Raw genomic sequence first — 49,481 nt, 5'->3', positions numbered from 1 at the left:
GTCCAGCGCAAGGTGCCTCCGCGCACCACCACTTCTTTTTGCGCAAACAGCCAATCCGCCATGGCAGAGGGCTGACCATCTTGAGGGCCCAGCGCCAGCCCGGCCACCGTCCATTGCCCGTTTGCATCCAGACGCACGTCCAGGTCAGGCCGCTCCAGCGCCAGCTGTTCGACTTGCAAACGCAACAAGGAACGAACACTGACCGCGACCCAGACCTTGGGCAGAGCCAGGGCGGTGCGATCGAGAGCGTCACGCACCTCAATGTCCTCAAGTTCGAAAGAGGGCACCCAGCCGTTGGAGAGCACACGCAACTGGCCAATGCGCACCGGAGCCCCAATCGCGCGGCCAGCCCATTGCTCCAGGTCAGGGCGAAATTCCTGGATTCGCGGCACAATCCACAAATGAAGCGTGCCCCAGGCCATGCCCAGCAACAAGCCCAGGACCAGCACTGTCCAGCTCAAAAAGCCAAACAGTCGGCCCAGCCAGCGAAACATCAGGCGAAACAGCGGCACGGTGCAGTCGTGGTTTGAATTCAAAAGTAGCAGACATTATCGCCGCCCAGACCGTTTTCTCTCAGCAATTGTCCATGGCCATTTCCCCGTCCATCAGCCATTCGCGTTTTGCCCAACGCCTGCTTCGCCGCTACGAACAAGACCAGCTGTCCCTGCCCGAAGGGCCGCCCACCCGCCAGAGCCTGCAACAGGCCTATGCGGTGTTGCTGCAGCAGTATCAGGATGTGGGTGCAGCCCTGCGCGTCTTGCGTCAACTGTGCATGTTGCGCCTCATGCGCTTGGACTGCGAACAAGCAGCCGACCTGCAGATCATCACCCGCGCTGTCACGGCACTGGCAGAGGTGACGCTGGACATCGCTTGCGAACACAGCTTTGCCGAACTCGACGCTTTGCATGGTGCGCCGCTGCGACCCGACGGCCAACGCGCCCAACTGTGGATCGTGGGCATGGGCAAGCTCGGTGCACGTGAGCTCAATGTGTCCAGTGACATTGACCTGATCTATGTGTACGACGAAGACGGCGAAACCGCAGGCAACGAGGTCGGGCGCAACCGCATCTCCTGCCAGGAATACTTTGCCAAGGTGGTCAAGCGTGTGTATGCCCTCATTGGCGATGTGACCGAGCACGGCTTTGTCTTCCGTGTGGACCTGGCCCTGCGGCCCAATGGCAACTCGGGGCCGAGCGTGGTGTCGCTCGACGCGCTCGAACAGTACCTGATGGTGCAGGGCCGCGAATGGGAGCGCTTTGCCTGGATGAAGAGCCGTGTGGTGGCGCCGCGTCGCGCCATTGACGATGGCTCGGCTTCGGCCATGCGATCGGTGGTCTTGCCTTTTGTGTTCCGGCGCTATCTCGACTACCGCGTGTTCGAGGCTTTGCGAACGCTGCACCAGCAAATTCGCGACCATGCTGCCAAGCGCAGTGCAGGCCACCCCGAACGTGCCAACGACGTCAAGCTCTCGCGCGGGGGCATACGCGAAATCGAATTCACCGTGCAACTCTTGCAGGTGGTGCGTGGTGGGCAGTTTCCGGAATTGCGCACGCGCCCCACGCTCGATGCTCTTGAACGCGTGGCCCGTGCGGGCCTGATGCCTCAGGCCACTGCCCAGGCTCTGGCACAAGCGTATGTTTTCCTGCGTCAGGTGGAACACCGTATTCAGTACCTGGATGACCAGCAAACCCACGTGCTCCCCACCGCGGACGAGGACCTGGAGTGGATCGCCCGCACCCTGGGCTTACCCGATGTTTGCAGCTTTTTCAAAACACTCGACACCCACCGCGAATTGGTGGCGCAGGAGTTTGATGTCTTGCTGGGCGGAGACCGCCCCTGCAAATCCTGCAATGGCAACGGCAAGTTGGCCCAGACGGCGCAACCGGAGTGGGAGGCGGTGTTCGAAGCCTTCCCGCCAGACGTACGAGCGCACCTGGCTTCCTGGCCAAACAACCCTCGCGTTCAGGCCTTGCGTGAAGACGCGCGCGCCCGTCTGCTGCGTCTGCTGCAGCGAACCGCTCAATGGCTCAAAGAACAAAGGGTCGATGCCCAGGCCGTGCTGCGCATGACCGATTGGCTCGAGCCCTTGCTGCGGCGCGAAAGCTATCTGGCCCTGATGCTGGAGCGTCCTGGTATTCACGAACGCTTGCTGCGGCTCTTGGGCGCCGCCAAATGGCCAGCCAAATATTTGCTCAAGCACCCGGGCGTGATCGACGAGCTCGCCGGCGGCGACCTCTTCACCACGCGCTTCGACCCCGCGCAGTTTGTGGCCGAGCTGGACGCACGCAAACGCGCCCTGGAGCGTACGGGCGAAGACGACGAGGAAAGCCTGCTCAACCTTCTGCGCCGCGCCGGCCATGCCGAGCAATTCCGCACCCTGGCCCGCGATGTGGAAGGTGTGCTCACGGTCGAACAAGTCGCTGATGACCTCAGCGCCCTGGCCGATGCCGTGTTGCAGGTGGCAGCCATCTGGTGCTGGCAGCGGTTGCGCCAGCGCCACCTGGATGCCCCACAACTGGCCGTCATCGCCTACGGCAAATTGGGTGGCAAAGAACTCGGTTACGGCAGCGATCTGGACATCGTGTTTGTGTATGAAGACCCGCACGAGCAAGCCCAGGAAATTTACGCTGCTTACGCCCGCAAACTCATCAACTGGATGACCGTCAAAACCGGCGAAGGCGACCTCTACGAAATCGACACCGCATTGCGCCCCAACGGCAATGCCGGCATGCTGGTCACCCCCTTCGAGGCCTATGCCGATTACCAGCAGCAACGCGGCAGCAACACCGCCTGGACCTGGGAACACCAGGCCATGACCCGTGCCCGCTTTGTGCTGGGCCAGGACGGTTTGCGATCGGCCTTTGACCAGGTGCGCGAAGCGGTCATTTGTGCGCCGCGCGATGCCGCTGCTTTGCGCAGCGAAATCGTGTCCATGCGCCAAAGGGTGCAACAAGCCCACACCGTGCCCACCGACAGCTTTGACGTCAAACACAGTCCCGGCGGGATGGTCGATGCGGAGTTTGTCGTGCAGTACCTGGTGCTTTTGCACGCCGCCAAGCACCCCGAGTTGCGCCCCAACGTGGGCAACATCGCTTTGCTCCAACGCGCCGAGCAAGCGGGGCTTTTGCAGCCCGGCATGGGGCAGCGTGCTGCCGACGCCTACCGCCGTTTACGCCAGCTGCAGCACACCAGCCGACTCAACGAAGACTCAACGCAACTGGGTTTGGAAGAGGTGCAAGATCAACAACGGGTCATCAGCCAGTTGTGGGCGCACGTGCTGGGCGAACGCTAAAGAAGCTGTGCAGGCTCAGGCGTAGGCTCAAGGGCTGGGCGGCGCCGTATCGATGAAGCTTTGGCGCTGCATCAGCTTGTCCATCAGCTTGTGCAGGTTGGGGTGACGGTTGCGCCAATCCAGTTGAGGAAAGCGGAAGTCCAGATACCCCAAGGCACAGCCCACGGCAATGTCCGACAGGCTCAGGTAAATGCCCGAGCAAAACGCCTTGTCGCCCAAGCCACGCGACATGGCGGCCAGCGCCTCATCGATCTTGCCCATTTGCCGGTCAATCCAGGCAGGGCTGCGTTGGCTGTCGGTGCGCCCTGGCCATGTGGCCTCCAGTCGCGCAAGAATGGCGGCGTCCAGCAAACCGTCGGCCAGCGCCTCCCAGGTCTTGACTTCGGCGCGGGGGCGGCCAGAGGGGGCAATCAACTTGCCCACCGGCGAAAGCGTGTCCAGGTATTCCACGATCACGCGCGAATCGAACATGGCCTCCTGGCCGTCCATGATCAAGCAAGGCACCTTGCCCAAAGGGTTGGACTCGGCAATGCGCGTGTCGGCAGACCAGACGTCTTCCGTGACAAATTCGTAGTCCAGTTTTTTCTCAGCCAGCACCACGCGCACTTTGCGCACGTAGGGGCTGGTGACGGCACCAATAAATTTCATTACATTTGTGGAAAGAAAATATTTAAAACCATTCTAGGTTAATTCGCCTTACACAAGCTGTCAGTCAGTCCGCGGGGTTTTGCAGGGGGGTGCCCGTAAAATACCCGGATGAACTTCTCCCCGATTTCCGCCCTCTCGCCGCTGGATGGCCGCTACGCCAGCAAAGTCAACATCCTGCGACCCCTGGTCAGCGAGCTGGGCTACATGCACCGCCGCGTGCAGGTCGAAATCGCCTGGTTCATCGCCTTGTCCGATGCCGGTTTTGATGAGTTCAAGCCACTTTCCAGCGAAGCACGCGCTTACCTCGCTGGTCTGGTTCAGAACTTTTCAGAGGTCGATGGCGTGGCCATCAAAGAGTTTGAAAAAACCACCAACCACGACGTCAAGGCCGTCGAATACTGGATCAAGGCCAAATTCAAAGGCCATGCCGAGCTGGAGAAAAACGCCGAGTTCGTGCACTTTGCCTGCACCAGCGAAGACATCAACAACACCAGCCACGCGCTGCAGATCAAGCACGCGCGAGCCGAAGTCATGCTGCCGGGCCTGGACGGCATCATTGCCAAGCTGCGCGAGATGGCCCATCAGTTTGCCGATGTGCCCATGCTCAGCCGCACGCACGGCCAGACCGCCAGCCCCACCACCGTGGGCAAGGAGCTGGCCAACGTGGTGGTGCGCTTGTCGGGCTGCCGCGACAAGATCGCCGCCGTCAAGCTCATGGGCAAGATGAACGGCGCCGTGGGCAACTACAACGCCCACCTGTCGGCCTGGCCCGACTTCGACTGGGAAGCCTTTGCCCGCAAGGTGGTGGAAACGCCAGAACTGGGCGAGACCCAGAGCAGCGACTGGGGCCTGGGTCTGACCTTCCAGCCCTTCAGCATCCAGATCGAGCCGCACGACTACATGGCCGAGCTGTTTGACGGCACCGCCCGCGCCAACACCATCCTGATCGACCTGGCGCGCGACATCTGGGGCTATGTGAGCCTGGGTTACTTCAAGCAAAAGCTCAAGGCCGGCGAGATCGGCTCGTCGACCATGCCGCACAAGGTCAACCCCATTGACTTCGAGAACGCCGAAGGCAACCTGGGCCTGGCCAATGCCGTGCTCAAGCACCTGAGCGAAAAACTGCCCGTCAGCCGCTGGCAGCGTGACCTGACCGACTCGACCGTGCTGCGCAACATCGGCGTGGGCCTGGGCTACACCGCGCTGGCCTACGCTTCGCTCATGACCGGCCTGAACAAACTGGAGCTGAACGAAGAAGCGCTGGCTGCCGACCTGGACGCCTCGTGGGAGGTGCTGGCCGAGCCGATCCAGACCGTGATGCGCCGCTACGGTGTGCAAGGCGCCTACGAAAAGCTCAAGGAAGTCACGCGCGGCAAGACCGTGACCGCGGCTGACCTGCACAAACTGATTGCCAGCCTGGAGATTCCGCAGGCCGACAAAGACCGCTTGCTGGCCATGACGCCCGCCACTTACGTGGGCAAGGCCGCCGAGCTGGCGCGCCGCGTCTGATCGGCCCAACATGGCCCTCAAATCCACCATCTACAAAGCTCAGCTGTCGATCGCCGACATCGACCACGGCTACTACGCTGACCATTCGCTCACCCTCGCTCGCCACCCCAGCGAGACCGACGAGCGCATGATGATCCGCCTGCTGGCGCTGGCCCTCAACGCCCACGAGCTGCAGGACACCTGCGGCGGTGACGGCACGCTGGCTTTTGGCGCCGGCCTGTCCGACCCGGACGATCCGGACCTCTGGCTCAAAGACTTTACCGGCCAGACCCGTCTGTGGGTCGAAGTGGGACAGCCCGAAGACAAACCCCTGACCAAAGCCTGCCAGAAGGCCGATGCCGTACGCTTGTACTGTTTCAGCCATTCCGCTGACGTCTGGTGGAAAGGCATCGAAAACAAGCTCACGCGACTGGACAAACTTCAGGTGTTTCGCGTCCCGACAGAGGCCTCGCAAGAACTGGGCAAGATGGCCGAGCGCAGCATGCAGCTGCAAGCCACCGTACAAGACGGCGCTGTCACCCTCAGCGGCGACAAGGGCAGCGTGCACATCGAGCCGACACGCTGGAAATGATCAGCCGCAGCTGATCAGGGCGTCAGGTCCAGCAAGGCCTGAGCCTGGGCCGCAGCACGCGCCATTTGGCGGTCTTCCGCCGCTCGCTCAGCGTACTTGTTGAAGCGCCACGACGTGCCTTCCATGGTGATGCGTCGCCAGACCTGGCGCTTCTCTCCAGCGCTCATTTCGGGCCACAGTTGCACCTCTTCAAACGTGCGGCCACAACCCTTGCACATCTCGTCGCCCTGGCTGGTCGAGCAAATGGCAATGCAGGGCGTGTCGGGCGTGGTGGCGTACCAGTCCTGGAAGGCCTCGGCCGCTGCCACAGGCAAGCTGAACTCATCGGCCAGATCCTCGTGATGGAAGACCATCAAGGCATACACCTCCGCCAGCGCCTGCAACTCGTGCGCAAGCGCCGCCCCTTCGGTGGTGGGGCGTTTGGCCCGCCAATGGTTGATGGCGGCCTCAATGTCGGTGATGTGAATTCCAGCCATGGCTCAAACGAAGCAAGGGGCCGATCATAACGGCACACAGCAATTCACTCAGTTGCGATGACTGCTTGAACGCACACTCAGCCACATCGTCAGGGCCAAAATACCGACCACTGCGCCCAGCGACACCAGCACCGGAATCTTGATCACATCGATCAGGACCATCTTGCTGCCAATGAACAGCAAAATAATGGCCAGGCCGTAACTGAGCAAGTGAAAACGCGCCGCCACAGCCGCCAGCAAAAAGTACATTGCGCGCAGGCCCAGAATGGCAAACACGTTGCTGCTGAGCACGATAAACGGGTCTTCCGTGATGGCGAAGATCGCCGGAATCGAGTCCACTGCAAAAATCACATCGGTCAACGCGATCAGGCAAATCACCATGAACAGCGGCGTCGCAATCTTGCGGCCGTTTTCCACAGTGAAGAACTTCTCACCGTCGTACTGCTGACTCACGGGCAAGACCTTGCGCAGCAACTTCAGGGCGGGGTTGCTGTCCAGCGTTTGCTCCTGGCCGGCTGCAATCCACATCTTGACGCCTGTCAGGATCAGGAAGGCGCCAAACAGATAAAGCATCCAGTGAAACTCGGCCAGCAGCCAGCCGCCCACCAGAATCATCAAGGCGCGCAGCACAATGGCGCCCACAATGCCAATCATCAACACCCGTTTCTGAAACGCTGGCGGCACCGCAAAGTAGGTGAACACCATCAGAAACACAAAGATGTTGTCCACCGCCAGGCTCTTCTCGATCAAGTAGCCGGTCAGAAACTCCAGCGCACGGGTGTTGGCTTCGGCAACCGAGCCGGTGCTGTCACGTACCGCCCACCAGAACAAAGCGTTAAACGCCAGACTGAGCAAGACCCAAAGGATCGACCAGTTCAGGGCCTGCCGGAAATTGACGGTGTGCGAGCCCTTGCGATTGAGCAACACAAAATCGGTGAACAGGGCGAACAACACAATCGCCACAAAAGTCGCCCACAGCCAGGCAGGCGCAACGGTTTGGAAAATGGATTCCATGAAACAAGACCTTTCAGTTGAACATTTCAAAAGGTCTTGCGGGAGGATGATGGAACATCTCTGCGGGCCCGGTGTCGGTCAGACACGTACTGACGGGCGGCTCGCATCACGGCACAAACCATGAGTCGCTACTCCCCTTCTGATGAACATATTATTCGACAGCGGAGCATTCCCTGGCTTTGTGATCTCCGATTTCCCCAGACTTTGTGGGTGTTCACGCACCTCAGGATCGTTTGGCGTCTTCGAGTTGCTGCGCGCGCAGCAGGTTCTGGATTTCGCGCAGCCGGCTGTCGATGATGGCCGCTTCAATCTGGTCCGCTGCCTGCAAGGGGGTTCTGCGGGCCAGGTCTTGCGCGGCGCGAAAACGGTCAATGGCACCTGTCCAGTCCAGCAACGCGGCTTGGGCTTCGCCTTCGGCGCGCAGCGCAGCCAGGGGGGCGCTTTGGGCGGCATAGAGTTGGCCCAGTGTGTTCCAGGTCTGGGCGTCGTGCGGGGCCAGTTGCACGTACTGGCGTAGCGTTTGTGTGAGCGCGGGTGTCATGGCGTGGCCCGCCAGGTGCAGCAGGGCTTGGGCCAGGGCCAGGCGTTCTGGCCGCTCGGTGGGAATGGTTTTGCCGTCTGCGCTGAGCAGGGGCAGGGCGGCAGCGTATTGCCTTTGTGCCAAGCGGATGTCGGCCTGCAACAAGCGGGTCAGTCTCTGCGCACTCGATGTGGCTGCGGTGGGCGTTTGCAGCAGTTGCATCAGCCGTTCGGATTGGGCCCAGGCTTGGGCAAAGTCTTTGAGTCGCAAGTGAGCCAGGGCGCTGGCGTACAGGCTGCCTGCTTGCGTGACGGGGGCGGCTTGCGGTGCGGTGGGCGACGCGGCCAGGGCACGCAGCGCATCGACCTGGTTGGGCGCAAGTACGCGGGCCCGTGCGGCCAGCAGCGCTTGGTCCCAGCGCACGGCCACGGGGGGCAGGTTGCGGAGCAAGGACTGGCGCGCCTGCATGTCGGCGATGCGCTCGGTGGTCAGCGGGTGGCTGCGCAGGTAGGGGTAGTCGCCGTTGTCATTGAGTGTGGCGGCTTGCTGCAACTTGCCAAACATGCCAACGAAGCCGCGCGGGTCGTAGCCCGCGTCGCGCATGACGCCGAAGCCCACGCGGTCGGCCTCGCGCTCCATGTCGCGCGAATAGCTCAGTTGGGCTTGCGCAGCGGCAGCCTGCCCGCCGACGATCAGGGCTTGTGCGCCCTGGGCCGAGTGGCTGGCCGCAATGGCGCCCAAAATGAGCGAGCCAATCACCCAAGGCGTCATGCGGGCTTGCTCGTCTATGGAGCGGGCAATGTGGCGTTGCGTGACGTGGCTGAGTTCGTGCGCCAGGACAGAGGCCAGTTCGTCGTCAGAGCTGACGGTGGCAATCAAGCCCAGGTTCACGCCCAGGTAGCCGCCTGGCAAGGCAAAAGCGTTGATGCTGCGTTCGTTGTTGAGCAGGATGCGCCAGGCAAAGCGGCTTTGAAGACTTTCGTCGAGCTCGCCGCGTTTTTGGGCGGCGGCAATCAGCGGCGCCCACAGGCGGGCAATGTATTCGTCGAGCACCGCGTCCTGCAAATAGTCCGGGTCGCGGTAAAGCACGCGGGCGATGCGGTCGCCCCACTGTCGCTCGGCACTGGCCGACAGGCCCTCGGGCCCGCCCAGATTGGGCAGTTCGTTGCGTTGGGCCAGCGCAGGCGTCACGGCCAAAGCGGCGCTGAGCAGGGCGCAGCCCAGACGTTGCCAGTGGGGGCGGGAGAAGTGCTTCATGCGTGTGCGTGGTGTTGACGCCATCATAGGACCGTTATCATGCAGGCAACACGTCAAGCCCTTGTAAACACATGTCTTCTTCTAGCAATTCAGGTGAGTTGACCCATTTTGATGCCCAGGGTCAGGCGCACATGGTCGATGTCGGCGCCAAGGCCAGCACGCACCGCGTGGCCGTGGCGCGTGGGCGCATCAGCATGCTGCCCGCCACGTTGGCTCTGGTGCAGTCTGGCACCGCCAAGAAAGGTGATGTGCTGGGTATTGCCCGCCTGGCCGGCATCATGGGCGCCAAGAAAACCAGCGACCTGATTCCGCTGTGCCACCCCATTGCCCTGACCCGAGTGGCGGTGGAGTTTGAAGTGGATGCTGCTGCCAACGCGATTGAATGCACCGCCACGGCAGAGTGTTCAGGGCAGACCGGGGTGGAGATGGAAGCCTTGACCGCCGTGCAGGTGGCGTTGTTGACCGTGTACGACATGTGCAAAGCCGTGGACCGCGGCATGACCATTTCAGATGTGCGCCTGCTGGAGAAGAAAGGCGGCAAGTCGGGGCATTGGGTGGCTTAGAGACTTGGCTTTCAGTTGGAGTGACTTCTCCTGAACGGCAACAGGATGTTGAAGCGATCGCCGGGCTCGGGCAGTCTGGTGGCATTGCGCATGCAGATGTACACCAGCCACAAGACAAGGACCCGGGCCATCAGCACCAGCGTCAAGGCCGCGCTGGGATGGGTCAGTTGTTCCCAATAGACATTGAAAACATCTGAAACCAGGTTGGAGATGCCCAACAAGAAAATAACGCCAAACATCAGCCCGGCGTACTTGCCCTTGGCGTAGGCGTAGGTGGCAATGCAGAAGGTACCCAAGAGAAACCAGCCCCGAAAATACAGGTAGGTTTTGAGGCGAGCGAGCTCGACAGGGTCGCTGGACATCTTGGTGGCGATCGCTTCTGATGCAAACAGTGTGATGTACAGGTAGAACAGCACGACCGCGGTGATGATCCAGAAGCGCACGGGAAAGTACTTGTCCGTGGAGACCACGGCAGATCCCCAGCCTTTGATCAAGGCGTCTAGTTCTTCTGCACTGACGAGGGGGGCGTTTTTGACCATGCTGCAAAATTTGGACTATTTTGGGATTCTAGTCCAGACTTTGCGCGGTCGCACAAAATCAAGGTGTCAGCGCAATGGCATTGTCCATGCTCATGAAGATGGGGCGGCCGTCAGGCGTGTTCAGGGGCACCACTTTGGCGGTATCGCCCTCGCCGACCAGGGCGCACAGGGTCGGGCTGGATCGGAGTTCTTTGCCCAAGGGCACTTCCAGGTCTGCAATGACGAGTTTGACTTCGGACAGAATGCTTTTAACGCGCATGGGCAGTTTCAACCGTTGGTGATGTAGGACTCCAGCTGCTCGATCTGAAAGCGCTGGTCTTCAATAACGGCTTTGACCATATCGCCAATCGAGACGATGCCGACCAATTCACCTTTGTCCAGTACGGGCAAGTGGCGAATGCGTTTGTCGGACATGAGGCTCATGCACTCGGCCACGCTTTGGTGCAGGTCGGCGCAGTGCACGCCAGGGGTCATGACGTCGGCAATTTCGGTGGTGGTGGATGTCAGGCCCTTGAGGGCCACCTTGCGAGCATAGTCGCGCTCGGAAAAGATGCCCACCAGTTTGTTGCCGTCCATGACCGGCAGGGCGCCGATGTTGTAGGTGGCCAGCACTTCAAGCGCCACCAGCACGGAGTCTTGCGGGCGGATGGTCAAAAGCTCGGTGGGCTTGGCATCCAGGATTTGGGACAGGGTTTTCATGACACGCGCTCCTGCAAATGGGTCATGAATCCATCCTAGGCCGTGCACCTGGGCACGACCATCGGAGTTTCCCTATCAAACGCCTTTGCAGGAAGAGGGCAAATATTTGGCGGGCATGGGGTTGCTGTCGGCGGGGCCGCAGCGCCAGCCGGCAATCGCTTTGCCGCCGTCGGTGCTGCCGCTCAGAACAGCATCACCTGTCAGCAGCGGCGTGAGGGCAATCGCGTTGGCGCTGGCACTGGTGCTGCCGCGCAGGGCGTCGTGGTTGCCGGTGACGGTGATCACGCCGTTGGCCGTCACGGTCACACTGGTCACGTATTTGCTGCTCTGGCTTTCGCAGGCGCGGGGCAGGTCGGCAGAGATGTCGGCCTGCGAAGATGAGCTGACCATTTCGGTCACTGCGGTTTTGCAGCCGTCAGCGGCCAGCACGATTTCCGCCACTTTGGCGCGGATGGTGAAGTCCTGGTACGCCGGCAGCGCCAGCGCGCCCAGAATGCCGATGACGGCAATGACCACCATCAGCTCGATGAGCGTGAGGCCTTGTTGTTTGTTCATGATGAAGCTTCCTGTCTCAGTTGTTGTCGTTGGTGCTGCGCTTTTTCAGGACCGTTCCCAAGGCTAGCACGAGCAGCGCGCCCAGAACGCCTGCCGCGTAGTGCCATGATTTGTCTTGAGGCAGGTAGTCGACCACGGCGGGGTCGCTGTGGCTCATGGTGCCGGCAATCCAGCCCAGCAGCATGCCGCCCAGGGTGATGATGAAGGGAAAGCGGTCCATGAGTTTGAGGACCAGCTGGCTACCCCAGACGATGATGGGAATGCTCACCAGCAGGCCAAAGATGACCAGGGACAGTTGGTGCTCTTCGCCCGCGCCTTGGGCGGCGCCGGCGATTGCAATGACGTTGTCGATGGACATGACCAGGTCGGCCACGATCACCGTTTTGACAGCGCCCCAGAGCTTGTCGCTGCCTTCAATGTTGCCGTGCTCGTCGTCGTCATCGGGGGCCAGAAGCTTGACGCCAATCCAGATCAGCAGCGCGCCGCCTACCAGTTTGAGGAAAGGCACTTGCAGCAGTGTGAGGGCGAACGCAATCAGGATCACACGCAGCACGATGGCTCCGACCGTGCCCCACAAGATGCCTTGTGTGCGCTGTGCTGCGGGCAGTTTGCGGCAGGCCAGGGCAATGACCACGGCATTGTCGCCACCCAGCAGGATGTCGATCAGAATGATCTGGCCTACAGCGACCCAGAAGTGAGCGGTCAGGAATGCGTCCACGAGAAATCCCCACAACGAACAAAGACAAAGGCCGGAGCCTGTGAGGGCGTCCGGCCTGTGGATTGTGCCCTAAGGCACAAACAGCATCACTTGAGCTGAGCTTTGAGCAGCTTGCCCAGTTCAGACGGGTTGCGTGTGACCACGAAACCGCACTCTTCCATGATGGCCAGCTTGGCATCGGCCGTGTCGGCACCGCCAGAGATCAGGGCACCTGCGTGGCCCATGCGCTTGCCGGGAGGGGCGGTCACGCCAGCGATGAAGCCCACAACAGGCTTCTTCATGTTGGCCTTGCACCACTGGGCGGCTTCGGCTTCGTCCGGGCCACCGATTTCACCGATCATGATCACGGCGTCGGTGTCCGGATCGTCGTTGAAGGCCTTCATCACGTCGATGTGCTTGAGGCCGTTGATCGGGTCGCCACCGATGCCGACGGCGCTGGACTGGCCCAGGCCGACTTCGGTCAGCATGGCCACGGCTTCATAGGTCAGCGTGCCCGAACGGGACACGACGCCGATGCGGCCTTTGCGGTGGATGTGACCGGGCATGATGCCGATCTTGATTTCGTCGGGCGTGATCAGGCCGGGGCAGTTGGGGCCCAGCAGCAGGGTGCGCTTGCCGCCTGCGGCTTCCTTGGCCTTCATCTTGTTGCGCACTTCGAGCATGTCCTTGACCGGGATGCCTTCGGTGATGCAGATCGCCAGGTCCAGGTCGGCTTCAACGGCTTCCCAGATGGCAGCGGCTGCGCCTGCGGGCGGCACGTAGATGACCGACACGGTGGCGCCGGTTTCCTTGGCGGCGTCCTTGACGGACGAGAAGATCGGCACGCCGAAGATGGACTCGCCGGCTTTCTTGGGGTTCACGCCAGCCACAAAGCAGTTCTTGCCGTTCGCGTATTCGATGCACTTCTCGGTGTGGAACTGACCGGTCTTGCCGGTGATGCCCTGGGTGATGACTTTGGTGTCTTTGTTGATGTAGATCGACATTTTGTTTGTCCTAATCAGTCGGGGGCAGAGCTAAAGATCTGTCCCCAAAGTCATTTATTTAACGGCTGCAACGATCTTCGTTGCGGCTTCGGCCATGGTGTCGGCAGCGATGATCGGCAGACCGGATTCGGCCAGCATCTTCTTGCCCAGTTCTTCGTTGGTGCCCTTCATGCGCACGACCAGCGGCACGTTCAGGTTGACGGCTTTACAAGCGGTGATCACGCCGGTGGCGATGGTGTCGCACTTCATGATGCCGCCGAAGATGTTGACCAAAATGCCCTTGACCTTGGGGTTCTTGAGCATGATCTTGAAGGCTTCGGTGACCTTCTCGGGGGTGGCGCCGCCGCCCACGTCCAGGAAGTTGGCGGGCTCGCCGCCGAACAGCTTGATGGTGTCCATGGTGGCCATGGCCAGGCCAGCGCCGTTGACCAGGCAGCCGATGTTGCCGTCCAGGGAGATGTAGGCCAGATCGAACTTGGAAGCTTCCACTTCGGCCGGATCTTCTTCGTCCAGGTCGCGCAGGGCCACGATTTCGGGGTGGCGGAACAGGGCGTTGGCGTCAAAGTTGAACTTGGAGTCCAGGGCGATGATGTTGCCCTTGCTGTCGCAGTTCAGGGGGTTGATTTCCACCAGCGACGCGTCGGTGTCCATGTAGCACTTGTAGAGCTTTTGCAGCACGTCGGCGGCTTGGTCGGCGGAGCCGCCTTCCAGGCCCACGGCCTTGGCGATCTTGAGCGCCTGGGCATGGCCCAGACCGGTCAGGGGGTCGACCAGCTCGGTGACGATCTTCTCGGGCGTGCTGTGCGCCACTTCTTCGATGTCCATGCCGCCTTCGCTGGACGCGATCACGGCCACTTTCTGGGTGGCGCGGTCGGTCACGAGGGACACGTAATATTCTTTTTTGATGTCGGCGCCGTCTTCGATGTAGAGGCGACGCACCTTCTGGCCTTCGGGGCCGGTCTGGTGAGTCTTGAGCTGCATGCCCAGAATTTGTTCAGCCAGTTCCTTGACCTGCTCGATCGATTTGGCCACTTTCACGCCGCCGCCTTTGCCGCGGCCACCGGCGTGGATCTGGGCTTTCACCACCCAAACCGGTCCGCCCAGTTTCTGGGCGGCTTCCACCGCCTCCTGCACCGTGAAAGCCGGGATGCCACGCGGCACCGGCACACCAAATTGACGCAAGATTTCCTTGCCTTGGTACTCGTGAATTTTCATGAGGTCTCTCTCGTAGAGGGGGGTTGAACTGACCGGCCCGCCGGGGTGATTCGCCCGCCAGCTGGGTCTGGACACTGCAGCCTACGACTGTATCATGCTGCAACGCACAAATAGTGAGCGAATCGTCTTACAACGACTTGACGCACGCTTGCCACTTTTTTCGGGAAATTTGACACATGGCCAAGATTTTCATTGACGGCGAAGCCGGCACCACAGGACTTCAAATTCGTGACCGCCTCGCGCTGATGCCCCAGATCGAGGTGCTCAGCATCGACCCCGCGCGCCGCAAGGACCCAGAGGCCAAGCGAGAACTGATGGCTGCCGCTGACCTGGTGGTGCTGTGCCTGCATGACGATGCCGCCATCGAGTCGGTGGCCATGATCGACGGCCTTGCCGGCAAAAAGCCCCGCATTGTGGACGCCTCCACCGCGCACCGCACCGCAGCAGGCTGGGTTTATGGTTTTCCTGAACTGTGCGCAGGTCAGCGCGAAGCGGTGCAAAAAGCCGAGCGCGTGGCCAATCCCGGCTGTTACGCCACGGGCGCCATCGCCCTGATTCGCCCGCTGGTGGACGCGGGTCTGTTGCCCAAGGACTTTCCGGTCTGCCTGCCGTCGGTCAGTGGCTACTCGGGCGGCGGCCGCACCATGATCGAAGACTACGAAGCGGGTAAAGCGCCCCTGTACGAGGCCTATGCCCTGGGCCTCAAGCACAAGCACATTCCTGAAATCATGCGCTACACCGGCCTGAGCGCCCGCCCGCTGTTTGTGCCGGCGGTTGGCAATTTCCGCCAGGGCATGCTGGTGCAGCTGCCCCTGCACCTGGACCAGCTGCCCGGTAAACCGAAAGCTGCGGATCTGCAAGAAGCGCTGCGCGCCCACTACGCGGCCAGCGCTGCGCAAGGCGGGTGGGTCAGTGTGGAAGCGCCGACCGAGAACGCCAAGCTCGACGCCCTGGCGCTCAACGACACCAACAAACTCGAAATTCGCGTGTTCGCTAACGAAGAAGCCCGTCACGCGGTGCTGTTTGCGCGCCTGGACAACCTGGGCAAGGGCGCCAGCGGCGCGGCGGTGCAGAACATCCAGCTGATGCTGGGGCTGTGATCGGCCTCAACCCACGACCTTACGCACAACCTCGGCGGCAAAGCCTCGACTGATCAGAAAGCGGATCTGACGAGCCTTTTCCTTGGGCTCGGTGGCAGGTTCGCCAAATTTGCGGGCCCAGACTTCGCGGGCGCGCTCCAGTTCGGTGATGCGCAGTTGCTCCAGTGCCTCGGTGACCGCTTCGCCCGAGAGGCCCTTGGCTTGCAGCTCCTGTTTGACCCGCGCTGTGCCCAGTTTGGCGGCGCGGCGGTGGATGACGGACTCCACCACCCGTTCTTCGCTGATGAAGCCCCGGGCCTGCAATTCGTCAAGCGCTTTGGCCAGTGTGCCGGGTTCGGTCTCGTGTGCGGACAGCTTGCGCTCGAGCTCCAGCCGTGAATGCTCGCGCTGGCTCAAGAGCCGCAGCGCGCGGCCCTTGAGGCTGGGCTCAAAGGCCGGGCGGTTCATCAGGCCTCTTCGACTTCGCCTGTGGGGCGCAGGGCGATGCCCAGCGAGTCACGCACCTTGTTCTCGATTTCAATCGCCAGATCGCTGTTTTCGCGCAGGAACTCGCGGGCGTTGTCACGGCCCTGGCCGATTTTTTCGCCGTTGTAGGCGTACCAGGCGCCAGACTTCTCGATGACTTTGGCGGTCACGCCCATGTCGATGATTTCGCCTTCGCGCGAGATGCCTTCGCCAAACAGGATATCGAACTCGGCGGTTTTGAACGGGGGCGAGACCTTGTTCTTGACCACTTTGACTTTGGTCTCGTTGCCAATCGCGTCGTCGCCCTTCTTGATCGTGCCGGTGCGGCGAATGTCCAGGCGCACCGAGGCGTAGAACTTGAGCGCGTTGCCGCCGGTGGTGGTTTCGGGGCTGCCGAACATCACGCCGATCTTCATGCGGATCTGGTTGATGAAGATGACGGTGCAGTTGGTCTTCTTGATGGTGGCGGTCAGCTTGCGCAGGGCCTGGCTCATCAGGCGGGCCTGCAGGCCGGGCAGGCTGTCGCCCATATCGCCTTCGATTTCGGCTTTGGGTGTGAGCGCAGCGACCGAGTCGATCACCACCAGGTCCACGGCGCCTGAGCGCACCAGGCTGTCCACGATTTCCAGGGCTTGTTCGCCGGTGTCGGGCTGGGAGATGAGCAGGTTGGGCAGGTTCACGCCCAGGTTCTGGGCATATTGCACGTCCAGCGCGTGTTCGGCGTCCACAAAGGCGCAGGTGCCGCCGAGTTTTTGCATTTCAGCGATGACCTGCAGGGTCAGGGTGGTCTTGCCCGACGATTCCGGGCCGTAGATTTCGATCACACGGCCACGGGGCAAACCGCCGACACCCAGAGCGATGTCCAGGCCCAGGGAGCCGGTGGAAACCACCTGGATGTCCTCAATGGCTTCGCCTTCGCCCAGGCGCATGATGGTCCCTTTGCCGAACTGTTTTTCAATCTGCGCCAGGGCGGCTTGCAGGGCTTTGGCTTTTTCGCTGTCCATCTCGCTCATGAAATTCTCCTTGAATATCAACAGGTTGCTGTGTTTGTGTCCCTTGAAGCGCCAGAACTACTGAGCGCTTGAACAGTACTGTATATGTACAGTATATGCGTGTAAATAGATTTTTTAGTCAGTTTAATTTACTATTACACATGGACGAAAAAAAGCTCAACGACGGTTGGCGGCAAACCCATCTGGGGCGGGTGCTCGGTCACGCCATGCGCAAATTCGATGCACGGGTGCTGGAGCTGATGGCGGCCAATGAGGGCGTGCCCTTGGCGCTGGCCAATCTGGCCGCGCGCGACAAAATCAGTGCAGCGCACATTCACATCACCAGGCACTTGAGTCTGCAAGGGACGCGGCTGACCGAGCTGGCCCAACAAGCCGGCATGACCAAGCAGGCGATGGGCAATTTGGTGAACCAGTGTGAAGCTTGGGGTTTGGTGCTCAAAGAAGACGATCCGCTGGACGCGCGCGCCAAGAAAGTGATGTTCACAGAAACGGGCCGCGCGTGGCTGCGGGCTTTCCAGCAAGCCGTGCAACAGGCTGAAGCCGAGTTTCGCGAACAGGTCGGCCCTGAAATTGCGACGGTGGTCGCTCTCGGATTAGAGGCGTATGCGCACTAGAATCGTGCCATCAAAAGGAGACAAGCATGCGGATCCTGATTGCAGAAGATGACCAGGTCTTGGCCGATGGCCTGTTGCGTACCCTGCGCGCTGCAGGCGCGGCGGTGGACCATGTGGCCAGTGGCTCCGAGGCGGACGCCGCCTTGATGACCAACAATGAATTCGATCTGCTGATTCTGGACTTGGGGCTGCCCAAGCTGCACGGCCTGGAGGTGCTCAAGCGCATGAGAGCGCGTGGCTCCACTTTGCCTGTGCTGATCCTGACTGCGGCCGACAGCGTGGAAGAGCGTGTCAAAGGCCTGGATTACGGTGCCGACGACTACATGGCCAAGCCCTTCAGCTTGCAGGAACTGGAAGCCCGCGTGCGCGCCCTGACGCGCCGTGGCATGGGTGGCGCCACCTCGCAAATCAAACATGGTCCATTGGTCTACGACCAGACGGGTCGCGTGGCCACGATTGACGGCAAGATGGTCGAGCTGTCTGCGCGCGAGCTGGGCTTGCTCGAAGTGTTGCTCCAGCGCGCCGGTCGCCTGGTCAGCAAAGATCAGCTGGTTGAACGTCTGTGCGAGTGGGGCGAAGAGGTGAGCAACAACGCCATTGAGGTGTACATCCACCGCTTGCGCAAAAAAATCGAGAAAGGCCCGATCCGCATCGCCACCGTGCGTGGCCTGGGTTACTGCCTCGAAAAAATTCCGGGCTGATCGGTCCGGCAACGCACCAGCCCTGAGCCATGAAATCACGCGGCTGGAACGCCCTGCTCTTTCGCAAGGAACAGCGCTCGCTGTTCGGTGAGATTCTGGATTGGATGCTCACACCCTTGCTGTTGCTGTGGCCTATCAGTCTGGCGTTGACCTGGCTGGTGGCGCAGGGTCTGGCCAACAAACCCTTTGACCGCGCGTTGGTCTACAACGTGCAGGCCTTGGCGCAACAGGTCAAGCCTGGGCCGGGTGACAAGGTGCAGTTCATGTTGTCGCAATCGGCCAGTGAACTGTTGCGCGCCGATGAGACCGACCAGGTCTACTACCAGGTGCGAGGCACGAACGGCGAGTTGTTGGGTGGTGAGCGCGATATGCCGCTGCCCAAGACCGCAGGCATTGACCACAGCTACGAGGTGCGCATCCGCGACGATGAAATGCGTGGCATGGATGTGCGTGTGGCCTACACTTGGGTGAAGCTCGCAGATGCGGAGCAACAGCCTGCGCTGGTTCAGGTGGCCGAGACGCGGGAAAAGCGTTCGGTGCTGGCGGCCGAGATCATCAAGGGGGTGATGTTGCCGCAGTTCGTCATCCTGCCGTTGGCGGTGCTCTTGGTGTGGTTGGCGCTGGTGCGGGGCATCAAGCCCTTGTCGCAGCTGGAAGAACGTATTCGTGCGCGCAAGAGCGATGACCTCAGCCCGCTCGACGACAAGGCGGTGCCGCTGGAAGTGGCGCCACTGGTCTCTTCAGTCAATGATTTGCTGGAGCGCCTGAAAGATTCCATCTCCACCCAAAAACGTTTTCTGGCTGATGCCGCACATCAACTCAAAACGCCCCTGGCAGGCTTGCGCATGCAGGCGGACCTGGCGAGGCGGCCAGGGGCCAGCGAAGAGGACCTCAAGCGATCCTTGCAGCAAATCGGCCGGGCCAGCGTTGCGGCCACGCATACCGTCAACCAGTTGCTGGCTTTGGCGCGGGCTGAGGGCGGGACCAACACCACGCTGCAGGATTGCGACATGGTGGACATCGTCAGCGAGGTGATTGCAGACTCCTGGCCGCACGCCATGGACAAGGGTCTGGACCTGGGCTACGACGGTGTGGAGCCCGGCTCTGCTGGCACCACGGTGATGGGTAACCGCACCCTGATCAAGGAGATGGTGCGTAACCTCGTGGACAACGCCATGCATTACACGCCCAGTACGCCCGAGTTGCAGGGCGTCGTGACGGTGCGCGTGCTGGTGGACCGATACAGCGGCACCTTGGCGCTGCAGGTCGAGGACAACGGCCCGGGCATTGCGCCGGCCGAACGCGACCTGGTGTTCCAGCCTTTCTACAGGGCTTTGGGTACCAATGTGGATGGTTCGGGACTGGGGCTGTCCATCGTGCGCGAAATCGCCGAGCGGCATGGTGCCGAAGTGTCAATTGAGTCGTCGCGCCCCGGTTCGAGCCGACCCGGGGCGTGTTTCACGGTGCGGTTTAACCGCCGCGCCTGAGTGGTTTGCGCGTCAGGCGATGGCCGATGCGCTCATGTCCAGTTGCAGGCGTTCTCGCTCCATCACGCGGGCCACAGCGGGCTGCGCCGCCACCTTTTGGACAAATGCCCACAATTGCGGGTGGGCCTGTGGGCCGATGCCGGCAATCGTGCCCCAGCGGGTGAGCGTCAGCGCGTAGGCGTCCAGGGGGCCAAAGTGCTCGCCCGCCAGCCAGGTGCGGCCAGCTTCCTGGCTGGCCACGACCAAGGCCTCGAGCTCGGTCAGCAAACCTTTGTATTGGCCAATCGCGTGCTTGCGGATGGCGGCTTGCGCTTCGGGCTGGTCGGTGAATTTGGCCGGCATGAAGATATGGGTGAACGTGGGGTGGACCGTGTTGTTCATCCAGGCAAAAGTGGACAGTGCACGCGCGCGCTCGAGATGGCTGGTGGGCAGAAAGTTCTGGCCCGGGAAGACCATGTCCAGGTACAGCGTGATGGCCACGATTTGCGAAATCACATTGGCATCGTGCGTGAGCACCGGCACCTGGCTGCGCGGGTTGATGAGTTTGTAGTCTTCGGTGTATTGCTCGCCCTTGTGCAGCTTGACAGGGGTGGGCTCGAAGTTGGTGCCGCTCATCTCCAGCAGAACGTGGGGAACGAAAGAACAAGCACCAGGGGCGTAAAACAGTTTCATGGTCATGGCAAGTCTCCTTACTGCGCTGATGAAGAGCCGGGTGCAGAGGCCGGCGCGGGTGGGGTGGTGGTGGACTGTATGTCCAGCACCTTGAGTGCATCAGCCGCAATAGGCGGCTGGGCTTGTGTATCCGGATGGGGTTGGGCTGGCCCCCAGCCCCACTTCGAGAACACGCCTGTGGTCCAGCTCAGAACCAGCACATTGAAAACCAGCAAAAGCGCTACCAGGCTGCGCAGCATCATGGGTGTCCTTTACACAAAGGGGTGAGGCCGGACGCTGACTTCAGCGCTGTTGACCTGTACCGGACCACGGTCGGTTTCCAATCGTAGCGCACCCAAGGGGTCAATGCCCAACGCGTGTCCTTGTTGCCCATCGCTGGTCCAGACGGTTCGGCCTTTAAGGGCGTCGCGCGCATCAAAGGCGTGTTGCCAGGGAGCGAAACCCTGCGTTTCAAAATCCAGCAAGGCCCGCACCAGGGCCCCTGCCAGCAGGGACAGGGCTTGGGGCGCGGTCATGGTGGGCAACAACTCTTGCAGTGCCGCAGGTGGCGTGCGCAAGGCCTGCGTTGCTTGCACAGGCCGGATATTGATGCCCATGCCCACCACCACATGGCTGTGTCCGCCGGTGCTGGCGGCTTCCACCAATATGCCGGCCAGTTTGCGGTCTTGCCACCACAAATCGTTGGGCCACTTCAGGCGGATGTCGGGGTGTAGCGCTTGCGCAGCGACCAGTCCCACGAGCAAGGACAGGCCGGACCAATCGCGAGGGGCGTAAGGCATGCCGAGCGAGAAGGTCAGCGCATCGCCAGGCTCACTGGCCCAGTGTCGACCTTGACGGCCCCGACCTGCGCTTTGGTGCTCGGCCACCAGCAAGGTGGGCTCTGTGCGGCCTGCGCGAGCGCGGCGCATCAGTTCGGTGTTGGTCGAGTCGATCTCCGGTAGCACCTCGACGGTGAAGCCCGGCAGCAAAGGGGCAATCTCTTGCCAAATGTCTTCGGCGGGCCAGACCTGCATGTCAGGCCTTTTTCTTTTTGCCCGATGTCTTCTTTTTCTGGCTCGGGGTCTTTGGCGTGTCCTCGCGGTCTTTTGGCGAGAGCAGTGTGCCGCGACAATTCCTGGCACCGCACCAGCAGGGGTACTCGGCCTTGAGCTTCTTGGTGTAGGGCTCGTCGATGATCAGGCCGTAGTCGTAGTTCAGCTCTTCGCCTGCCTTGATGTTGCGCAGGGCCTTGATGAAAATGCGGTCGTTTTCTTCGTCGGCTTCGCAGTTGGGGTCGCAGCTGTGATTGATCCAGCGAGAGGAATTGCCACCATACAGCGCGTCAATGACCTTGTCCTCGTTCACATGGAAGTAGAAGGTGTGGTTGGGGTCTTTGGGGTCGTGGGGGTGGCGGTCTTGCGCCTCGTCCCAGCTGATGACCTCGCCCACGTATTCAATGATGGTTTCGCCCTCGGCAAGATCCTGCAGCGCAAACACGCCTTTGCCATGGACACCCGAGCGACGGACCTGGATGCGGCGGTTTGATTTGGGGGCAGCAGTTTTGGGCACGGCAAAAATTTGGTATGTTGAATGTAGGCGAGCGCGCGCACGTACGTACATGTGTGCGTGCGCGCACGCGAGAAACGCATTGTATAGAGAGCGGGAACGAGAACAATGAAAACTCTGGTCATTGCAGAAAAACCATCAGTTGCACAAGACATCGTGCGTGCGCTTACGCCCGTGGCGGGCAAGTTCGACAAGCACGACGACTACTTCGAAAGCGACAGCTACGTCGTCACCAGCGCGGTCGGTCACCTGGTCGAGATCCAGGCGCCCGAGCAGTACGACGTCAAGCGCGGCAAGTGGAGCTTTGCCAACCTGCCCGTGATTCCGCCGCACTTTGACCTCAAGCCCGTGGACAAGACCAAGAGCCGCCTGAGCGCTGTGGTCAAGCAGGCCAAGCGCAAGGACGTGACGGCGCTGGTGAACGCCTGTGACGCGGGCCGCGAGGGCGAGCTGATCTTCCGCTTGATTGAGCAATATGCGGGCGGTGCCAAGCCCTTGGGCAAGCCGGTCAAGCGCCTGTGGCTGCAGTCGATGACGCCGCAGGCCATTCGCGACGGTTTTGACAACCTGCGCAGCGAACAACAAATGCAGGGCCTGGCCGACGCCGCGCGCAGCCGCTCCGAAGCCGACTGGCTGGTGGGCATCAACGGCACGCGCGCCATGACGGCCTTCAACTCGCGCGACGGTGGTTTCTTTTTGACCACCGTGGGCCGTGTGCAGACGCCCACGCTGGCGGTGGTGGTCGAACGCGAAGAACAGATCCGCAAGTTCGTCAGCCGCGACTACTGGGAAGTGCACGCCAGCTTCCTGGCCGAAGCGGGCGAGTACGGCGGCAAGTGGTTCGACCCGGCCTGGAAGCAAGACGCCGAAGACAAGGAAAAAAAAGCCGACCGCGTTTGGGACGCACGCCGCGCCATCGAGATTGCCGACGCCGTGCGTGGCAAGGCGGCCACCGTCACCGAAGAGTCCACTCCCAAGACCGAGGCCTCGCCCGGCCTGTTCGACTTGACCAGCCTGCAGCGCGAGGCCAATGGCCGCTTTGGCTTTTCGGCCAAGACCACGCTGGCGCTGGCGCAAAGCCTGTATGAAAAACACAAGGCCTTGACCTACCCGCGAACCGACTCGCGCCACCTGCCCGAAGACTATGTGCCGGTGGTCAAGCAAACCTTCGAGATGCTGGCGGACAAAGGTTTCCAGCACCTTCAGCCGCACGCGCTGGTCGCGCTCAACAACAACTACATCCGCAAGATCCCGCGCGTGTTCGACAACAGCAAGGTGTCGGACCACTTCGCCATCATCCCCACGCTGCAGGCGCCCAGCGGTTTGAGCGAGGCCGAGTTCAAGCTGTATGACCTGGTGGTCAAGCGCTTCATGTCGGTGTTCTTCCCGAGCGCGCAGTTCACGGTGACCACGCGGATCAGCCAGGTGCAGGGGCATCACTTCAAGAGCGTGGGCAAGGTGCTGGTCAACCCCGGCTGGCAGGCCATCTGGGGCAAGGAAGCCGAAAAGGAAGGCGACGAAAACGCCAAGATGCTGGTGGCCGTGAAACCCGGCGAGATGGTGCGCACCGAAAGCGCCGAAGCCAAGGGCCTCAAAACCCGCCCACCCGCCCGTTACTCCGAAGCTACGCTGCTGGGCGCCATGGAAGGCGCCGGCAAGCTGGTGGACGACGACGAGCTGCGCGAAGCCATGCAGGAAAAAGGCCTAGGCACGCCGGCTACGCGCGCGGCCATCATCGAAGGCCTGCTCAATGAAAAGTACATGCTGCGCGAAGGCCGCGAGCTGATCCCGACCGCCAAGGCCTTCCAGCTCATGACGCTGCTGCGCGGCCTGGAAGTGGAAGAGCTTTCCAAACCCGAATTGACGGGCGAGTGGGAATACAAGCTTTCGCAAATGGAGCACGGCCAATTGAGCCGTGGCCAGTTCATGGCCGAGATCGCGGCCATGACCGAGCGCATCGTCAAAAAGGCGAAGGAATACGACCGCGACACCGTTCCCGGCGACTACGCCACGCTCACCAGCCCCTGCCCCAAGTGCGGCGGCGTGGTCAAGGAAAACTACCGCCGTTTTGCCTGCTGCGGTGCCGATGGCGCCAGCGAGGGCTGCGGCTTCTCGTTCACCAAATCACCCGGCGGCCGCACCTTTGAAATTGCCGAGGCCGACCAGTTCCTGCGCGATCGAAAAATCGGTCCGCTCGAAGGTTTCCGATCCAAGGCGGGCTGGCCCTTTGTGGCCGAGCTGGCGCTGGTTTACGGCGAAGACGAAGCTCAGTGGAAGCTGGAGTTTGACTTTGGCGACGACGGCAAAGACGAGGACACCGGCGAGATCGTCGACTTCTCGGCCCAGCAAAGCCTGGGCCACTGCCCCAAGTGCGGCAGCCCGGTGTTCGAGCATGGCAGCAACTATGTGTGCAGCAAGGCCGTGCCGACCCACCAGCACCCGACACCCAGCTGCGACTTCAAGAGCGGCCAGATCATCCTGCAGCAGCCCATCGAACGCGAGCAATTCAGCAAATTGCTGGCCACCGGCAAGACCGACCTGCTCGACAAGTTCGTGAGCAACCGCACCCGCCGCAGCTTCAAGGCCATGCTGGCCTGGAACCCCGAAGAGGGCAAGGTCGGCTTTGAGTTTGAACAGCGCGAAGGCAAGTACCCGGCGCGCAAGGCGGCAGCCAAAAAGACGCCGTTTGGCAAGGCCGCCACCAAAACCGCCAAGGCTCCCGCAGCCAAGAAAGCGCCAGCTGCCAAAAAAGCCGCTGCCGAAAAGGCCCCCCGCAAGGCCGCTGTGGGCACGCTCAAGCCCAGCGCGGCACTGGCCGCCGTGATCGGCGACGGGACGTATGCCCGCACCGAAGTGGTCAAAAAAATCTGGGACTACATCAAGGCCAATAATCTGCAAGACGCGGCCAACAAGCGCGCCATCAACGCCGACGGCAAACTGCGCGAGGTGTTCGGCAAGGACCAGATCACCATGTTCGAACTTGCCGGCATCGTGGGCAAGCATCTGAGCTGATCAGGCCTCCAGCGTCATCAGGCTGGCATTGCCGCCGGCTGCGGCCGTGTTGGTGCTGATGCTGCGCTCGCTCACCAGGCGGGCCAGCGGCACCTGCACGTTGCCGGGTGACAGGGCCGTGAGGGTGACGATGGGGCCCCCCTGCATAGCCAGTTGCGCGGCCAGGGTCAAGACTTCGTTGGCGGGGGCGCTGATCAACGCGGCCTCGGCCTGCAGGGTCTCGCTCACCACCAGTTGGACTTGCACAGCTTCGGGCAAACCGGCACATAGCGCAACGCTTTGGGCGGTCAGCACCGCCTGCCCACCTACAGCCAGCACAGCCGCAATCTGCGAGAGCAGGTCGGCTTCGGCGCTGGCTTGTGTGCCCACGCGGCACAGCACTTGCGCGCGGGCCTGCACGCGGTAAACGTTGCGCTCGCCCGTGGGGCCAGGCAGCAGGGCTTCAAGACCAGCCAAGTTACAAGCTGCAAGCCGTGCGCACTGGTGCGCCAGTGACAGGCGGCCTTGGGCTGCTGCCCAGTCGTGCAGGGCTTGCAGCGCGGGCGTGGCTTGCGGCATGGCGGTGGCGCCGCTGGTCTGCACGCTGCGCAGGGCCGCGTTATCCGGGCAGCGCGCCAGCAGGCGCAGCAGGTACAACGGACCACCCGCCTTGGGCCCTGTGCCTGACAGGCCCTCGCCGCCAAAGGGCTGCACGCCGACTACGGCGCCGACCATGTTGCGGTTAACGTAGGTGTTGCCTGCGTGGGTGCTGTTCGTCACACGGGCGATGGTTTCTTCGATGCGCGAATGCACGCCCAGGGTGAGCGCATAGCCGGTGGCGTTGATCTGCGCCAGCAGCATGTCCAGGTCCTGGCGTGCATAGCGCAGCACATGCAGCACCGGGCCAAACACCTCGCGTTCGAGTTGGGTGATGCTGTCGATCTCGATCAGGGTGGGCTGCACATAAGTGCCAGTGCGCAAGCTGCCCGGTGCCTTGCGGCTGATGCGGTGGACCTTGCAGCCGCGCGTTTGCATCTTGCGCACATGCGCCTCAATGCCGCTTTGTGCGCGTTCGTCGATCACCGGGCCCATGTCCACCGAAAGCTGCGCGGGTGTGCTCATGTGGATTTCGGCCATCGCGCCCTGCAGCATCTCGAGCAGGCGATCGGCCACATCGTCCTGCACACACAGTACACGCAGGGCCGAGCAGCGCTGGCCTGCGGCTTCAAAGGCCGAGGCCACAGCGTCCTGCACGACCTGCTCCAGCAAGGCCGATGAATCGACCACCATGCAGTTCTGGCCACCGGTCTCGGCAATCAGGGGCACCACCTGGCCGTGTGCGTTCAGGCGCTGGGCCAGCACGCTCTGCAACACCTTGGCGGTTTCGGTGGAGCCGGTGAACATCACCCCCTGCACGCGGGCGTCATCCACCAGTTGCATGCCCACACTGCGGCCGTGGCCGGGCAAGAGCTGGACGGCGGTGCGGGGCACACCGGCGCGCCAGAGCACATCGACCGCGAGCGCGGCCATAGCGGGGGTGGACTCGGCGGGTTTGGCCAGCACCGGGTTGCCCGCCGCCAGCGCCGCAGCCACCTGGCCCATGAAGATGGCCAGCGGAAAGTTCCAGGGGCTGATGCAGACCACCGGGCCCAGCGCCACATGCGTGTGGTTGTCAAAGTCGCGTCGCACCTGTGCGGCGTAGTAACGCAAAAAGTCCACCGCCTCGCGCAGCTCGGCCACGGCGTGCGCCCAGGTTTTGCCCGCTTCGCGCACCAGCAGGGCCATGCAGCGCGGGGCGTCCTGCAGCAGCAGGTCGGCGGCTTGCTCCAACAGCGCTACGCGTTGTTCGGGCGTGGTCTGCGCCCACTCGGGGGCGAAGGCATGGGCAGCCTGCAGGGCGGTCAGCACATCGCCTTCGCTGGCGTATTGCACGGTGCCAATCACGTCGGCATGGTCGGCCGGGTTGCGCAAGGTGTGCCACTCGCCGCCTTGCACGGAGCCTGCCAGCAGGGGCCGCACCTGCAACGGGGCGGTGTGCGCCAGCATCTGCTGTGCGAGCAGGCGCAGCGTGGGTTCGTGTGCCAGGTCGGGACCGCTGGAGTTGCGGCGGGCCGTGCCGTACAGCTGCACGGGCAGCGCAATGTGCAGGTGCGGCTGGCCGGGCGTGCGGTCTTCGCGAACAGCGTCCTGCTCGGTGCGGTGCACCGGGTCTTGCACCAGTTCATCGAGCGACACCGACGCGTCGGCCATACGGTTGACGAAGGAGCTGTTGGCGCCGTTTTCCAGCAGGCGGCGCACGAGGTACGCCAGCAAAGTTTCGTGTGTACCCACAGGTGCGTAAATGCGGCAAGGGCGGTTCAGGACATCACCACGCACCACCTGCAAATACAACGGCTCGCCCATGCCGTGCAGGCACTGGAATTCGTATTGCCCCTGCTGGTAGTCGCCCAGCGCGTCTTGCGCCACCTGCACGATGGACGCCAGCGTTTGCGCGTTGTGCGTCGCAAATTGCGGGTAAATCGCGTCGGGCGCGGCCAGCAGTTTGCGGGCGCACGCCAGGTAAGACACGTCGGTGTGATGCTTGCGGGTGTACACCGGGTAGTCGCTTTGGCCGTCCAGCTGAGCGCGTTTGATTTCGCTGTCCCAATACGCGCCTTTGACCAGGCGGATCATCAGGCGATGCCCCGTGCGGCGCGCCAGGTCCACCACAAAGTCGACCACGAAGGGGCAGCGCTTTTGGTAGGCCTGGATGACAAAGCCGATGCCGTGCCAGCCCGTCAGGCTGGGCGCATGGCACAAGGCTTCGAGCAGGTCCAGCGAGATGTCCAGGCGGTCTACTTCTTCGGCGTCGATGTTCAGGCCAATGTCGTAACTGCGGGCCAGCTCGGTCAGCTTCAAGACGCGGGGAAAAAGTTCGTCCATCACGCGCTGGTGTTGCGCGCGGCTGTAGCGCGGGTGCAGTGCCGACAGCTTGATCGAGATGCCGGGGCCGTTGATGACGCCCTGCCCGTGCGATGCCTTGCCGATGGCGTGGATGGCGTTTTCATAAGCGGCCATGTAGCGCTGCGCATCGGCCTCGGTGAGTGCGGCCTCGCCCAGCATGTCGTAGGAATAGCGAAACCCTTTGGACTCCATGGCGCGGGCGCGCTGCAGGGCTTCGTCGATGGTTTCGCCAGTGACGAACTGCTCGCCCAGCATTTGCATGGCCAGCTGCACGCCTTGGCGGATCAGCGGTTCGCTGCCTTTGCCCACCAGGCGTGTGACGGCGCCCAGCATCTGGCCCTCGCTGTGGGTGGCGACCAGTTTGCCAGTCAGCAGCAGGCCCCAGGAGGCGGCATTCACAAACAGCGAACCGCTGTGCCCCAAGTGCTGTTGCCAGTCACCGCCGCCGATCTTGTCGCGGATCAGGGCGTCGCGTGTGGCCGCGTCGGGAATGCGCAGCAGCGCTTCAGCCAGGCACATCAGCGCCACGCCTTCTTCGCTGGACAGCGCGTATTCCTGCATCAGGCTTTGCACCCGGCCGGCACGGCCGCCTTGTTGAGGGCCTTGACGCATGCCCATCGCCAGCTGGCGGGCCAGCGCGTCGGTGCGCGTGGCCTGCTCGGCGCTCAGGCGCGCCTGCGCCATCAAGGGGCCCAGTGCCTCTGGTTCGGCCAGGCGGGTGGCGCGGGCGATGGCTTCACGCAGGGCACTGCGCTCGGCCAGCGGGCCTTCGGGCGAGAAGCGGGCGCCTTGCGGCAGGGGGCTGAGCAAATGGAGCGGGGTGGCGGCGTTCATGGAAAGTCCCAGTGGGGTGTTGGCTTAACTCACCATGATCCGGATTTCCAAGAGGATATTTATCCAAAAAACAGTCGTTTCAATGAATAATGTTCGGCATGAGCAGCGAATCCACTGATATTGACCGCATAGACCGTCGCATTCTGGATGTGCTCCAGCGCGACGGTCGCATCAGCAACCTCAAGCTGGCCGAGGCGGTGGCCCTGTCGCCCACGGCGGTGCTGGCGCGGGTGCAGCGCCTCTCCAAGGACGGCTACATCCTGGGTTACGAAGCGCGCCTGAACCCGCTCAAGCTGGGTGCTGGCATGCTGGTGTTTGTAGAGGTGCTGCTCGACCGCACCAGCCCCAATGTGTTCGAGCAGTTCAAGGCGGCGGTGCAGGTGCGAGCCGAAATCATGGAATGCCACCTGGTGGCGGGTGGTTTTGACTACTTGCTCAAGATCCGCACCACCGACATGAACGCGTACCGTCAATTTTCGGGCGACGTTCTGTGGTTGTTGCCCGGTGTGCGCGAGACGCGCACCTATGCGGTGATGGAAGAGGTCAAGAACAGCACGGCATTGCCATTGAACCTTATTTGAGGCTGCCTGCCAGGAATTGCTGCAAGCGTTCACTGCGAGGCGCTTGCAGGATGAAGTGGGGCTGGCCCTCTTCTTCCACCTTGCCCTGGTGCAGGAACATCACATGGTTGGACACCTCGCGCGCAAACCCCATTTCGTGGGTGACCACCACCATGGTTCTGCCTTCTTCTGCCAAAGAGCGCATCACGCGCAACACTTCACCCACCAGCTCGGGGTCCAGCGCCGAGGTGGGTTCGTCAAACAGCATGACCTCCGGCTCCATGGCCAAGGCGCGTGCAATGGCCACGCGCTGCTGCATGCCGCCTGACAAATGCATCGGGTAGTGGCCAAACGTCTGCGCGCTCAGGCCCACACGGGCCAGATAGTGTTCAGCACGCGCTCGCGCTTCGTTCTTGCTCTGGCCCAGGACCTGAACGGGCGCTTCCATGACGTTCTCCAGCACCGTCATGTGACTCCAGAGATTGAAGTGTTGAAACACCATGGCCAGCTTGGCGCGCAGACGTTGTAGCTGACCTGGGTCACTGGCCTGCAGAAGTCCTTGGCCATCTGCTTTGAGTTGCAAGGTTTCACCGGCCACACTGATGCGGCCTTGCTGGGGCTGTTCGAGCAGATTGATGCAGCGCAGGAAGGTGCTTTTGCCCGAACCGCTGGAGCCGATCAGGCTGATCACATCGCCCGCATGCGCTTGCAGGGACACTCCTTTGAGCACTTCTTGCTGCCCAAAGCGTTTGTGAATGTCTTGAACGTCAAGCTTGAGACTCATGGCGGCGAAATGCTTCAGTGTGTTGAGCGCGGACGCAAATAGGCCAGCCAACGCAGCTCGGCCAGACGAAACAGGCCCACCAGCACGGCAGTGAGGCTGGCGTAGATCAGCCCCGCTGTGATGAAGGCCTCAAAGGGCAGATAAAACTCGGCATAAATCGACCGGGCCGCACCCGTGATGTCGAGCAAGGCGGGCACCGCACTGGCCAAAGAGGTGCTGTGCAGCATCATGATGACCTCGTTGGAGTAGCCCGGCAAACTGCGTCGCAAGGCCGCAGGCAGCACGATGCGTCGCAAGCGGGCCCAGGGGCTCAAACCGCAGGCCTGAGCCGCTTCGAGCTCGCCCTTGGGGAGCTCACGAATGGCGCCCGCCAGCAGCTCGGTGGTGTAGGCGCAGGTGTTGAGGGCAAAGGCCAGGGCAGCGCAAAAAAACGAGTTCTTGAACCCTTGCCAGAGCCAGGAATCATCCCAGCGGGACTGGATGAACTCGGTTTGGGCTAGGCCGTAGTAAATCAGGTACAGCTGGATCAGCAAGGGCGTGCCTCGCATCACATAGGTGAAGGCCCAGACCGGCCCACGAAGCCATGCTGTAGGCGAGACACGGGCTAAGGCCAGGGGTACAGAAAGCGCGCCGCCCACCAGTAAGGACGCCAGCAACAAAGCCAGCGACTGCACCGTGCCGTCCCAAAACAGGCGCAGGTTCTCGGGGCGTGCAATGACGTCAAATTCCATCACATCAGACCTTGCGCTGATCCAGGCTGTAGCGACGCTCCAGCCAGCCCAGAAATACCATGGACACGGACGTGAAGACCAGATACATCAAGCCTGCAAAGGCCAGAAACAGCAACGGTGCATTCGGGATCTCGCCACGAGCCGCCGCACCGGCCTGCTTGGCCAGATAGGTCATGTCCTGCAAGCCCAGCAAGGAAACCAGTGCGGTGGACTTCATCAACACCAGCCAGTTGTTGGTCAGCCCGGGCAAAGCCAGTCGCACCATCTGAGGCAAGGTGATGCGACGCAACACCTGCCAACGCGACATGCCAAACGCCATGCCCGCCTCCATCTGGCCACGGGCGATGGCCAGGATGGCCCCCCGAAACGTTTCGGTCATGTAGGCGCCGTAGATGAAACCGATGGTGAGCACGCCTGCTGCAAAGGGGTCAATCTCGACATAGTCGAATTCACCCAGTCGCTCCAGCAAGGCATTGAGCCCGATTTGTCCACCGTAGAACAAGAGCAGCATCAAGACCAGATCGGGTATGCCGCGAATCAGAGTGGAATAGGCGGTGGCCAGCCACCGGGCTGGCCGGTGGCTGGAGAGCTTGCCTAAAGCGCCGAGCAGGCCCAGCGCCATGGCCACCAGCAATGAAGCGAGCCCCACCTGCACGACCAGCCATGAGCCGTGCAGGATGCTCAGGATGTAAGGCATCATGCCCGGCTGTGCCTGCGTTTACTCACCCCACAGATCGACGCCGGGGACGAACTCATCAGCGATTTTTTTCCAGGTGCCATCAGCACGGATGTCCGCAATCGCTTTGTCCAGAGCCTTCTTGAGGTCTTTGTCGCCTTTGCGCATGGCCACACCGATGCCTTCACCGAAGTATTTCTTCATGCGCAGGGGTTGGCCCACGTAGCCGTAGTTCTTGCCATCGGGGGTGCTCAGGAAGCCGCCTTCGACTTCGACCACGTCAGCCACCGTGCCGTCCAGGCGCCCAGACTTGATGTCCAGATACACCTGGTCTTGCGCGTCGTAGCCAATCACATTCACGCCATGGGTTGACAATTCGCCTTTGGCATATTTTTCCTGCGTGGATCCTTTGAGAACGCCAATGTTCTTGCCCTTGAGGCTGGCGGCTGAGCCGTCGGATTTGATGTCCTTACGCACCACAATCTTGGACGGCGTGTTGTAGTACTTGCTGGTGAAGTCCACCTGGCGCAGGCGCTCTTCGGTGATCGACATGGAAGAAATGATGGTGTCGTATTTGCGCGCCATCAGACCGGGAATCATGGCGTCCCATTGCTGCTCGACGAAGGTGCATTTGGCCTTGATCTTGTCACACAGAGCTTGGGCAATCTTCACATCAAAGCCGGTGGGCTTGCCATCGGCTGTTTTGAAGGTGAAAGGTTTGTAGGTCGGGTCGATGGCAACGCGGACCTCTTTCCATTCCTTGGCTGAAACGCAGAAACTGGCCACCGCGAACGCAGCGCCCAGCAACAGGGATTTCTTGAACATGGATGACTCCTGAAAGATGATGAGAGGCGGCGGGAGCCTCGAACAGTGCACGCGGAGGTGCAAACTCCCTTGGAGCATAGCATCGCACGATCGTGCTTTTTGATGGGATTTGCCCTTGCTTGACGCAAGAAAAAGGGCGCTTGCAAGCGCCCTTGGATGTCATCGGTGGCCGGGACCGAAGCTCAGCTGCCCACCACCCGTGCCATTTCCAGGCACTTGTTGGAGTAGCCCCACTCGTTGTCGTACCAGGCCACCAGCTTGACGAAGGTGCTGTCCAGTGCGATGCCGGCTTCGGCGTCGAACACGCTGGTACACACCTCGCCACGGAAGTCTGTGGACACCACTTTGTCGGTGGTGTAGCCCAGCACGCCTTTGAGAGCGCCTTCGCTTTGCGCTTTCATTTCGGCGCAAATTTCGGCGTAGGTGGCGGGCTTGTCGAGTTCGGCAGTCAGGTCCACCACCGACACGTCCGACGTGGGCACACGGAAAGCCATGCCGGTCAGTTTGCCTTTGACAGCCGGGATCACCACGCCCACGGCCTTGGCCGCGCCGGTGCTGCTGGGGATGATGTTTTCCAGAATGCCACGCCCGCCGCGCCAGTCCTTGTTGCTGGGACCATCGACGGTTTTTTGGGTGGCGGTGGCGGCGTGCACCGTGGTCATCAGGCCGCGCTTGATGCCCCACTTGTCGTTGAGCACCTTGGCCAGCGGGGCCAGGCAGTTGGTCGTGCAGGATGCGTTGGAGATGATGGCCTCGCCGGCGTAAGACGCATGGTTGACGCCGTAGACAAACATGGGCGTGTCGTCCTTGGACGGTGCGCTCATGATGACTTTTTTGGCGCCGGCGTCGATGTGCTTTTGTGCGCCTTCCTTCGTCAGGAAAATGCCGGTGGACTCGATCACCACGTCAGCACCCACCTCATTCCATTTCAGGTTGGCGGGGTCTTTTTCTGCGGTCAGGCGAATGGTTTTGCCGTTGACCACCAGGTGGCCATCCTTCACGGCCACATCGCCTTTGAAACGGCCATGCACACTGTCGTAGGTCAGCATGTAGGCCAGGTAGTCGGGCTCGAGCAGGTCGTTAATGCCCACCACCTCGATGTCTTTGCCGAAGTTTTGCACCGCTGCACGAAACACCATGCGGCCGATGCGGCCAAAACCGTTGATACCTACTTTGATCGCCATGTTGATTGCTCCTCGTTGGAATAGGGGTGTGCCGCGTGATGCGGTCGATGTAACCATGCTACGTGAATTTGAGTAACTTTGTTACATTCCATCATCCCAAAGGGGTTTGTTCTGGTTTTGTAACCAGGCCACGTGGTCCAATGCGGACATGTCATTTGATGCAACCCCTGACGAACACGCGCCACGGCTGCTGCAGGCCCTGGAGCTTCAGCGATCGGCTTATCGCGCATCGCCTGTGCCCGACTTGCGTCGGCGTCGGCAAGACCTGTTGACCTTGCGGCGCTTTGTGCTGGAGCAGCGCACGGCGCTGATCGAAGCGGTCTCGCGCGATTACGGCCATCGCAGCCGACACGAAACCGAGCTGACCGAGATCCTGCCTGTCCTCAAGGACATTGACCACGCCCTCAAACACCTGCGGCACTGGATGCGGGTGCAGCCACGTGCGGTGGACCGGCTGGCCTTTGGCTTGGCCAGCAACCGGGTCGTGCCGCAGCCTCTGGGTGTGGTGGGGGTGATCGTGCCGTGGAACTTCCCGATCAACCTGAGCTTTTTGCCGCTGGTGGCGATCTTTGCGGCCGGCAACCGCGCCATGGTCAAGATGAGCGAAAACTCGCGCCACCTGGCGGCGTTGCTCATCGACAAAATGCCCACCTACTTTCCACCCGAGAAGCTCCAGTTCCTTGACGAAACCGGTGGCGTGGGCATCGCATTTTCAAAACTGCCTTTTGACCATTTGCTGTTCACGGGGTCGACCCAGACGGGTCGCAGCGTGATGCAAGCGGCCGCTCAAAACCTGTGTCCCGTGACGCTGGAGCTGGGCGGGCGATCGCCCGCGATCGTGTGTGATGACTTTGATCTCGACACGGCTGCCCGGCGCATCTTGTACGTAAAGTTCCTCAACGCCGGACAGATTTGCACCACGGTGGACCATGTGTACCTGCCGCGCAGCAAGTTACAGGACTTTGTTGAACTGGCGAGACGCATCGTGCCTCAGCGCTATGCCAACCTGAACAGCCCTGACCTGAGTTCAATCATCAACGCACAGGCCTATGCCCGATTGACCATGGCTCTCGACGAGGCGGTTGCGCGAGGAGCGACAGTCCTGCCTTTGTTGCCCGGTTCGGCCCGTGATGACGCCCGTCACCGATTGGCGCCGCATCTGGTGCTGAATGTGCCCGCTGACTGCGCATTGATGCAACGCGAAATCTTTGGCCCCATCTTGCCGGTGCTGCCTTATGACGATTTGGACGAGGTGTTGTCGCAGGTTCAAGCCGGTCCGAGGCCTTTGGCGTTCTACCCCTTCACCCACGACCGAAAGCAGCTTGCGCATATGCTGGATCGAGTGATGTCAGGGGGCGTGAGCGTGAACGATGCGCTGTTTCATGTGGGCCAGACGGATTTGCCATTCGGCGGCGTGGGTGCGTCTGGCATGGGGCACTACCACGGCCGCGAGGGCTTTGAAACTTTTTCCAAGCTCCGGCCGGTGTTTCACCAGAGCCGCTGGTCGACGCTCGCTTTGCTGTATCCGCCCTACGGCAAAAAGATCGAGGCCTTGTTGAAGTTTCTGGCGCGCTGAAAAACACAAAGCGCCCGTAGGCGCTTTTCTTACTTTTTCTTGGCCACCACCCGGATCATCTCCAGGCACTGTTTGGCGTAGCCCCATTCGTTGTCATACCAGGCCACGATTTTGACGAAGTTCTTGTCCAGCGCGATGCCGGCGGTGGCGTCGAACACGCTGGCGCAGGGCTCGCCACGGAAGTCGGTGGACACCACTTTTTCGTCGGTGTAGCCCAGCACGCCTTTGAGCGCACCTTCGCTTTGCGCTTTCATCTCGGCGCAAATTTCTTCGTAGCTGGCTTCGTTTTCCAGCTCGATGGTCAGGTCGACCACCGACACGTCAGAGGTGGGTACGCGGAAGGCCATGCCGGTGATCTTCTTGTTGAGCTCAGGAATCACCTTGCCCACGGCCTTGGCAGCACCGGTGCTGCTGGGGATGATGTTTTCCAGAATCCCGCGACCACCGCGCCAGTCTTTGCGCGAAGAGCCGTCCACCGTCATCTGGCTGGCGGTAGCGGCGTGTACCGTGGTCATCAAACCGCGCTTGATGCCCCACTTGTCGTTGAGCACCTTGGCCACGGGGGCCAGGCAGTTGGTGGTGCACGAGGCGTTGGAGATGATGGCTTCGCCCGCGTATTTTTTGTGGTTCACGCCGTAGACGAACATGGGGACGGTGTCTTTGGAGGGGGCAGAAATCACCACCTTCTTGGCGCCGGCGGCAATGTGCATCTGGCTGGTGGGTTCGGTCAGGTAGTGGCCGGTGCATTCGAGCACGATGTCCACGCCCATCTCGCCCCAGCGCAGGTTGTGCGCATCGCGCTCGTGCGACAGCTTGATCTTCTTGCCATTGACGATCAGGGTGTCTTCGGTAAAGTCGACCGTGCCATCAAAGCGGCCATGCACGCTGTCGTACTTGAGCATGTAGGCCAGGTAGTCTGCGGGCTTGGGGTCGTTGATGCCCACGATCTGGATGTCGCTGTAGCCGTGCTTGAGTGCGGCGCGAAGAGCCAGGCGGCCGATGCGGCCGAATCCGTTGATGCCAACCTTGATGGTCATGATGAAAGCCTCAAAAGAAAGTTACTAAACCGTTACGTAACCGGTTTGTAGACCACGGCCCTTTCACGAGCCTGATCCCGGGGTATCTGGGTTCAGATACCCCGCCGGTTCAGGAAATCACTGCTTGAGCAAGGCGGCGTGGACGGTGTCGGCCACGTTTTCAGCAGTAAAGCCAAAGTGTTTGAACAGCACAGGTGCGGGAGCCGACTCGCCGTAGGTGTCGATACCGACCACCGCAGCGCAACCGTACTTCCACCAGCCGTCCGTCGAACCCATTTCCACGGCTACGCGCGGCAGGTTGGCCGGCAATACCATTTGCTTGTACATGGCGCTTTGGCGGTCGAACACATTGGTGCTGGGCATGGAGACCACGCGCACGCCGATCTTGCGTTCGGCCAGCAGCTTTTGCGCAGCCAGGGCCAGTTGCACTTCGGAGCCGGTCGCGATCAGCACCGCATGGGTCTTGTTCATGCCCACTTCGCTGGGCTCGGCCAGCACATAGGCGCCTTTGCTGATGTCCGACAGGTCGCGCTTGGGCGCATAGGCCAGGTTTTGACGCGACAGGCACAAGGCGCTGGGGCGGTGTTGGTTTTGCAGGGCCACAGCCCAGGCCACGGCAGTTTCGGCCGTGTCACCGGGACGCCACACGTCCAGGCCCGGAATCAGGCGCAGGCTGGCCACATGCTCGATGGACTGGTGGGTCGGGCCGTCTTCGCCCAGACCGATGGAGTCGTGGGTGAACACATGCACTACGCGCTGCTTCATGAGCGCGGCCATGCGAATGGCGTTGCGGCTGTAGTCGCTGAAGGTCAGGAAGGTACCGCCGTAGGGGATGTAGCCACCGTGCAGCGCCACGCCGTTCATGATGGCGGCCATGCCGAATTCGCGCACGCCGTAGTTGATATGGCGACCGGTTTTGCCGTCTTCGGTCTTGACCACATCACCGGCCAGATTCACGCGCAGGTTGGGCGTGGATTTGGTGTTGGTGAGGTTCGAGCCGGTCAGGTCGGCCGAGCCGCCCAGCATTTCGGGCAGAGCCGCGGTGAAGAATTCCAGCGCAATCTGGCTGGCCTTGCGGCTGGCCACGGTCTCGGCTTTGGTGTGGGCGGATACGGCTGCGTCCACAGCGATCTGGTGGAAGTTCTTGGGCAACTCGCCCTTCATGCGGCGAGTGAAGTCGCTGGCCAGTTCAGGGAACTTTTTGGCGTAGGCGGCAAAGGTTTTGTCCCAGGCAGCTTCGGCTTTTTTGCCGGCGGCTTTGGCATCCCAATCTTTGTAAACGCTTTGTGGAATTTCAAAGGGACCATGGGTCCAGCCCAGCGCTTCGCGGGTGAGTTTGATTTCTTCAGCACCCAGCGGCTCGCCATGGGCCTTGGCGGTGTTGGCGCGGTTGGGCGAGCCTTTGCCGATGCTGGTTTTGCAGACGATCAGTGTGGGCTTGTCGGCGCTGTGCTTGGCAGAGGCGATGGCTTTGGACACGGCTTCTGCATTGTGGCCGTCGACGGCATCAATCACGTTCCAGCCGTAAGCGGCAAAGCGCTGGGGCGTGTTGTCGATGAACCAGGGAGCCACCTGGCCGTCAATCGAGATGCCGTTGTCGTCGTACAGGGCGATCAGCTTGTTGAGCTTCCAGGCGCCAGCCAGGGCGCAGGCTTCGTGGCTGATGCCTTCCATCATGCAGCCGTCACCCAGGAACACATAGGTGTGATGGTCCACGAGGGTGTGGCCGGGCTTGTTGAATTCAGCGGCCAGCAGTTTTTCGGCCAGCGCCATGCCCACGGCATTGGTCACGCCCTGGCCCAACGGGCCCGTGGTGGTTTCCACGCCGGGGGTGATGCCCACTTCGGGGTGGCCGGCAGTTTTGCTGTGCAGTTGGCGGAAGTTCTTGAGCTCGCCAATGGGCAGGTCGTAACCGGTCAGGTGCAGCAACGCATAAATCAGCATCGAGCCGTGGCCGTTGGACAGCACAAAGCGATCGCGGTTGGCCCAATGCGGGTTTTGGGGGTTGTGCTGCAGGTGTTCGCCCCACAATGCCACGGCCATGTCGGCCATGCCCATGGGCGCGCCGGGGTGTCCGGAGTTGGCTTGTTGAACGGCGTCCATTGCGAGGGCGCGGATGGCGTTGGCCATGTGTTGCTTGTTTGCCATGTGGGGCAGCTCCGGAAAGGAAGGTCGGGAAACCCCTGATTTTAGCGGCCCCCGATCCTCCCGGGCAGGTAACTTGCCTTGCACCGGGTACGTAACCGCCGTGGCGTGGCAACATACGCACATGACGAGTGTTTTTGAACCTTTCAACGGAGGGGCTGCCCAGGCCATGGTACTGGCCGCAGGGCGTGGTGAGCGCATGCGGCCCCTGACCGACAGCACCCCCAAGCCCTTGCTGCAGGTGCGTGGCCAGCCTTTGATGCAGTGGCCCATGCAGGCTTTGGCGCGTGGCGGCTTTGTGCGCCAATTGGTCAACACCGCCTGGTTGGGCGAGCAGATCCCGGCCCATTTTGGCGAGCGCGTCCGCTGGCCAGGGTTGCCCGAAGTGCGCGTGGCTTATTCCCACGAAGGCCGCGACTTTGGCCATGCGCTGGAGACGGCGGGCGGTATTGTGCGGGCCTTGCCGCAGCTCGATGAAGTGTTCTGGATCGTTGCTGGCGATGTGTTCGCGCCCGACTTCGTGTTCACGCAAGAGGTCGTGCAGCGCTTTGCGGCCAGTGGCAAACAGGCTCACTTGTGGCTGGTGCCCAATCCGGCACACAACCTCAAGGGCGACTTTGGCTTGGCCGTGGACGGTTCGGTGCTCAACCTGCCTGCAGGCGATGCAGGGCGGTGCTACACCTTCAGCACGATTGCGCTGTACCGCAAAAGTTTTTTTACACGCGCTGATGCCCCCGCGCCTTTGGGCAATCCGCAAGGTGTGGCTGTGGCTTTGGCCCCGATGCTGCGCGCTGCCATGGACCGGGGCGAGGTCAGCGGCGAAGCGTACTTGGGTGCCTGGACCGATGTGGGTACGCCTGAGCGGCTGGCGCAGCTCAACACTTAAGCGCTTCTACAATGCCTTTCATGAGCGACACAACTCTCTATGCCCAACGCCGTGCCCGACTGGCTGCCCAGCTGGGTACCGGCGGCATCGCCATCATTCCCACTGCGCGCGAGCAGCAGCGCAACCGCGACAGCGACTTTCTGTTCCGGCACGACAGCTACTTTTATTACCTCACCGGTTTCACCGAGCCCAACGCCTGGTTGGTGCTCAGCAGCGAGGGGCAGGCCACGCTGTTTTGCCAACCCAGGGACGCCGAACGCGAAATCTGGGACGGTATCCGTCTAGGGCCTGATGCGGCGCCTGCAGCCCTGGGTGTGCAACGCGCCGTGTCCGTCAGTGAACTGGATACCCAATTGCCCAAGCTGCTGGAAAACCGCAGCACCGTCTGGTTTCCCTTTGCCACGCATCCGGGCCTGGAAAGCCGCATTGAAGGCTGGTTGCAGCCCGTGCGTGCCCGTGTGCGTTTTGGCGCCCTGTGTCCGGACCAGCAGCGTGATGTGTGTGCCCTGCTCGATGAAATGCGCCTCGTCAAAGATACGCACGAGCTGGACATCATGCGCCGTGCCTCGCGCATCAGTGCGCATGCGCATATTCGCGCGATGCAGCGCAGTGCGGCCATGCTGCGCGCCGGGCAAGAGGTGCGCGAATACCACCTCGACGCCGAACTGCTGCACGAGTTTCGTCAGCACGGCTCTCAGTACCCGGCGTATGGCTCCATCGTGGCGGGGGGGGCGAATGCCTGCGTGCTGCATTACCGGGCCGACCAGGGCTTGATTCGCGATGGCGAGCTGGTGCTGATCGATGCTGGCTGCGAGCTCGATGGTTACGCCAGCGACATCACCCGCACCTTCCCCGCCAACGGCCGATTCACCGGGCCACAGCGCGCCCTGTATGACCTGGTGCTGGCCTCGCAGGAAGCTGCTGTGGCGGCAACGCAGCCCGGCGCGCGCTTTGTCGATCCGCACAACGCCACGGTTGAAGTACTGGCGCAAGGGTTGCTGGACCTGGGCTTGCTCGACAAGCACAAGGTGGGCGGCGCGCAGGACGTGATTGCCAACCGCAACTACTTTCAGTTCTATATGCACCGCACCGGCCACTGGCTGGGCATGGATGTGCACGATTGCGGCAGCTATGTGGAGCCGTCCGAGGTGGGCCAGATCAGCGAGCGCAAAGACCCGCTCAGCGGCGAAACCATCAAGGATCGCCCCAGCCGCATCTTGCGTCCCGGCATGGTGCTGACCATCGAGCCGGGTCTGTATGTGCGCCCGGCCGAAGGTGTGCCTGAGCAGTTCCACAACATCGGTATTCGCATTGAAGACGATGCGGTGGTCACGGCAAACGGGTGTGAATTGATCACCCGCGATGTGCCCGTCAACCCGGATGAGATTGAAGCCCTGATGCGCTCTTGAGGCCTACACCACAGCTTGCCCCACGCCATCCATGACCAGCTTCTACATTCACTCAGTCCATGTCGGGCAGGTGCGTCCGCTCAAGGTTGGTGAGCGGGTGATTCGTTCGGCCATCGCCAAGCAAGCTGTGAGCGTGCCTGTTCAAGTGGCTGCGCTGGGCCTGCACGGTGACGAGCAGGAAGATTTGAGTGTGCATGGCGGCGTGCGCAAGGCAGTGTACGCGTTGCCCCGGCAGCACCTGGCCTGGTGGCAAGCGCAGCGCCAGCAGGCTGTTGCCACGTTGTTTGACGAACCGATCGAACCGGGCCAGCTGGGCGAGAACCTCAGCCTCGATGGCGTTGATGAACAAACCATCTTCATTGGCGATGCTTTGTCCTTCAGCGGTGGCGTGATCCTGCGTGTGACCGAACCGCGCCAGCCCTGCAGCAAATTCAATGCGGTCATGGGCTACGAGCGTGCTGGCAAGGACATGGTCTTGTCGGGACGCTGTGGTTTTTATCTGGCGGTCGAACGCGCTGGCCACTTGCAGGCTGGCGAGGTGTTCACCGTGCACCCCGGCCCGCGCGAGACGAGCATTGCCAGCGCATTGCAGCACAAGGCCCGCAAACACCTGCGTTGACCTGTGCGACAGGGCGCCCGATTATTGCGTTCAGGTCAAAAGCCTACTGACTTGTGGGGCAGCAGTGTTTCATGCGGGCAGACTACAATGGAAAAAACAATCTCATCAGACGAAATGTCGTTGGGACGACACAGGAGATCCACCTCATGAGCAACAAGCTCCAGGCCGAAGAAAAGCGCGCCATTTTGCGCAAGGCTGCCCTCGAGTACCACGAGTTTCCCACCCCCGGCAAAGTGGCCATTGCTGCCACCAAGCAGCTGGTCAACCAGCATGACCTCGCGCTCGCCTATTCGCCTGGCGTGGCTGCGCCTTGCGAAGAAATCGTCAAGGACCCCGCGGCCGCATTCAAGTACACCAGCCGGGGCAACCTGGTGGGTGTGGTGACCAACGGCACGGCCGTGCTGGGCCTGGGCGACATCGGCCCGCTGGCGGGCAAGCCCGTCATGGAAGGCAAGGGCGTGCTGTTCAAGAAGTTCTCGGGCATCGATGTGTTTGACATCGAAATCAACGAGAAAGACCCCGACAAACTGGTCGAGATCATTGCGTCGCTGGAGCCGACCTTTGGCGGTATCAACCTCGAAGACATCAAGGCGCCCGACTGCTTCTACATCGAGCGCAAGCTGCGCGAGCGCATGAAGATTCCGGTCTTCCACGACGACCAGCACGGCACCGCCATCGTGGTGGGTGCGGCCATTCTCAACGGCCTGAAAGTCGTGGGCAAAGACCCCAAGAAAATCAAGCTCGTCACATCCGGCGCGGGTGCTGCAGCGCTGGCCTGTCTGGGCCTGCTGGTCAAGCTGGGCATCCCGCGCGAGAACATCTGGGTGACCGATCTCGCGGGTGTGGTCTACGAAGGCCGCACCGAGCTGATGGACGAAGACAAAGCCGTCTTTGCGCAAAAGACCGACCAGCGCAAGCTGGCCGAAGTGATCGAAGGCGCCGATGTGTTCCTGGGCTTGTCTGCGGGTGGCGTGCTCAAGCAGGACATGGTCAAGAAGATGGCTGCCAAACCGCTGATCATGGCGCTGGCCAACCCCACGCCTGAAATCTTGCCTGAAGAGGTTAAAGCGGTCCGCGATGACGCCATCATGGCCACCGGTCGCACCGACTACCCCAACCAGGTCAACAACGTCCTGTGCTTCCCCTACATCTTCCGTGGCGCACTGGACTGCGGTGCGACCACCATCACGCTGGAGATGGAAATCGCCGCCGTGCACGCGATCGCCGAGCTGGCGCAGGCCGAGCAAAGCGAAGTGGTGGCCGCGGCCTATGCGGGCGAACCTCTGGCGTTCGGTCCGGAATACCTGATCCCGAAGCCCTTTGATCCGCGCCTGATGATGAAGATCGCGCCGGCCGTCGCCAAAGCTGCTGCCGACAGCGGTGTGGCCGCGCGTCCGATTGCCGATCTGGATGCCTACCGCGACCAATTGCAGAGCTTTGTGTATGCCTCTGGCACCACCATGAAGCCGATCTTCACCGCAGCCAAGCGCGCCCTCAAAAAACGTGTGGCCTACAGCGAAGGCGAAGAAGAGCGCATCCTGCGCGCCGCGCAAATCGTGGTGGACGAAGGCATTGCCCGCCCGACCCTGATTGGCCGTCCGGCCGTGATCGCCAAACGCATCGAGAGTTTTGGCTTGCGCATGCAGGAAGGCCTCGACTACGACGTGGTCAACGTTGAGCAGGATGACCGCTACCGCGACTTCTGGCAGACCTACCACCGCATGACCGAGCGCAAGGGCGTGACCGAATCGATCGCCAAGATCGAAATGCGCCGGCGCCTGTCACTCATTGGCGCCATGCTGGTCCACAAAGGTCACGCCGATGGTCTGATTTGCGGCACCTGGGGCCACAACACCATGCACCTGACCTATGTGGACCAGGTCATTGGCAAGCGCCCGGGCGTCACGACTTTTGCCGCCATGAACGGCCTGATGCTGCCCAATCGCCAGGTCTTCATTGTCGACACCCACGTCAACTATGACCCCAGTGCAGAGCAGCTGGCCGAGATCACCATGATGGCTGCAGAGGAAATGCGCCGTTTTGGCGTTGAGCCCAAAGCCGCTTTGCTCAGCCACTCCAACTTCGGTACTTCCGATCAACCCAGCGCGGTCAAGATGCGCCAGGTCCTGGAATTGCTGCAGCGCAACGCGCCCTGGCTTGAAGTGGATGGCGAAATGCACGGCGATGTCGCTTTGGACGAGGCCGCGCGCAAGACCATCATGCCGCACAGCGCCCTGACGGGCAGCGCCAATTTGCTGGTCATGCCCAACATCGACGCCGCCAACATTGCCTACAACCTGCTCAAAACTGCAGCGGGTGGCAACATCGCCATTGGTCCGGTGCTCCTGGGTGCCGCCAAGCCCGTTCATATCCTGACGCCCAGCACCACGGTGCGACGCATTGTCAACATGACAGCACTGACCGTGGCGGACGCAAATGCCCATCGCTGAAGGCGATAAGGCTAAGCAAGCGCAAACTTAGTCGTTTGTCAAACACCGCAGGCAGCCCCCACGGGCTGCCTGTTTTTTTGGCAGGCGCTTGCTTTTTTTCGGGCTTTCGGTCACACTAGCGCCCAGAGTGTTCGGGTAAACCCGGGACTCCTGAAAGGTGCTTCATGAAGGCGGCAAAGACAGGCCATTTGTCCCGACGCGGACTGTTGAACGTGTTGGGAATGGTGGTTCTGGTGTGCACCATAACGGTGCAAGCCAAGGCTCCGCTGCCCACACAGACCCTGCCCGTCATCGCGCTGCAGGCGTTGCCCAAGGAAGGCCAGGAAACTTACCGAAACATCCGCAAGGGTGGTCCTTTTCCCTATGAAAAGGACGGGACTGTTTTTGGCAACCGGGAACGCATATTGCCGCGCAAGGACCGTGGGTTCTACCGTGAATACACCGTCAGGACACCCGGTTCGCGCGACCGGGGTGCCCGGCGCATTGTGTGTGGTGGCTATGAACTGCGTGACCCGCAGGCCTGCTATTACACCGCTGACCACTACACGAGTTTCAGTGTGATCAACGATCGCACACAACCTTGACTGCCTTGACCGAGAGAACCACGAAGATGGACACGCAACAACAAAAAATTCAGGATCAGCCCCTCAAAGGCACCCGTACAAATGTGGTGCAGTCGATTCGCGCCTACAGCGTGAACGACCTGCAGGAAGCCGCCCAAGCCCTGGGCCATCACTTTCTGTACGCCAACCTGTCGCAAGCCCTGACCAAGCAGGACGTGCTCGACATGATCGGCGCCCAGTTCACGCTGCCCACGCACTTCGGCAAGAACTTTGATGCCCTGTATGACTGCATGACCGACCCGCTGCACAAGTCCGGCCCCCAGCCGGGCTTCATCGTGGTGCTCGACCAGATTCCCACAAACCCCAAGTTCGACAAGGAAGCGCGCGAGCAACTGATCGACATCTTCCGCGACACCGCCGATTACTGGGGTGACCGCAAGGTGCCTTTCCGCTGCTTCTACTCCTTCTCCGTGGCTCGCGCCGCCAAGGCCAGCGACCTGGCCCGCGCAGCAGAGCTCGAAGCTGGTGAAGGCGAGGCCGAAGAAAAAATGCCCACCGACAAACTGGTGGATGTGACGCCACAGGCGCTGCGCATGAGCAGCCCGTTCAATGCCGGGTACTGGCTGGCTGCAGCCTGATACGGCTCAGGCCTAGCAAAAGCCCCGCATCGCGGGGCTTTTTTATGGGTATCTCCTCAGCCCAATTGCTGTGCCAGTTGCACATATTCATCCACCGGCACCTCTTCGGCGCGGCGCTGCACATCGAATGGACCCGCAAACTGCTTTTCTTCGAGCCATTTGCCTAAAGTGTGACGCAGCAATTTGCGCCTCTGGCTGAAAGCTACCTGCACCAGGGTTTCCAGGGTCTTGCGGTTCAATGCTGCAGGCTGGTTGTGCGGCACCATACGCACCACCGCACTGTCCACGCGTGGCGGCGGGTCAAAACATTCGGGGCCGACAAACAGGATGTTGTCCATCGCATAGCGCCATTGCAGCATGACCGACAAACGTCCGTAGTCAGAGGTGCTGGGCTTGGCCACCATCCGGTCGATCACTTCCTTTTGCAGCATGAAGTGCTGGTCCTGCACCACGGCCACATGGTCAAGCAAATGAAACAGGATCGGGCTGGAAATGTTGTAGGGCAGGTTACCCACAATGCGCAGCTTTTGCTCGGGCTGCAGCAAGGTGGCCGCCAGCGCGGTGAAGTCCACCTTGAGCACATCCGATTCCACCACGTTGAGCTGCGGATGTTCGCGCAGGCGCTTGGCCAAATCGCGGTCCAACTCCACCACGGTCAGGCGGCCCAGACGCTCCACCAAGGGCTGTGTCAGGGCGGCCAGACCCGGGCCGATTTCGACCATGGCGTCCGAGGGTGTGGGCGCAATCTCGCGCACGATGGCATCGATGATGGCGCCATCGGACAGGAAGTGCTGGCCGAACCGTTTGCGTGCGATGTGTTTCATTGCGGGCTGTCGCGCATCTCGACGTAAGCGCGGCTGCGCACGTCCTCCACCCAACGGGTGTAGGCCTCTTCGATCTTTTTCTCGCGCAGGGCGTTGCGCGCGATTTCACGTGCGTCGGCGCTGGACACGGGCATGGGCTTGCGCTCCAGCACTTCGATCAGGTGCACGCCAAAACGCGAAACCACTGGCTCGCTGACCGTGTTCAAGGGCAGGCGATCCATGACCTGTTCAAACTCAGGCACGAACATGCCCGCACGCACCCAGCCCAAATCACCGCCTGACGGCGCACTGCCGTCCTGCGACCACTGGCGGGCGACCTGCGCAAACTCGGCTTTGCGGCTGACGATCTGCTGGCGCAGGCCCTGGAGTTTGGCCACAGCCTGCGCCTGGCTCATTTGCGAGGAGGTGCGCAGCAGAATGTGTCGTGGGTGTGTTTGCATCACGCTCAGGGCAGCAGCACCCGCCTTGCGCTGGAGCAGCTTGAGCACGTGAAAGCCGGCGCCTGACTCTACCGGGTCACTGATTTCGCCGGTCTTGAGCCTGGCGACGGCTTGAACAAACAGCTCGGGGTAGCGGTCTTCTGTGCGCAGACCCAATTCGCCGCCGTTGGCGCCTTTGTCTGCAGCATTCGAATATTGGCGGGCCAGGGCCTCAAATGACTCGCCGGCACGTGCCTGGCGGGCCATTTCCCGGGCCAGGGTCAGCTTTTGCTGTCGCACGTCAGCGCTGGCCCCTTCAGGTACTGCGACCAGAATCATGGCCAGGTTCAGTTCCTGTGGCGTTTGCGAAGCCTGCTTGGCCAGCAAGGTCTGTAAATACTGCTCGGCCTCCAGGTCAGACACACGAGCTTTGCCTTCAACCTCGCGTTCGCGCAAGCGGTTGATCAGCAGCTGACCCTTGAGTTTTTCCCGGAAAGCCGCCACCGTGAGCCCTTCCTGGGGCAGGCGCTGGTGCAGCTGCTCCAGCGTGATCTGGTTATTGGCTGCCACGTTCATCTCGGCCTGGTCGATGGCATCCTTGTCGATCGTGATACCCGTATCCCGAGCCTGTTGCTGCAGCGCCTTCTCGGTGATCAGACGATCGAGTGCCTGCTTGTAGAGCTCGTTTGCACTCAGACGTTGCGGCGCACGTGCGTTTTCCTGCGCCAGCTGCGCGGACACTTGCTGCACCTCGTGGTCCGTGACAGGTTCTGAATTGACCACCGCCACAATGCGATTGACGGTTTGCACTGCAGCCGAAGGCGTAGCGGCCAGACTGGCCACCGCCACGCTGCCCAGCAAGGCGACCAACAGGCCGGAGAGAATGGAAGTCAGCGGTTTATTCATAGTTCACGAATCGGCTCGGTTGCTCGGTGGTGTCACGCAGCTCCTGGTATCCGGAGATATTGTCGCGCAGACTCTTGAAGGAGCTGGTGCCAACCTTGGCCAGGCCGACAAACTCCAGTTGGAACATCAAACGGGTGGTGGCCGAAGCCACCGTGCTTTGCAGTCGCTCAAACACCATGCGGCCCGTCCAGCAGCCGCCGTCGTATTCCAGGCCCACGATGGAATCGACCAGCTTGCGATCGCTCAGGCTGAAGTTCAGGCGACCGACGCTGTACCAGCGTCCGGCGCCCAGGCCCACACCTGCTTGCTGCACGCCTGAATCGTCAGGGCTGCCGCCCCAGCGCAGCGCACTCAGCGGCCATTGCCAGCCCAGATCCACCTGCTCGCTGGCCGTGGTGGTCTGGCGGTTCATGCGGTAAGCCGCATTGAGCACGCGATAGGGGCCGGCCTTGTAGCGCGTTTGCAGTGTGGTGCGGTTGAAGCGATTGGTTTGGGCATCCACCTGCGTGGTCAGGTCGGACGAGACGCGTTCATCCCAACGCAAACTGCCGCCGAACAACACATCGCTCAAGCCCGTGCCGGTGGCGGCGGTGTCGCTGGGCAATTGAACGCGCTGCTCGGTAAAGCGGTAGCGCTGCGCCATGCCCAGACGCAGCATTTCTGCGCCGGACTGCTCGTCCAGAAAGCGGCTGATCACGCCCAGCGTCAGCGAACGGTTGTCCACGATGCGATCCTGCCCTACATAAGGGCTGTCGCTGAAGATGGTGGCGAGGTTGAAGTCGGTGATGCCGCTGTCGTACACCGGCATGGCCTCTTGGTTCAGATAAGGTGTGGCACTGAAGTAGGCACGCGGTTCCAGTGTTTGCACCAGCTGGCGTCCGAACCATTGGCTGTTGCGCTCGAAGGTCAGGCCGCTGTCCAGGCTGACCGTGGGCAGGGCGCGATCGTAGCTGGTAGCGCCGTTGGGTTTTTGGTCCAGTGCGTAGTGTGTAGCGTGAACCTTCACACTGGGCGTGATGTAACCCCACGGACGCACGAACGGGCGACTGACTTGTGCCTGCACATAGCTTCGGTTGCCGTTGAGGGGTACAGCGCTGGAGGGCAGCCTGCTGTAGTCCGCTTCAAACCGCGTGGTGTTGAGGGTGACGGCCGTGTCCAGCCCGTCAGCGTCCCACAGGCTGTAGCGCGCCGAAATCGCAGGTACCTGGTTGTAGGGTGGCGTGATGAACGAGTTGTTGACCACATCCTGCAGTGTTTGCCACTTCTGCACCAGCATGTGGGTTGACCAGTGTCCACGCCCCCAGGACAGGCTGGCTGTGGAGGGCAGGGTGCGTTGTGCACCACCCGCGCCAGGCACCATCTCGCCCATCAAACGGGGAAAGTCGCGCCAGTAGTTGTCATCGCTCACGCGTGCGAGTTTCAGGCCAAAGCCCAGGCTACCGACGGCCTGGATGCCTGTGTCGATCGAGCCATTGTGCTGGCTGGACCAGCCCCAGCGACGGTCCTCGCGCAGCCTGTCCGAGGGCATCAGGTTCAGACGCGCCTGGCCGTTGTAGTCGCGCTCGAGGTAGCGAAAGTCCGTGTCGACGGCCACGCCACGTTTGCTCATCACCTGCGTGGTGAAGGTGGCATCACGGTTGGGGGCAATGTTCCAGTAATACGGCTGCACCAACTCGATGCCGTTGACCGTGTCCACACCCACCAGCGGTGGCAACAGGCCCGACTGCCGCCCGCCCGAAAGGCTGAAGCTGATGCCGGGCAGCCCCAGCACGGGGACATCCTTGAAGCGCAGCTGCACATCGCGCGCAGCAATCGTGTCTTCGTCTTCGTCGACCATCATCTGGCCGGCCTTGAGCAGCCAGTCCGGCAGCCAGCCTGCACCGGGCACAGGCCGGCAGGTGCTGTAACTGGCCTGGCGCACCAGCATCCGGCCCTGGCCGACAAAGTCCACCCGGTCGGCCGAGCCGTAGCCGCCGTTTTTGTACAGCTCGAATTGGGGCTCTTCAAATTTGCCAATGAAGCTGTCCATCTGCAGCTTCAGCTCAGGCCCTTGCAGCAGCGCGCCATCGCGGTGGATACGCACCTGGCCCTGCGCTGTCACTTCGTCCTGCACCTGGTCGTAATCGATGCGTTCAGCGCTGACTGACAGGCCTGGGCGTCGCAAGCGGGCGTCGCCTTCAATGTGCGTGGCCAGATCGGGCAGGGCCTCGATGCGTTGGCCTTCCACCAGCACAGGCCCCTGGCTCAACTCGGTCTGGGTGGGCTTTTCCTGCAACAAAGGGCTGATGCGCAGTGAAAGCGCGGCAGGTTGAGGCACAGCAGCGC

Annotated in this window: 44 protein-coding genes and 2 pseudogenes; 17 read left to right on the top strand and 29 right to left on the bottom strand. The window is 61.6% G+C overall.

Annotated features, from left to right (window positions below; all coding sequences use genetic code 11):
• Positions 1-536: pseudogene (locus tag AAFM15_RS00545) on the bottom strand (DUF3971 domain-containing protein); the annotation flags it as partial.
• Positions 537-586: 50 nt separating this feature from the next.
• Here AAFM15_RS00545 and glnE point away from each other — a divergent pair.
• Complete coding sequence (gene glnE, locus AAFM15_RS00540) at positions 587-3,292, top strand: bifunctional [glutamate--ammonia ligase]-adenylyl-L-tyrosine phosphorylase/[glutamate--ammonia-ligase] adenylyltransferase (protein ID WP_371833059.1); 2,706 nt, start codon at positions 587-589, stop codon at positions 3,290-3,292.
• Between the two features lie 27 nt (positions 3,293-3,319).
• Here glnE and AAFM15_RS00535 read toward each other — a convergent pair whose 3' ends face one another.
• The gene (locus AAFM15_RS00535; RefSeq protein WP_341684744.1) at positions 3,320-3,940 is read right to left on the bottom strand and encodes a glutathione S-transferase N-terminal domain-containing protein; all 621 of its coding nucleotides are present in this window, start codon (positions 3,938-3,940) and stop codon (positions 3,320-3,322) included.
• A 108-nt stretch (positions 3,941-4,048) separates the two neighbouring features.
• Between AAFM15_RS00535 and purB the strand changes: the two genes are divergently transcribed.
• Positions 4,049-5,449, top strand: coding sequence for an adenylosuccinate lyase (purB, locus tag AAFM15_RS00530; protein WP_341684743.1), 1,401 nt, complete (start codon positions 4,049-4,051; stop codon positions 5,447-5,449).
• 10 nt (positions 5,450-5,459) lie between these two features.
• Positions 5,460-6,020, top strand: a complete 561-nt coding sequence (locus tag AAFM15_RS00525; RefSeq protein WP_341684742.1) for a YaeQ family protein — start codon at positions 5,460-5,462, stop codon at positions 6,018-6,020.
• A gap of 14 nt (positions 6,021-6,034) precedes the next feature.
• Here the strand turns inward: AAFM15_RS00525 and AAFM15_RS00520 are convergent, their stop codons facing one another.
• The 3 genes from AAFM15_RS00520 to AAFM15_RS00510 all read right to left on the bottom strand — a co-directional run bounded on the left by AAFM15_RS00520 (position 6,035) and on the right by AAFM15_RS00510 (position 9,287).
• Entirely contained in the window at positions 6,035-6,496 is a 462-nt protein-coding gene (locus tag AAFM15_RS00520) for a DUF3717 domain-containing protein (RefSeq protein ID WP_341684741.1), read from the bottom strand.
• 48 nt (positions 6,497-6,544) lie between these two features.
• Complete coding sequence (locus tag AAFM15_RS00515; RefSeq protein ID WP_341684740.1) at positions 6,545-7,510, bottom strand: TerC family protein; 966 nt, start codon at positions 7,508-7,510, stop codon at positions 6,545-6,547.
• A 223-nt stretch (positions 7,511-7,733) separates the two neighbouring features.
• A complete protein-coding gene (locus AAFM15_RS00510) occupies positions 7,734-9,287 on the bottom strand; it encodes a M48 family metalloprotease (protein ID WP_341684739.1) in 1,554 nt (517 codons plus the stop codon).
• 71 nt (positions 9,288-9,358) lie between these two features.
• On the opposite strand from AAFM15_RS00510, the gene moaC reads away from it, so the two are divergent.
• The gene (gene moaC / locus AAFM15_RS00505; protein WP_341684738.1) at positions 9,359-9,850 is read left to right on the top strand and encodes a cyclic pyranopterin monophosphate synthase MoaC; all 492 of its coding nucleotides are present in this window, start codon (positions 9,359-9,361) and stop codon (positions 9,848-9,850) included.
• Positions 9,851-9,861: 11 nt separating this feature from the next.
• On the opposite strand, the gene AAFM15_RS00500 is transcribed toward moaC, so the two are convergent.
• From AAFM15_RS00500 to sucC, 7 genes are all read right to left on the bottom strand, one after another.
• Positions 9,862-10,389 (bottom strand): hypothetical protein, encoded by a 528-nt coding sequence (locus AAFM15_RS00500; RefSeq protein WP_341684737.1) that lies wholly within the window; start codon positions 10,387-10,389, stop codon positions 9,862-9,864.
• A gap of 58 nt (positions 10,390-10,447) precedes the next feature.
• A complete protein-coding gene (locus tag AAFM15_RS00495) occupies positions 10,448-10,648 on the bottom strand; it encodes a hypothetical protein (RefSeq protein WP_341684736.1) in 201 nt (66 codons plus the stop codon).
• A gap of 8 nt (positions 10,649-10,656) precedes the next feature.
• On the bottom strand, positions 10,657-11,088 hold the full coding sequence (locus AAFM15_RS00490) for a CBS domain-containing protein (RefSeq protein WP_341684735.1): 432 nt from the start codon (positions 11,086-11,088) through the stop codon (positions 10,657-10,659).
• 75 nt (positions 11,089-11,163) lie between these two features.
• A complete protein-coding gene (locus AAFM15_RS00485) occupies positions 11,164-11,643 on the bottom strand; it encodes a pilin (RefSeq protein WP_341684734.1) in 480 nt (159 codons plus the stop codon).
• Positions 11,644-11,659: 16 nt separating this feature from the next.
• Positions 11,660-12,361: a TerC family protein gene (locus AAFM15_RS00480; protein WP_341684733.1), complete on the bottom strand. Its 702-nt coding sequence runs from the start codon at positions 12,359-12,361 to the stop codon at positions 11,660-11,662.
• Positions 12,362-12,447: 86 nt separating this feature from the next.
• Entirely contained in the window at positions 12,448-13,344 is an 897-nt protein-coding gene (gene sucD / locus AAFM15_RS00475) for a succinate--CoA ligase subunit alpha (protein ID WP_341684732.1), read from the bottom strand.
• A 54-nt stretch (positions 13,345-13,398) separates the two neighbouring features.
• Positions 13,399-14,559: an ADP-forming succinate--CoA ligase subunit beta gene (gene sucC, locus AAFM15_RS00470; RefSeq protein WP_341684731.1), complete on the bottom strand. Its 1,161-nt coding sequence runs from the start codon at positions 14,557-14,559 to the stop codon at positions 13,399-13,401.
• 176 nt (positions 14,560-14,735) lie between these two features.
• On the opposite strand from sucC, the gene argC reads away from it, so the two are divergent.
• A complete protein-coding gene (gene argC / locus AAFM15_RS00465; protein ID WP_341684730.1) occupies positions 14,736-15,659 on the top strand; it encodes an N-acetyl-gamma-glutamyl-phosphate reductase in 924 nt (307 codons plus the stop codon).
• 6 nt (positions 15,660-15,665) lie between these two features.
• On the opposite strand, the gene recX is transcribed toward argC, so the two are convergent.
• On the bottom strand, positions 15,666-16,106 hold the full coding sequence (recX, locus tag AAFM15_RS00460; protein ID WP_341684729.1) for a recombination regulator RecX: 441 nt from the start codon (positions 16,104-16,106) through the stop codon (positions 15,666-15,668).
• On the bottom strand, positions 16,106-17,137 hold the full coding sequence (gene recA / locus AAFM15_RS00455; RefSeq protein ID WP_341684728.1) for a recombinase RecA: 1,032 nt from the start codon (positions 17,135-17,137) through the stop codon (positions 16,106-16,108). The genes recX and recA overlap by 1 nt, the downstream gene beginning before the upstream one ends.
• 140 nt (positions 17,138-17,277) lie before the next feature.
• Between recA and AAFM15_RS00450 the strand changes: the two genes are divergently transcribed.
• The 3 genes from AAFM15_RS00450 to AAFM15_RS00440 are packed head-to-tail and all read left to right on the top strand — an operon-like array spanning position 17,278 to position 19,939.
• Complete coding sequence (locus AAFM15_RS00450) at positions 17,278-17,751, top strand: MarR family winged helix-turn-helix transcriptional regulator (protein ID WP_341684727.1); 474 nt, start codon at positions 17,278-17,280, stop codon at positions 17,749-17,751.
• Positions 17,752-17,777: 26 nt separating this feature from the next.
• Positions 17,778-18,452, top strand: coding sequence for a response regulator transcription factor (locus tag AAFM15_RS00445; RefSeq protein WP_341684726.1), 675 nt, complete (start codon positions 17,778-17,780; stop codon positions 18,450-18,452).
• Between the two features lie 29 nt (positions 18,453-18,481).
• The gene (locus AAFM15_RS00440; RefSeq protein ID WP_341684725.1) at positions 18,482-19,939 is read left to right on the top strand and encodes a sensor histidine kinase N-terminal domain-containing protein; all 1,458 of its coding nucleotides are present in this window, start codon (positions 18,482-18,484) and stop codon (positions 19,937-19,939) included.
• A 12-nt stretch (positions 19,940-19,951) separates the two neighbouring features.
• Here AAFM15_RS00440 and AAFM15_RS00435 read toward each other — a convergent pair whose 3' ends face one another.
• The 4 genes from AAFM15_RS00435 to AAFM15_RS00420 are packed head-to-tail and all read right to left on the bottom strand — an operon-like array spanning position 19,952 to position 22,210.
• Positions 19,952-20,617, bottom strand: coding sequence for a glutathione binding-like protein (locus AAFM15_RS00435; protein WP_341684724.1), 666 nt, complete (start codon positions 20,615-20,617; stop codon positions 19,952-19,954).
• Positions 20,618-20,628: 11 nt separating this feature from the next.
• Positions 20,629-20,853 (bottom strand): hypothetical protein, encoded by a 225-nt coding sequence (locus AAFM15_RS00430; protein ID WP_341684723.1) that lies wholly within the window; start codon positions 20,851-20,853, stop codon positions 20,629-20,631.
• 9 nt (positions 20,854-20,862) lie between these two features.
• Positions 20,863-21,624: a biotin--[acetyl-CoA-carboxylase] ligase gene (locus tag AAFM15_RS00425; RefSeq protein WP_341684722.1), complete on the bottom strand. Its 762-nt coding sequence runs from the start codon at positions 21,622-21,624 to the stop codon at positions 20,863-20,865.
• A 1-nt stretch (position 21,625) separates the two neighbouring features.
• Positions 21,626-22,210, bottom strand: coding sequence for an SET domain-containing protein (locus AAFM15_RS00420; RefSeq protein ID WP_371833058.1), 585 nt, complete (start codon positions 22,208-22,210; stop codon positions 21,626-21,628).
• A gap of 54 nt (positions 22,211-22,264) precedes the next feature.
• On the opposite strand from AAFM15_RS00420, the gene AAFM15_RS00415 reads away from it, so the two are divergent.
• Positions 22,265-25,168 (top strand): DNA topoisomerase III, encoded by a 2,904-nt coding sequence (locus AAFM15_RS00415; protein ID WP_341684720.1) that lies wholly within the window; start codon positions 22,265-22,267, stop codon positions 25,166-25,168.
• On the opposite strand, the gene putA is transcribed toward AAFM15_RS00415, so the two are convergent.
• A complete protein-coding gene (putA, locus tag AAFM15_RS00410; protein WP_341684719.1) occupies positions 25,169-28,924 on the bottom strand; it encodes a trifunctional transcriptional regulator/proline dehydrogenase/L-glutamate gamma-semialdehyde dehydrogenase in 3,756 nt (1,251 codons plus the stop codon).
• Positions 28,925-29,022: 98 nt separating this feature from the next.
• Between putA and AAFM15_RS00405 the strand changes: the two genes are divergently transcribed.
• Positions 29,023-29,505 (top strand): Lrp/AsnC ligand binding domain-containing protein, encoded by a 483-nt coding sequence (locus AAFM15_RS00405; RefSeq protein ID WP_341684718.1) that lies wholly within the window; start codon positions 29,023-29,025, stop codon positions 29,503-29,505.
• On the opposite strand, the gene AAFM15_RS00400 is transcribed toward AAFM15_RS00405, so the two are convergent.
• The 5 genes from AAFM15_RS00400 to gap (AAFM15_RS00380) form a co-directional block, all read right to left on the bottom strand.
• Positions 29,498-30,268: an ATP-binding cassette domain-containing protein gene (locus tag AAFM15_RS00400; RefSeq protein WP_341684717.1), complete on the bottom strand. Its 771-nt coding sequence runs from the start codon at positions 30,266-30,268 to the stop codon at positions 29,498-29,500. The two genes, AAFM15_RS00405 and AAFM15_RS00400, sit on opposite strands and share 8 nt — an antisense overlap.
• A 14-nt stretch (positions 30,269-30,282) precedes the next feature.
• Entirely contained in the window at positions 30,283-30,999 is a 717-nt protein-coding gene (locus AAFM15_RS00395) for an ABC transporter permease subunit (RefSeq protein WP_341684716.1), read from the bottom strand.
• A 4-nt stretch (positions 31,000-31,003) separates the two neighbouring features.
• Positions 31,004-31,699, bottom strand: coding sequence for an ABC transporter permease subunit (locus AAFM15_RS00390; protein WP_341684715.1), 696 nt, complete (start codon positions 31,697-31,699; stop codon positions 31,004-31,006).
• Positions 31,700-31,717: 18 nt separating this feature from the next.
• Positions 31,718-32,500 carry a lysine/arginine/ornithine ABC transporter substrate-binding protein gene (locus AAFM15_RS00385; protein ID WP_341684714.1) on the bottom strand — a complete coding sequence of 261 codons (783 nt, stop codon included), beginning with the start codon at positions 32,498-32,500 and terminating at the stop codon, positions 31,718-31,720.
• Between the two features lie 182 nt (positions 32,501-32,682).
• On the bottom strand, positions 32,683-33,684 hold the full coding sequence (gap, locus tag AAFM15_RS00380; protein ID WP_341684713.1) for a type I glyceraldehyde-3-phosphate dehydrogenase: 1,002 nt from the start codon (positions 33,682-33,684) through the stop codon (positions 32,683-32,685).
• Between the two features lie 148 nt (positions 33,685-33,832).
• Between gap (AAFM15_RS00380) and AAFM15_RS00375 the strand changes: the two genes are divergently transcribed.
• Positions 33,833-35,260, top strand: a complete 1,428-nt coding sequence (locus tag AAFM15_RS00375) for a coniferyl aldehyde dehydrogenase (protein WP_341684712.1) — start codon at positions 33,833-33,835, stop codon at positions 35,258-35,260.
• A 29-nt stretch (positions 35,261-35,289) separates the two neighbouring features.
• Here the strand turns inward: AAFM15_RS00375 and gap (AAFM15_RS00370) are convergent, their stop codons facing one another.
• Both gap (AAFM15_RS00370) and tkt read right to left on the bottom strand, forming a co-directional pair.
• Positions 35,290-36,297: a type I glyceraldehyde-3-phosphate dehydrogenase gene (gene gap / locus AAFM15_RS00370; protein WP_341684711.1), complete on the bottom strand. Its 1,008-nt coding sequence runs from the start codon at positions 36,295-36,297 to the stop codon at positions 35,290-35,292.
• Between the two features lie 117 nt (positions 36,298-36,414).
• Complete coding sequence (gene tkt, locus AAFM15_RS00365; RefSeq protein WP_341684710.1) at positions 36,415-38,445, bottom strand: transketolase; 2,031 nt, start codon at positions 38,443-38,445, stop codon at positions 36,415-36,417.
• 166 nt (positions 38,446-38,611) lie between these two features.
• On the opposite strand from tkt, the gene AAFM15_RS00360 reads away from it, so the two are divergent.
• From AAFM15_RS00360 to AAFM15_RS00335, 6 genes and pseudogenes are all read left to right on the top strand, one after another.
• A complete protein-coding gene (locus AAFM15_RS00360) occupies positions 38,612-39,328 on the top strand; it encodes a nucleotidyltransferase family protein (RefSeq protein ID WP_341684822.1) in 717 nt (238 codons plus the stop codon).
• A gap of 20 nt (positions 39,329-39,348) precedes the next feature.
• Entirely contained in the window at positions 39,349-40,737 is a 1,389-nt protein-coding gene (locus AAFM15_RS00355) for an aminopeptidase P N-terminal domain-containing protein (RefSeq protein WP_341684709.1), read from the top strand.
• A gap of 31 nt (positions 40,738-40,768) precedes the next feature.
• Complete coding sequence (locus AAFM15_RS00350) at positions 40,769-41,356, top strand: MOSC domain-containing protein (protein ID WP_341684708.1); 588 nt, start codon at positions 40,769-40,771, stop codon at positions 41,354-41,356.
• A 146-nt stretch (positions 41,357-41,502) separates the two neighbouring features.
• The gene (locus AAFM15_RS00345) at positions 41,503-43,806 is read left to right on the top strand and encodes an NADP-dependent malic enzyme (protein WP_341684707.1); all 2,304 of its coding nucleotides are present in this window, start codon (positions 41,503-41,505) and stop codon (positions 43,804-43,806) included.
• A gap of 164 nt (positions 43,807-43,970) precedes the next feature.
• Entirely contained in the window at positions 43,971-44,390 is a 420-nt protein-coding gene (locus AAFM15_RS00340) for a ribonuclease domain-containing protein (RefSeq protein ID WP_341684706.1), read from the top strand.
• A 26-nt stretch (positions 44,391-44,416) separates the two neighbouring features.
• Positions 44,417-44,836: pseudogene (locus AAFM15_RS00335) on the top strand (barstar family protein); the annotation flags it as partial.
• A gap of 227 nt (positions 44,837-45,063) precedes the next feature.
• On the opposite strand, the gene rsmA reads toward AAFM15_RS00335, so the two are convergent.
• The 3 genes from rsmA to AAFM15_RS00320 all read right to left on the bottom strand — a co-directional run.
• Entirely contained in the window at positions 45,064-45,831 is a 768-nt protein-coding gene (gene rsmA, locus AAFM15_RS00330) for a 16S rRNA (adenine(1518)-N(6)/adenine(1519)-N(6))-dimethyltransferase RsmA (RefSeq protein ID WP_341684705.1), read from the bottom strand.
• Positions 45,828-47,156, bottom strand: coding sequence for a peptidylprolyl isomerase (locus AAFM15_RS00325; RefSeq protein WP_341684704.1), 1,329 nt, complete (start codon positions 47,154-47,156; stop codon positions 45,828-45,830). The genes rsmA and AAFM15_RS00325 overlap by 4 nt, the downstream gene beginning before the upstream one ends.
• Positions 47,149-49,481, bottom strand: a 2,333-nt coding sequence (locus AAFM15_RS00320; protein ID WP_341684703.1) for an LPS assembly protein LptD, incomplete at its 5' end; no start/stop codon positions are given. The genes AAFM15_RS00320 and AAFM15_RS00325, both read right to left, overlap by 8 nt.

This window comes from Limnohabitans sp., assembly GCF_038134685.1.
Lineage (GTDB): Bacteria > Pseudomonadota > Gammaproteobacteria > Burkholderiales > Burkholderiaceae_C > Limnohabitans_A.
The sequence above is the reverse complement of the archived record's forward strand: the minus strand, read 5'-3'. Positions and strand labels throughout refer to the sequence as shown.

What these genes read in the sequence shown, in the direction of transcription:
- glnE (WP_371833059.1), top strand. Translation starts at nt 587, where the DNA reads ATGGCCATTTCCCCGTCCATCAGCCATTCGCGTTTTGCCCAACGCCTG.
- AAFM15_RS00535 (WP_341684744.1), bottom strand. Translation starts at nt 3,940, where the DNA reads ATGAAATTTATTGGTGCCGTCACCAGCCCCTACGTGCGCAAAGTGCGC.
- purB (WP_341684743.1), top strand. Translation starts at nt 4,049, where the DNA reads ATGAACTTCTCCCCGATTTCCGCCCTCTCGCCGCTGGATGGCCGCTAC.
- AAFM15_RS00525 (WP_341684742.1), top strand. Translation starts at nt 5,460, where the DNA reads ATGGCCCTCAAATCCACCATCTACAAAGCTCAGCTGTCGATCGCCGAC.
- AAFM15_RS00520 (WP_341684741.1), bottom strand. Translation starts at nt 6,496, where the DNA reads ATGGCTGGAATTCACATCACCGACATTGAGGCCGCCATCAACCATTGG.
- AAFM15_RS00515 (WP_341684740.1), bottom strand. Translation starts at nt 7,510, where the DNA reads ATGGAATCCATTTTCCAAACCGTTGCGCCTGCCTGGCTGTGGGCGACT.
- AAFM15_RS00510 (WP_341684739.1), bottom strand. Translation starts at nt 9,287, where the DNA reads ATGAAGCACTTCTCCCGCCCCCACTGGCAACGTCTGGGCTGCGCCCTG.
- moaC (WP_341684738.1), top strand. Translation starts at nt 9,359, where the DNA reads ATGTCTTCTTCTAGCAATTCAGGTGAGTTGACCCATTTTGATGCCCAG.
- AAFM15_RS00500 (WP_341684737.1), bottom strand. Translation starts at nt 10,389, where the DNA reads ATGGTCAAAAACGCCCCCCTCGTCAGTGCAGAAGAACTAGACGCCTTG.
- AAFM15_RS00495 (WP_341684736.1), bottom strand. Translation starts at nt 10,648, where the DNA reads ATGCGCGTTAAAAGCATTCTGTCCGAAGTCAAACTCGTCATTGCAGAC.
- AAFM15_RS00490 (WP_341684735.1), bottom strand. Translation starts at nt 11,088, where the DNA reads ATGAAAACCCTGTCCCAAATCCTGGATGCCAAGCCCACCGAGCTTTTG.
- AAFM15_RS00485 (WP_341684734.1), bottom strand. Translation starts at nt 11,643, where the DNA reads ATGAACAAACAACAAGGCCTCACGCTCATCGAGCTGATGGTGGTCATT.
- sucD (WP_341684732.1), bottom strand. Translation starts at nt 13,344, where the DNA reads ATGTCGATCTACATCAACAAAGACACCAAAGTCATCACCCAGGGCATC.
- sucC (WP_341684731.1), bottom strand. Translation starts at nt 14,559, where the DNA reads ATGAAAATTCACGAGTACCAAGGCAAGGAAATCTTGCGTCAATTTGGT.
- argC (WP_341684730.1), top strand. Translation starts at nt 14,736, where the DNA reads ATGGCCAAGATTTTCATTGACGGCGAAGCCGGCACCACAGGACTTCAA.
- recX (WP_341684729.1), bottom strand. Translation starts at nt 16,106, where the DNA reads ATGAACCGCCCGGCCTTTGAGCCCAGCCTCAAGGGCCGCGCGCTGCGG.
- recA (WP_341684728.1), bottom strand. Translation starts at nt 17,137, where the DNA reads ATGAGCGAGATGGACAGCGAAAAAGCCAAAGCCCTGCAAGCCGCCCTG.
- AAFM15_RS00450 (WP_341684727.1), top strand. Translation starts at nt 17,278, where the DNA reads ATGGACGAAAAAAAGCTCAACGACGGTTGGCGGCAAACCCATCTGGGG.
- AAFM15_RS00445 (WP_341684726.1), top strand. Translation starts at nt 17,778, where the DNA reads ATGCGGATCCTGATTGCAGAAGATGACCAGGTCTTGGCCGATGGCCTG.
- AAFM15_RS00440 (WP_341684725.1), top strand. Translation starts at nt 18,482, where the DNA reads ATGAAATCACGCGGCTGGAACGCCCTGCTCTTTCGCAAGGAACAGCGC.
- AAFM15_RS00435 (WP_341684724.1), bottom strand. Translation starts at nt 20,617, where the DNA reads ATGACCATGAAACTGTTTTACGCCCCTGGTGCTTGTTCTTTCGTTCCC.
- AAFM15_RS00430 (WP_341684723.1), bottom strand. Translation starts at nt 20,853, where the DNA reads ATGATGCTGCGCAGCCTGGTAGCGCTTTTGCTGGTTTTCAATGTGCTG.
- AAFM15_RS00425 (WP_341684722.1), bottom strand. Translation starts at nt 21,624, where the DNA reads ATGCAGGTCTGGCCCGCCGAAGACATTTGGCAAGAGATTGCCCCTTTG.
- AAFM15_RS00420 (WP_371833058.1), bottom strand. Translation starts at nt 22,210, where the DNA reads ATGTACGTACGTGCGCGCGCTCGCCTACATTCAACATACCAAATTTTT.
- AAFM15_RS00415 (WP_341684720.1), top strand. Translation starts at nt 22,265, where the DNA reads ATGAAAACTCTGGTCATTGCAGAAAAACCATCAGTTGCACAAGACATC.
- putA (WP_341684719.1), bottom strand. Translation starts at nt 28,924, where the DNA reads ATGAACGCCGCCACCCCGCTCCATTTGCTCAGCCCCCTGCCGCAAGGC.
- AAFM15_RS00405 (WP_341684718.1), top strand. Translation starts at nt 29,023, where the DNA reads ATGAGCAGCGAATCCACTGATATTGACCGCATAGACCGTCGCATTCTG.
- AAFM15_RS00400 (WP_341684717.1), bottom strand. Translation starts at nt 30,268, where the DNA reads ATGAGTCTCAAGCTTGACGTTCAAGACATTCACAAACGCTTTGGGCAG.
- AAFM15_RS00395 (WP_341684716.1), bottom strand. Translation starts at nt 30,999, where the DNA reads ATGGAATTTGACGTCATTGCACGCCCCGAGAACCTGCGCCTGTTTTGG.
- AAFM15_RS00390 (WP_341684715.1), bottom strand. Translation starts at nt 31,699, where the DNA reads ATGATGCCTTACATCCTGAGCATCCTGCACGGCTCATGGCTGGTCGTG.
- AAFM15_RS00385 (WP_341684714.1), bottom strand. Translation starts at nt 32,500, where the DNA reads ATGTTCAAGAAATCCCTGTTGCTGGGCGCTGCGTTCGCGGTGGCCAGT.
- gap (WP_341684713.1), bottom strand. Translation starts at nt 33,684, where the DNA reads ATGGCGATCAAAGTAGGTATCAACGGTTTTGGCCGCATCGGCCGCATG.
- AAFM15_RS00375 (WP_341684712.1), top strand. Translation starts at nt 33,833, where the DNA reads ATGTCATTTGATGCAACCCCTGACGAACACGCGCCACGGCTGCTGCAG.
- gap (WP_341684711.1), bottom strand. Translation starts at nt 36,297, where the DNA reads ATGACCATCAAGGTTGGCATCAACGGATTCGGCCGCATCGGCCGCCTG.
- tkt (WP_341684710.1), bottom strand. Translation starts at nt 38,445, where the DNA reads ATGGCAAACAAGCAACACATGGCCAACGCCATCCGCGCCCTCGCAATG.
- AAFM15_RS00360 (WP_341684822.1), top strand. Translation starts at nt 38,612, where the DNA reads ATGGTACTGGCCGCAGGGCGTGGTGAGCGCATGCGGCCCCTGACCGAC.
- AAFM15_RS00355 (WP_341684709.1), top strand. Translation starts at nt 39,349, where the DNA reads ATGAGCGACACAACTCTCTATGCCCAACGCCGTGCCCGACTGGCTGCC.
- AAFM15_RS00350 (WP_341684708.1), top strand. Translation starts at nt 40,769, where the DNA reads ATGACCAGCTTCTACATTCACTCAGTCCATGTCGGGCAGGTGCGTCCG.
- AAFM15_RS00345 (WP_341684707.1), top strand. Translation starts at nt 41,503, where the DNA reads ATGAGCAACAAGCTCCAGGCCGAAGAAAAGCGCGCCATTTTGCGCAAG.
- AAFM15_RS00340 (WP_341684706.1), top strand. Translation starts at nt 43,971, where the DNA reads ATGAAGGCGGCAAAGACAGGCCATTTGTCCCGACGCGGACTGTTGAAC.
- rsmA (WP_341684705.1), bottom strand. Translation starts at nt 45,831, where the DNA reads ATGAAACACATCGCACGCAAACGGTTCGGCCAGCACTTCCTGTCCGAT.
- AAFM15_RS00325 (WP_341684704.1), bottom strand. Translation starts at nt 47,156, where the DNA reads ATGAATAAACCGCTGACTTCCATTCTCTCCGGCCTGTTGGTCGCCTTG.